Source organism: Zhongshania antarctica, assembly GCF_014202945.1.
Lineage (GTDB): Bacteria > Pseudomonadota > Gammaproteobacteria > Pseudomonadales > Spongiibacteraceae > Spongiibacter > Spongiibacter antarcticus.
Map to the genome: position 1 here is coordinate 115,343 of NZ_JACHHW010000001.1, position 57,671 is coordinate 173,013.

The following is a 57,671-nucleotide window of genomic DNA, read 5'->3' on the forward strand; positions in this document are numbered from 1 at the left end:
AATGGCAAGGGACATGACCGCCACGCCTATAAACACCATCATGATCATCATGATGTTTATTACGTACGCGACGATCACCATGACCATCATGACCGATACCATGACCGTTACTATGTTCGCCATGTTCATAGTCGCCACTGTGGCCATCACTACGAGCCCGCGTTTAATACCCGCGTCAAGGTATTTCTTGGGATTTAACCCCAAGGCCGCTGCGCCCAAATCAGCGGCCTTGGCGCCCTATTCGCCAAAGCGCGATTTCATACCGGCAAACCAATTTTGCAGCACTGGGCAGTTGTCTGGAATTTGGCGTTTGACCCAGCCAGAAAAGCCCAAGGTAACATAGAGATCAATATCTGCCTGACTTAAGTCATTGCCGACTAGGAAATCTTGACGACTCAGCTCTGCATTCATCGCCTCGTAAAAAGCGCCAATACGAAGATTACCGCGGTCAATTAGCGCGGGAATTTGTGGCATTTTTAAAGGCCCTGGCAATGGGCGGTCTTTAAAGGCCTCACCTTTATTGCGCAGCACTTCAGCCACTGCGGAGAAGCCTTCAAAAAATATCTGGTGGCAACGACCAATAACCTGAGCCCGCTCTAGATCGCTGCGACCAAACAAGGGCTTCTCTGGGTGTAAGCTATCGAGATACAGGCAGATCGCAATGGTATCGGTCAACACAGTGCCGTCGTCGAGCACCAAAATTGGCAGCGTTGACCGCGGATTAATGGCGCAAAAACTGTCAGAAAACTGCTCCTTAGTCATCATATCTATAGCTTGGGTATTGATACTAATACCCTTATGCTTGATAAACAGCCCGAGACGTCGAGGATTTGGTGCCGGTTCATAGGTATATAATTTCACTTATCTCTCCCGTGTTTTATTTACTTACAAAATCAATGCAATATTCAGCTCAAGTTAAGGCTGGGCAGACTAGGCTATCTGCTAACTGACCACGGGAGTATATGCCATGTTGAAGTACTCTGTAATTCCCCTGCTCGCGCTCTGTTCTGCAGTAGCTCAAGCCGACCATCGCCATTACAGCCACAGCACTACCCGCCTCGCTTGGGTAACTCAGGTAAGCCCAATTTATGAGCGCATTAACTACTCAGTGCCTCGTGAACAATGCTGGCAAGAAAATGTCTCTTACGAACACCGCAGCAATACCGCGCCAATTCTTGGCGCGATCATAGGCGGCGCTTTAGGTAATGAGCTAGGTCATCACAAAAGTAATAAACGAGTAGGTACTGTGGTCGGCGCGGTGCTCGGTGCCAGTGTCGGCAGCGATATATCGCGACGACATCAGGGCCATCACTACGAAACGATTGACCGCTGCGAAATTCAAAACCACCACGAATGGCGAGAAGAAATAGTTGGCTACAATGTCAGCTACCGCTATCAAGGTGAGATTTATCACACCCGTTTACCCTATAATCCGGGCAAGCAGATTGAGATTGAAGTCAATGTTACTCCCCGTGGATAAGGGCTAATGCCCGGGAATGTTATGAGCAGATTGAAGTGGTGCAATATTTTAGTATTTGTCAGTGCTGCCGCGCTGACCGCCACCGCCAACAGTGACCCGCTGCGGGGCGCCAGCGGCGGTCGTTTCGGATTACCTGAGCGACCTCAACTTGAACAGCGGCTAGACGGCTCCCGAGTTCGCGACGCAATGACCGCCAACGAGGCAATCAACATTGCAGAGCAGCGCTACGGCGGGCGAGCAGTTGGCGCAAAAAAAGTCGGTTCAGCTTATCGAGTCCGAATTCTACAAGACAATGGCAAAATCAAGAACGTCACGATTGATTGAGCCCTGACGAGAACTAACTATGCGCATACTACTTGTAGAAGATGAACAGCTACTATTGGATCAGCTCCGCCGCCAGTTTGAACTGGCTGGCTATGCCTGCGATTGTGCCAGCGATGGCAGCGAAGGCTTGTTTTTAGGGCAAGAAAACCCCTACGATCTCGCGGTAGTAGACCTTGGCCTGCCAAAGCTTGACGGAATTAGCATCATAAAACAGTGGCGCAGCGAAGGCCGAAAATTCCCAGTTCTCATATTAACCGCCCGTGATCGCTGGCAAGACAAAGTCGAAGGCCTTGAATCGGGGGCCGATGACTATGTTGCCAAGCCCTTTCAAATAGAAGAGGTCATGGCAAGAGCCAACGCCCTTATTCGACGCTCCGCCGGCTTCGCAAGCCCGAAAATGGAATTTGGCTGTATTACGATCGACACGGGAGCCAAGCGCGCTTTGTTGAATAAGCAAGCACTGGAATTAACAGCTTATGAATACAATGCCTTGGAATATATGGCCATGCGCAGCGGACAGGTGGTCTCCAAAACCGACTTAACCGAACACCTTTACGATCAGGACTTTGACCGCGACAGCAATGTAATTGAAGTATTTATTGCTCGCCTGCGTAAAAAAATCGACCCAGACAATACCTTAAAGCCAATCTCGACGCTCCGTGGCCGAGGCTACCGCTTTGAGCTTGGCGAAACCCAACACTAAACATGCTGCGCATCCGCCCCAGCTCAATTACACGCCGTTTGATCATTGCCAGCCTCACCCTGATGCCGATACTGCTAGGGGTAACCGGTGTCGCGATAGACCGCGCCCACACCAACAGCTTAATGAGCGCGGAGCAGGAGCAACTACGCCTACAATTTTTTGGTTTACTTGGCGCTCTAGAATGGCAAGACGACGAATTTGAAATGGGCGACCGACTTAAGGAACCCCGTTTTTGGCAATTTCGCTCAGGCCTTTACGCAGAAATTCGACGACGCGATAACTCAATAGTTTGGCGCTCAGTATCAAGTGACACGCTGAATCTGCCAGCACCGCAAAATATGCCACGTTCGGGTCAGGAACTTTTTGGCGAAGCGAAAATAAACCAAGAATCTTATTTTACATTTCACTACCACGCTATTTGGGAAACCGACAATGAAAATGAGGTACCACTGCTATTTTCCCTTTACTCTCAGCAAAGCACACTGCTCAACGAACTAAATAATTTTCGTAGCCAGATTAGCCTATGGCTAGGACTCGTATTAATCATCTCGTCGGTCGTTAGCGCTGTTATTCTGTATTGGGGGCTACGCCCACTTCGACAACTTGCCAAAGACCTCCTCCGCCTGGAGCAAGGTGATACTGTTCAGCTCAGCGACAACTATCCAAGGGAGCTGCAAGGCATTACTCACAACCTTAATCAGCTACTCAATAAAGAGAAAAAACAGAGAGAGCGTTATCGCAACACCCTCGCGGATCTAGCACACAGCCTAAAAACGCCATTAGCCGTGCTTAAATCCGGCAGTAGTGACAATAATGCTGTGAATGAACAAATTACCCGCATGGATAATATAATTAACTACCAGCTTAAGCGCGCAGTAAGCAGTGGCAAACAAAAATTGAGCAGTAAAACCCGTATCCAGGCATTAATAAATCGTCTTAATCAATCCCTTGAAAAAGTCTATCGCGACAAATCATTACAATTTCAGAATTTACTAAAACTCGATTTAACACTGGCCATTGATGAGCAAGATGCCATGGAATTATTTGGCAACCTTTTGGACAATGCCTGCAAGGCCTGCCAACACAAGATCGTAATTAGCGCCGCTGAAACACCTCTGCTATGCCATATATACATAGACGATGACGGCCTTGGCATGAGCGAACTGCAGCGCGAAACATTAATACAAAGAGGACTGCGCGGGGATCAATACGGACAAGGACACGGCCTAGGCCTTGCTATTGTTAGAGACATCATCGATAGCTATGAAGGCGAACTGAGCTTTGAGCAATCTACACTCGGCGGTTTGCAAACTAAGATCACCTTAGCAAAATCATAGGCGTTTACCACAAACCAAAAGGGCCGCTTATTACAAGCGGCCCTTTAATCTTACGCAATCACCTTAATTAACGGGTGACTATGACTGAGCCCCTTAGATAGGCAGCAGTGCAAGTGGGTCTACTGGCAGGCCAGGCAAACCTGGCAAGCTAGGAACGCCAGGCAATCCACCACCAAGCAATGCCAGTGGGTCTACTGGTAAACCAGGAAGACCGGGTAGGCTTGGCAAGCCACCGCCCAATAATGACAGTGGATCTACTGGTAGGCCTGAAAGACCGGGCAGGCTTGGCAAACCGCCACCCAATAGCGACAGAGGATCTACTGGCAAACCAGGAAGACCAGGCAGGCTTGGCAAACCGCCACCCAATAGTGACAGAGGATCTACTGGTAGACCAGGAACACTAGGTAGGCTTGGCAAACCGCCACCGACCAGTGACAGCGGATCTACTGGCAGACCGGGAAGCGCTGGCAAGCCGCCTAATTGCGCGTCAACTGAGCTCAAAATATCAATCACTGGCGCGAGTGGGCCAGCAAGGCCAAGGCTGCTACCAGACACCAATGTCACAGCAATCGCTAATTTTTTGAATTTTGTGATTTCCATAATTTCCCCTAAAAATAAACAGTTAAGCAAAAATACTTATTATTCAAGCGGCGCTATTTCACTTATTACTAAAAGTTAATAGGCCGCGACCGCACATTGATATTACGTATTAACACCTATACCCAGGCGTGACTTAGATCACAAAAAATGCGGGAGAAAATCAAATAACAGCGCCCTACGACACGGAGCTTTTGGACTGCGCACTATTGGTATGCGTATATTAAAATTGAAGCTCCACTGCTGAAGTTTATCGACGTGAAGTACTTAAAGGGAGATATGTCAGAAGAAAGACATCTCAGCGGTTTGAGATGCCCTTGTCGCAATTAAAAATTCAGTTTTAACCGCCAGAAAAAGTCCACTTCCAATGCCGACAGGGATTTTTTGTCTAGATTGTCGTCGTACATTGGTGTCGCAGCGATCAACTCGGTTTCAAAGGTCTTGCCAAGTTCAAGCTTCACACTAAACCCGGCATCCGCAATCGCGCGAACATCGCCTGCGCTACCGGCAGCATCCTCGTACCAGGCTTGCCCGTACTCCACAAAAACGACAGGCGTAAAATTCAGCCCTGCAAAGGGAAGCCCATTACTCTCTAGCGCAAGCTTTGTGTACAAGCCCGAATCACCGACCAACACACCCGGCAAATAGGCACTGAGGCCACTACCACCACCCAAAAAGAACTGCTGTTGCAGGGGTAACTGCTTTTTATCAGAATATTGACTAATAAAATCCCACTTTACGCTGACCCAGTCGGCAACGGCCATCTTCAAGCCACCACGGGGCTTAAAAATAAGGAACTCGCCGGTTCGGCGACCCGTGGCGACAACCCCCTCCCTACTGTCCGTTCCCAGTGTTCCTGCGTCGGCCTCTAATCCCGCTTCAAGCAAACCCTGCGCAGTTAATTGGGTACCAAAGCCGAACAAGCGCATCACCTTGGTGTACTTCACGCCCAACTCTAAGCTTGTGTGGGGTTCATCTAGAGCCAAACCGTAATCCTTCACCTCGATATAGCTATCAATTTTCTCTATGCGCTGTGATGTCGTCAGACGCTGAAAACTGTCGCTGGAGATTACCTGCTCGCCACTGAACGCAATCGATTTGGTTTCAGAATATAAATTAAGGGTTGTATTTGTTCCGTCCGGTGACGGAAAAAGCGGCGTACCACTACCAAGCCCGTTTAAATCCAAGCCCAGCAGCGCCTCACTGACATCGCAAATTAGCGCTAAGGTACATAGCCCCGTCGAGTTTCCGCCAGCATCTCCACCCACATCACCCGTCAAAGAAACATCCGCATCTCTCGCGTACTCGATATACCGCGCCTCTAAACCATAGAGGCCGAAACTGCTCGGGTAGTTCAAGCGAAAGGTATAGCCGTCGTAATAGTCGCCGCCATTCACTTCGCCCAATTCAGTTAGCGCACGATCATACGCAAATGAGGCCTCAACACCCGATTTAAAGTCATGTTTGAGACTGACATTGCCAAAGTAGCGGCCAAGAAACCGATTACCAAAATTATTCACGCTAAAATCAAGATCAGTGCTGTCATAATCGGCTTTGGGCTTTTCGGTGAACACGAGGGTGTAGGCTTCCGGATCCCCCCCCACCTGGTAACTAACGGCGTAATCCAAACCAGCGCGATCACTCTTCAAATTTGCCAGCACCTGTTTACTGCCAAACTCCGATTTTTGCAGATCTTTGTCGCCTATCAACGTCGAAAAATACGGGTATATATTATCTGGCGCCTTCACCGCCGCTAAATTCCCGTTAATAACATGAGCAAAAATCGTGTTTTCGCGTTGCGCAAAGTAGATCGTCACCAATAAATGGCCCAATTGGTAATAAGCTTGATTTAGTGCACTCACCGCCTGCGCGGGCGACTGCGCGGCAGCCATAATCATGTTTAGCTGTTCACGACTTAGGTAGCGATTACCGGAAATTTTTAAAGTGTAATCGCCAATATTCACATCGACGATATTGTCAGAATGCAGGGCCGCGTATTGTTCTATACGTTCCGCTGTAGAAGCCTGCGGTGGTATTACTGGCGGTAAATCAATAGCCATAATGTCTCCATTCTTTGTTTTTTAACTCAGTACTGAGCTTTATTCTTTATCACAACGAGCTCTACTCGCCGGTTCCGCGCTCGGGCAGCGGCCAACGCCTGCCCCTCGAGTCCATCAACACTTATTAGCGGACGACTTTCGCCATATCCTGTAACAACAAGCATCTCTGCGGGCACACCCTCCGCAAGAAAATAGCTTTTAACGGCATACGCCCGACGCTCAGACAAGCGTTGGTTATAGCGCTCACTTCCCAGATCATCAGTATGACCAGAAATTTCAAATTTACGCTTAGGATTTTCTTTTAGAATTCTTGCTGCCTGACGGAGTGTCGCTACAGAAGAGGTTGTTAGCAAGGCGGTGTCCACGGCAAATGTTACGCCGCGCAGCTCCAGCGGTGCAGCTGGATCAAGGTGACAACCCGATGGCAATACCATTACATTAGCGGGCGAATTTAGGCACCGGTCCTGGCTATCGCAAACACTGTCATTATCTTTATCAATGCAGCGATACGCACCACCTTTAGAGACACCACCTAAAGAATCACCTTTTGAAGTTGGCACTTTGTCTTTACTATTATCAAAACTGCTCCCCGAGCCATCGCTGGCACCCGGTAGCTCAATGGTTAAAACCGTGGGATCAACATTTCCGCCACTGGCGGTATCCTGTAAAAACTCAAGGACAGCGCCCTGAGAGTCACCTATACCTAATAAGGGAGCTAAGGCTCCACCTACTGGTTCGTCGGCAACCGGAGCGCCCAGTAGCAATATATCTTGACCGCTAATACTCACACCAAGAAGCGTGCTGTCGCCGAGCACCTCGACACCCAATAAATTATCAAAGCCGTCGACCCCACCGCTCAGCAAATCCACATCCGACAAGGCGCCAGTCACAGGCGCGGTAAGCGAGCTTCCTAATAATTCAACGTTAACGAGTTGCGCACGCAAAAACGGCGACATTGCGACAACGCTAATCATCAATAAAAGTAACCGCGCTAATCGAGCCAAAAGAGGGATTCACTCCGCATTAAAAGCAAATAAGGCACTATAAAACCACGCTGAGCACTGCATCCGCATCACTCATGACAAGTTATTCACAGTATATCTGTAGTGTGGCATAACATCACTGCTTTACCAAACAGCAAAAAGCCAGCCCCTAACAGAAAAGACTGGCTTAAAACACACTATTTTCAGTCAACCAAAGTTCCAACAACACCCTATAAATTTAGGGTTTCACGCTATTAAAGTGGGCTATCGCCACCGGACAAGGCCATTAAATTGGTTTGCAAATTGGCCACGGTGGTTTCAATGGTTGGCAGAATTGCTTCTATACTCGCTTGGGCTGCTGCTGGATCGGTCGCCAATACATCAACAACATCCGTTACTGTATCAAACAAGCCATCGCTGCCACTGATATCGTCAGCCAGTTGATCAATGGTAAACGTCACTTGCGTTACATAGCCCGCGAGAGGATTGGCGCCCCCACCACCAGCCAGTGAGGCGAGATCAACAGGGAGTGCATCTAAGCCCGGAAGACCGCCATTAGCCAAAGACGCAGGATCAATCGGCAAGGCATCTAAACCTGGCAAGCCACCATCGGCCAAGACAGACGGATCAATTGGCAATGCATCCAAACTCGGAGCACCACCGCCATCGCCGCCAGCCAAAGACGCGAGGTCAATCGGCAGTGCGTCTAAACCGGGTAAACCACCATCGGCTAAACTAGTAGGGTCAATTGGCAATGCATCCAAACCCGGCGCACCGCCGCCACCACCGCCAGCCAAAGACGCGGGGTCAATCGGTAGCGCATCTAAACCGGGCAAATTACCATCTGCTAAAGCAGCGGGGTCAAAAGGCAGTGAAGAGTCACCACCGGCACCGCTCAACGCCATTAAATTTGCCTGTAAATCAGTAAGCGCCGTCACCAATGTCGCTGGCACCACTTGAATGCTCTCTGGCAGCATTGCCGGATCAAGGACCAAGGTATCAACAACATCCGTCACCGCATCGACTGTGCTGTCATCACTTCCGAGATCGACCGCCAGTTCATCTGCAGCGAAAGTTAGCTGGGTTACATAGCCCGCCAGAGGATTAGCGCCGCCACCCCCACCGCCGCCCAGGGAAGCTGGATCGATAGGCAGTGCATCTAAACTCGGCAAGCCGCCACCTGGCAAAGATGCTGGGTCAACGGGCAGCGCATCCAAACCAGGTAAGCCGCCGCCAGCAAGCGCCGCGGGATCAACGGGTAGCGCGTCTAAACCGGGTAAACCACCAGCGGACAAAGTTTCTAACTGTGCATCCAAACTGCTAAGTTGATCCGTCAGCATAGACAAGGGCGTTCCCGCTAAGGCGCCAGCTATCGGGTCAACTACCGGCGCTATCGGCCCCGCAAGCGAAACAGATGTCATTGATGCTATTGCTGCTGCTAATGCTAATTTTTTCATTGATGGTGTTTTCATGATACCTACCCCGGATAATGTCCATATTTTATTTTGCCAATGCCACGTCATAACATATGACCGCAGCCCAAAATGGCCATGCTGTAAACCATAGTACGTGAAAGTACAGATTGACTTTAGTGATTCACGTCACAGAGTTAACAGACTAACAGACAAACAGACAAACTTATAGGCACTAAAATTGAATAAAATCAGAAGAAATGCCGTCACATATGACGATAAGACAGCATCTGCAAACTCAAGTTCACATATAATTATTATGAGTATTAGAGCTTATATAGCAGTCCCAAAGACCTTGTACGGAACTGCTGCATTTAACGAAGTGTAATAAATTTTTTAACTTGACATTAATTTTTCCTGAACTGCGTCAAAATCCCAATACGCTTTGAGGGAGGAAATTTTTCCACTATTATCCGCTTTATAAACAACGACCATATCCATTTCCATTTTTAGATCATTTGGCAAATTATTCACCAAGTGGACCAAGTTGGCACATTCGTCGCCAGCAGGAAATGATGACAAAATCGTAAATTCAATTTTGCCCGGCGCAATAATTAAATCCCAAAACCCCGCAATTGCTTCCTTGCCACTGTGGCCTTCACCACTTGGATCGAGTGGCGATTTTCCAACCGGATCTTGAACCACGGCCACGTCTGAAAACAGTGCCAACCACGCTTCCTTATCTCCCTGCTCTACGTACTTGCCTGACAAACGGCTCGCCGCCAGCGCTGCCTGTGCATTTCCCATTGTATTTCTCCTAAATAACTAAACGATAAATATGCTGACTAATAGCACGCACTTAAAAATCAGCGTTGAAAGAAACCACGCTAGCCTGCCATGAGGTACCCGGCAATAATTGGTCATTAGCAATGCGCGTGGCATACTGTCAGCTGAAGCCACAACAGGCACTTAGCGCCGAGACCTCATTAAAAGCCTCTGATAGTCGCAATAAAGTGCCCTGTTGGAACATCGCCCATTCGACGTAGCACCGACGATATACAACCGCATATTCATCAGGATTTATCATGAATGATTTTGCCCCTAATGGGCTTTTGAGAAACCCCCACGCCCAATCCATTTTAGCGTCGACTAAATTGCGAAAATTACGCAGCTACCCCCGCTCGCGAGCGATGCTCAATGCCAGCAAGACCGTTGTTTTAGATTGCGGTGCAGGCCAACAGTTATTGGGCGAGCACGCCGCTCATGCGGTTCGCAGCAAGGGCTTAATAACTCTCATTCACGGCTGGGAAGGCAGCTCCCAATCAACTTATATGCTTTCCGCTGGCGGCAGCCTGTTTGCAGCAGGTTACGACGTATTTAGGCTTAACCTGCGCGACCACGGGCCTAGCCATCACCTTAACCGCGAACTGTTTAACTCTGCACGACTCGATGAGGTGGTGGGCGCAATTCAAGCAATCCACAAAACCTACCCCCAGCAGTGGCAATTTTTAGCAGGCTTTTCACTGGGCGGCAATTTCGCGCTGCGGGTCGCAGCAGAGGCGGCAAAAGCTGATCTACAAATCAAACAAACCGTGGCTATTTGCCCGGTAGTTGATCCGGCGAAAACCATGATTGCCCTCGAGCAAGGTTGGTGGGTTTACGAGAAATATTTTGTTCGGAAATGGCAAAAATCCCTGCGCAAAAAAATCAATTTATACCCAGAGCTAGGTTACCAGAACAGCTTATTTAAGCTAAAAACATTGCGCGATATGAACAACTACTTTATTCCAAACCACACTGAGTTTGGCGATGCCGCCGATTACTTTCAGGCTTACTCCATCGCCGAAGATGCCTTGGTAAATTTAAACGCTCCGGCCCACATCATTGCCGCGCAAGACGACCCTATTATTTTGGCGGAGGATTTCGCGCGCCTGGCCGAGAGTAAATACCTTAGCATCGAAACCAAGCGCTACGGCGGCCACTGCGGCTTCGTTAAAAACTATCAACTCGACAGCTGGTTAGACGAACGTTTACTCGAGCTGATTAACCTACGGCGCTACCCAACGGGTGATCCCGCCAAAAGTAATCAACAATCGTAGCTAGACTCACGTCACGGCGATTTGTTCGGCAATCGCCAGTAAACGCACTGCCTCCTCAACGTGCAAGGCTTCAACCAGACGGCCGTCAACCAACACGACGGCTTTACCTTCTGCCGTAGCTTCTTGCCAAGCTACCTGGATCTTTTCCGCTCGCGCCAAGGCTTCCACTGACGGCGAAAATAAGCGATTGGTGATGGCAATTTGCTTAGGGTGAATCAGGGTCTTGCCATCAAAACCGAGCTCGACGCCCTGCTCGCACGCCAAGGTCAAGCCATTCTCATCATCCAGATCCAGATGTACACCGTCAAAAACGTCAATGCCATTCGCACGGGCCGCCAAAACACACAAGCCAAGAGAGGTCAGCATCCCAAGCCGCTGAGGAGTGTGGGGTACACGCAAATCTTTGGCGAGGTCTGAGGTGCCTAGCACAATGGCATCCATGCGCTCGTGAGCGCCGGCTATTTCATTAACCGCCAATATCCCTCGTGGCGTTTCTGCCATCGCCCACAATTTTAAGTCGGCGCGGGCGCCAGCCTGTTTCAAGACCTGAACCACGGCGTGAATTTCTGCCGCTGACTCGACTTTTGGCAGGCACAGAGCGGCAATCGACGCGGTCGCAAACGCCTCAATATCCTTTCGGCCCCACTCGGTATCGAAGCCATTCACCCGCACCACGAGTTCGCGCCGGCCGTAGCCACCAGCCATAACCGCCGCTAGCACCTGCTCTCTCGCCAACGCCTTTTGCGCTGGTGACACCGCATCTTCCAGATCCAAGATCAAAACATCGGCGTCTAGACTACGCGCCTTCTCTAAAGCTCGGGCATTGGAACCAGGCATATACAGTACTGAGCGACGCGGATTAACGGCCATAAGACACTCTCTATAATGTAAAAGGCCGTCAGTTTACCACAGCTAAGCCGCTGACTTATCCGGCGCTAGTGGACTGCAGGCAAGCATTAATTGCGAATCATTATCAATTAGCGATAGAATATCCACCCCGCTTCTCCAGAGAAGCCAGTTTTCATTGCGGAGTCTGTTAATGTCAGCGCTGTTTCGCCACCCCCTAGCCCTTATTGCCTGTTTAATTCTCTCTGGCTTCGCTCAGGCTGAAGCCAAACCTGCGGCAAAAGTCGATGCGCTAGCGGTGGTTAAACATTATGCCGACCTCGGCCACGCAATTTATAGCGATGCCGAAAGTAGCGCTCGCCAATTGCAAATTCAGGTTGAAACCTTTTTGCAAGCGCCAGATCAAGAAGGCTTAATTGCAGCGCAAAAAGCATGGCAAACCGCACGTATTCCCTACCAGCAAAGCGAAGCGTTTCGCTTTGGAAACCCAGTGGTAGATGACTGGGAGCACCAACTTAATAGCTGGCCACTCGACGAGGGGCTAATCGACTACGTCGCCGACGATTATTTTGCCGCCCTGGGTAATATTGGCGGTGACCTTAATATTATCGCCAATGCCCGCATTAATCTGGGTGGCGAGATTATTGACGCCAGTACGATTAACGCCGAGTTGTTACGCGGCCTCCATGAGCTCGGCGGCTCCGCAGCCAATGTTGCCACGGGCTACCACGCTATTGAATTTTTACTATGGGGGCAGGACCTCCACGGTCACGAACTCGGCGCGGGTGAACGTCCCTACACCGATTACAGCCAAGGCGCGCAATGCAGTCACGGCAATTGTGACCGGCGCGCCGCTTATTTGCGCACGGCGGTCAGTATCCTGGTAGAAGACCTCAGTTATATGACCAAACAGTGGGCGCCAAACCACGCCGGCAATTACCGCAGCCAGTTGCTCGCCCTCAACAAGCAAATTGTCTTAGCGAGAATTTTCAACGGCATGGGATCACTGTCATTAGGCGAGCTAGGTGGTGAACGGATAAAAGTATCACTAGAAGCCAACTCAACAGAAGATGAACACGACTGTTTTAGCGACAACACCCATTGGTCTCACTACTACAACGGCCTGGGTATTGAAAATGTGTACCTCGGTCGCTACCAGCGACTCAATGGTGACATTTTACGTGGCCCGTCACTAAGTGATTTAGTCCAGCAGGCAAGCCCCGACGTCGACAAGAAAACTCGGCAGACTCTGAGCGCAACCATGGCAAGTTTAAAGGCATTAAGCGATACCGCCGAAGCCAAGGAAAAGCCAATGAAATTTGACATGCTTATCGCGGAGGGTAATCAGCGAGGCGAAGATATTCTCAGCGCCATTCTGAAAGACCTGGTAGCGCAAACTCGCGCCTTTGAAGCCGCGGCAGCGGCTATTAAAATCGACCCAACAGCCACAGGCCTATAAACCTTGCCGAGGCCGCGCACGATATCACCGTCGATGCTGCTACTGTGCGCCGTCATTGCATTATCGGCCTGCAAAAGCCACGCGCCACTCCCCTTAGACAGTGGCGCCAGCTTTAGCCTTGCCTCAGACTCACCACGTATTCTTGAACAGGCCCAGCCTCAACTCAGTATGGAGCAGAAACTCGATTGGGCGGTGGGAAAAAGCTTTGCCAATCAAGCCTGGGTGAGCGCACCCGCCAGCACCCGCGCGCGCGACGGCCTTGGGCCATTGTTTAACGCCAACAGCTGTGTCGCCTGCCACCAGCACAATGGCCAAGGCCAATTACCGGAACACGGCCCTGGCCTGATACTGCGCATCGCCGCCATTGGCGCAAACCATAATGCCTATGGCGAGCAGCTCCAAGATCACGCGCTACTCGGCAACCGAGCCGAAGGGCAGATTGCGTGGCGCGACATTGCATCGGCGGGTCAGGCAGCCAGCGAACAAACTAGCTTAAGTCACCGCCAGTATTTTATGGTGCAAGCGAACTATGGCGATACTAACGGTATGGCGTTTTCAGCGCGGCTTGCCCCCGCCTTAATCGGCATGGGTTTATTAAACAGTATCTCTGACGAACTGCTCGTTAAACGCAGTGATCCTGAGGATCGCGACGGCAACGGTATTTCTGGCCGTGTCGAACTGCGCTGGGACGAACAACAACAAAAACTGCGCCCCGGCCGCTTTGGCTGGAAGGCCAGCCAAGCCAGTCTTAAGCAACAAGTCGCCTTGGCCTTTAGCCAAGACTTGGGTATTCGCTCGACCATTTATTCAGCGCCAAATTGCCCGCCCATTATGCCAAACTGCGACCCAGAGTTTGCGCTAAGCGAAAACCCAGAGCCGGAAATAAGTGCAAAATTGCTAAATGCCGTTACTTACTATATTGCCAATCTCGCGGTGCCGAGCATACAAAAAAAGCCTGACTTACAAACGGGCTACCAGCACTTTATTAAGCTCGGTTGCGCCGACTGCCACATTCCAGCAACCGAAATCAACACCGCTGCTTTTGGCTTGCAACCATCACTTACTAGCGTGACTACGCAAAAAGAAACCATTTACCCCTTTAGCGATCTATTGCTGCACGACATGGGTCCAGAACTTGCTGACAGCGCCGATACCGACAACACCCCAGCCACAGAATGGCGCACCGCGCCGCTTTGGGGGCTAGGAATACGCAGTCGAGACGACACTCAAACACGCCTGCTTCACGACGGTCGCGCCAAATCCGTCGAAGAGGCTATACGCTGGCATGGCGGCGAGGCTGAGCGTAGCCGTCAAAATTACCAACAACTTGATTCTCACTCACAAACGGCTCTGCTACATTTTCTTAAGGCACTGTAATGAAATTACCAACCCTGAGCGCCCCTCAATTAAAAGTGATGACCCACAGCCTGCTGCTTATTGCCGCCATAGGTTTAACCGCCGCCTGTAGTCCGCCCCCCTCAGAAAAAGTGCTGATAAACACCAGCAAATTGGCTATTTTACCCGCGCACGAACGCTTTTCACTTAGCAGCCAGGCGCTGGCCCTCGCTGCGGATAGTTTTTGTGCCGCGCCAAGCAGCGAGGGCCTCGACCTCGTCCGCACTCACTGGCGAACCACCGTGGACAGCTGGTCTGGGGTGCAAAACCTGCAATTTGGCCCTCTGCTCATCGACAATCAAGCCTGGAAAATTCAATTTTGGCCCGACAAAAAGAACTTGATTGCCCGCAAAGTTGAAGTACTTATACGCAGTGACGAAGTATTAAACGAAAAACGTATCGACGACGCCAGCGTTGTCGTACAAGGCCTGTCGTCGCTAGAATACTTGCTGTTTGACGGGAAGCTCGGCTCTCTAAAGAGCTATGCGAATACCGACACCAGCACTCGCCGCTGCGCGCTATTGGTCGCGGTGACCGGTCATTTACACGGAGTTGCTAACGGCCTATACGATGCATGGCGTCCAGAGTCAGGCAACTACCTGCAGGCGTTTACTAAAACTGGCCCCGATAATCCAGAATACCCCGACGACAATGTGGCACTCGCTAATTTACTCGACACCCTCGTGGCCGGCGTTGAACTCATTAAACGGGACAAATTTGAGCGCCCCTTAGGCCTTGCAAGCAGCGACGGCCAAGCACAAATTTACCTGCTCGAATGGTGGCGGAGCCAATATTCCAGAGAGGCGATCACCGCCAATCTCATGGCATTAAAAACGGTGTTTACTGCGGCAAGCGGCTATGGCTTAGACGACTATTTAACCAGCGTTAAGCAACACAGCGATTTAAGCGCACAAATCCAACAGCACTTTGACAGCAGTCTCAGCGCCGCCAACGCCATACCCAATAGTTTGTTTAGTAGCCCAGCGCCCCGCGACCAAGCCGAGCTTATTGCGTTTCAAAACGAAATTACCACGCTGCTTTCTTTACTGAAATCTGATTTGCCCACGGCCTTAGGTATCAGCCTTGGGTTTAACGCCAAAGACGGCGACTAAATTAACAAGCTCTGCGCCACCAGCAATCAGAAAATTTGAGGAACACCATGCAACGTCGTCGCTTTATCCTCGCCTCTGGCGCCCTCCTGAGCACACCATTTGTGGGCGTGTCGCCAGCACTGGCCAAAACTGCCAAATTCACACCGGTTCTCAGCGCCGCCAGCGATGACGACGGCAAGCATATAGGCGTGTGGCGCGACGATCACTGGCAGCTGTCTCAAAAAATCGCCCACCGTGGTCACGACAGCCTATTCCATCGCCAGCGTCAGGAGCTGGTTTTTTTCTCTCGTCGACCTGGCCGTGAAATGTATATTGTCGACGCGAAACACGGCGGCTTGCTGCACACCGTAAGCAGTGAAGATGGCTACCACTACTACGGTCACGGCTGCCTAAGTGCCGATGGCCGCTACTTATACACCACTGAAAATTATTTTGCCGATGATGGCGCGGGCAGTATCGGTGTTTACGACTGCCAGCAAGATTATCAGTGTGTTGGCCATATGGACTGCGACGGCATTGGCCCTCACGAACTGGCACTGATGCCCGACGGCAAGACCTTGGCCATTGCCATTGGCGGCATTAAAACCTTGCCCGCCAGTGGCAGAAAAACACTGAACCCAAATACCATGACGCCCGCGCTGCACTACTTAGATATTGCCTCCGGAAGGGTCGTAGAGCGCCACGCTGCACCACATTTCCAATTGAGCCTCCGCCATCTGGACGTTAGCGCAAGCGGTCAAGTTATTATTGGCGCCCAATTCCAAGGTAGTCTGCCATCGCGACTGCCGCTGGTATACAGCCATCAGCGGGGCGCCGCCCTCACTGCAATGAGCTATGGCGAACTGCCTTTGCAATTTAAACAAGACTATATTGCCAGCATTAGTATTGACGCGCAGGGCATACACGCCGTGACTAGCTGCCCCCGCGACAATCTCGTCTGCCTCTGGGATCTCCGTAGTTTGCAGTTACAACAGGTATACTCCTTGCGAGACAGTGCCGGGGCCATTTATGACGCCGCTTATCAGCAGTTTATTTTAAGCAATGGCAATGGCCAGCTAATGGCGTTAAAGCCCGAGCAAACGAAATTGATTCCCCTTGCCTACGCCCCTGGAACCCATTGGGATAACCACCTAACACTATTGCGCTGAACACGATTAAGGAAGCAATATGAAACGCAGAACCCTTATCAAAAGCAGTGCCACCGCGCTGCTCGCCAGCTCACTGCCAAAATTGAGCTTGGCCATGGCCTCAGCAGATAAGAGTGGCAAGCCCCGCTACGACTACATTCTTACTGCGGAACCCGCCACCGCGCGCCTGGCAAAAGACGGTGACAGCCACATTCTCGGTTTTAACGGCCAGTTTCCAGCGCCAATAATTCGCGCCAAACAGGGTCAGCCGCTGCGCGTGAAATTCATTAACAAATTGGATGAACCCAGTACCATTCACTGGCATGGTATACGGCTCGATATCGCCATGGACGGGGTTCCCTATTTAACCCAAGCTCCGGTGCCCGCCGGCGGCAGCTTTATTTATGAATTCACTTGCCCCGACGCGGGCACCTTTTGGTACCACCCCCACATGAATAGTGTTGAACAATTGGGCAAAGGCTTAGTGGGCGCGCTAATTGTTGAAGAGCGCGATCTCCCCGATTATCACGACGTGATTATTGGCATGAAAGACTGGCGCCTAAAAGCCGATGGCAGCTATTTGCCACTGTCCATCCCTAGAGAAGCCGCACGCGCAGGAACACTGGGCACCTTAGCCACAATCAACGGCTCAGAAAAGCCAGTCATCGACGTGCCCGCAGGAGAACGGCTGCGCTTACGGTTTTTAAACCTAGACAATACCCGAGTTTACAATCTCAGTTTACGGAATGACGAGGCCAAAGTGATTGCCATTGACGGCAGCCCGGTGGCTAAGCCCTATACTTTAGAGGTTCACCCTACCGGCGCGGGTATGCGTCTAGACGTCGGCTTAATTAGCCCCAATAAACTGGGTGTCGAGATTCCGATTTACGATATGAAGGGGCGCTTTGGCGTCGAGATTTGTCGTTTAAAAACGGTTGCTGGCGGTAAGACTAAGGCCGTAAAAACAGGGATACCCGCGCTACCTGCCAACCCAATACCAGCGCCACAGCTGGCGGCCGCTGAAACTCTTAGCTTTGTGTTTGAATGGGCCGGCGCCCTGTCACCAAGCAACAAAGATGGCCAAGTTGACCACAGTTTTTGGCTAATCAATCGCCGCGCTTGGAACGACCACAGCCACCAAAACTTACCCGCGCCCCTCGCCACACTAAAACTGGGGCAAAGCTATATAGTCGAATTGCACAATGCCACGCCACATCACCACCCTATTCATCTCCATGGCTTAATCTTTACCGTGTTGGAATCTGACAAACGGGAACTCACGCCCTATCACACCGACACCATTTTATTGGAGAAAAACGAGCGTGCTAAAATCGCCTTTGTGGCCGACAACCCAGGCCGTTGGATGTTCCACTGCCATGTAATCGAACACATGCAGACGGGACTCATGGGCTATATCACTATTGCCTAAAGGTCTATACAACACGCAATAAACGAAATTTATTACTGGTGATTGGAGATAACTAGCCGGTTAAAGCGCAAACCCTGCGTAGGCTTACACCTTAACCGTAACGACTTAACTCTGGGGCTGGCTAATTGGGACTACCTTGCCATTAGCGGAAGACGATGCCGATTGTTTCGTTTTAACCGCTCCCGATTTAGCCGCGCTGCTACTCGCAGAGGAGCGTGCCTTTTTCGCCACCGGCTTTTGCACACTGGCATTGGCAGTTGCGCTACTACTGGCTTTGCTTTTACGCGCGGGTTTTGCGCTCGCTTTTTTAGGCGCCGTAGCCGCTGCGTCTTCTTTCGGGGTCGCCTTTGCCGCTGCGAATAATTCGGCGAAAGACTTTTCAATACACTCACGATAAAACGCCGGATCGGGCATGGAATCCCGATCACCGATTATCGACAGGGTCACAATGCCATTTGAACTAAAGATTAAATGGAATAAACCTACTCCAGGCGTAAGCAAGCCTAGACCGTAATACCTGACCATCTGTGCGCCGGCAGAGTACAGCGGGAAGGTTGGGCCTGCCACATTAGACACTACCGACGTAATTCCCAAAGGCAAATGGCGAGTCAGCTCATTATTAACATAGGCATTGACCAGTGGCCGCGTGAGCGCGGGCGACATTACACCGGCAAGGCGCAAGACATCGACTAAAGGTGAGTTTTCACCGTAAATTTTCGCTTCTTGCGAGCTTTTATAAATCCCAGCCAAGCGTTTTACTGGATCAGCAACATTCGTATGTAACTCGACAAACACCGAACCTACCTGGTTATTTTCGTCCGTCATTCCCCGCCGCGTTCGCATATCCAGTGGTATTGACACCGCCAAGCTTTCGTCTGGCAACTCCTTATGGTGCATTAAATAATGGCGTAAACCACCGGCAATGATGGCCAAAATAACATCGTTGATCTTCACTTCACAGATGTCTTTCAGTGCTTTGATATCGGCTAGCGGAAACTCCGCAGCCTCAAATACGCGGTGAGGGCCAACGGGGGTATTAAATCGCGTGCGCGGCGACGAAATAGAAGGAACAGGAATTTTCTTCTGCGCCATTCCTATCGCCATTTTCCCTAAATCGCGCAGCACACCCGCGCCACCCGTTACCATTTTAACGGTGTTTCTAACATTATTAACCGCTGCCGAACTAGCGAGATACAAGGAGTTCGGCATCACATCGGCAGTTACTACCGCCTCAGCTTGGGGTACGGCAGCAGGATCTGGCTCCAAGTCATGGATGACTGACATGATTGACGAGCCACCAGCCCCATCAACGAGTGAGTGATGCATTTTGGTATAGATGGCGAAGCCGCCCTCGGGAACACCCGGAATATTGTCCAAACCTTCAATGATATAGGCCTCCCAGAGCGGGCGGTTCATATCAAGTGGCCGCGCATGCAGCCTCGCAACCAAGATACATAACTGACGCCAGTCGCCAGGCTGAGGTAAGGCAATATGGCGAATATGAAATTCAACATCAAAATTAGCGTCTTGAACCCAGTAAGGCCGGTCCACATTGCCGGGCACCTTAACGAGACGCGAACGGAAAATGGTGTGTTTGTGCAGCCGCCGCTCAAAATTGGCAATAACGCCTTTAAACCGCACCGCGCCACCAGGCGCTGTTGATGGGTCGTATATCCCTAAGCCACCAACATGCTGGGGTGTATTGGCATGTTCGAGATTAATAAATGCCGTATCAAGTACACCTAACTGCTTCATGCAATTTAACCTCTTATTTTAATATTCCCCCTTCCAAGGGGACGACAATCTAAACAGCGGCCATCACTTAAGCGCGCGATAACAACATAGCCATATTACATTAATTTTTCCGGATGCTAAGTACATTAAGTCGCGAAATTGAGTTGTAAGCGCATATCTAGTCTGGAAAGACGATATCCACCTATTTGCCCCGCGAACCCAGCTACGGGTATAAACAGGCCAGCACGCTACTTTAAGCCGTTATCAAGTACATAGATTTAGCGGCTTTTGCGCTGGCGCGCAGGCGGTGGCGCGCCAACATGGCTCTCATTACGCTGGCGGGCGAGCTCCACTTGCTTTTGTCGATCCCGAAAGCGCTTCTTTTGATCATCGCTTATGTGATGAAAACACGCTGGGCAGGTCACCCCTTCCTCAAACATGTCACTGAGCTTATCGTTTGCGGTAATAGGTCGTCGACAACCGTGGCAAAGCTCATGAGTTCCAGTGAGTAAGCCGTGAGTCACTGCTACTCGATTATCGAATACAAAACATTCACCCTGCCACTGGCTCTGGGCTTCGTCCACCTCTTCCAAATACTTTAGAATGCCACCTTCAAGATGGTAAACCTCATCAAACCCTTCATGCTTCATAAAGGCTGAGGCTTTCTCACAGCGAATACCGCCGGTGCAAAACATCGCCACCTTCTTGTGTTTAGCGGGGTCGTAATTGGCTCGTACATATTCAGGGAATTCCCTAAAACTGGTCGTTTTGGGGTCAATAGCGCCCTTAAAGCTACCAATTTCCACCTCGTAGTCGTTACGGGTATCAATAAGCAATACTTCGGGGTCAGCAATCAAAGCATTCCAGTCCTGAGGCTTAACATAGGTTCCCACAATATCCTTGGGGTCGATACCAGCAACACCCATGGTTACAATTTCTTTCTTAAGCTTAACCTTCATCCGATAGAAGGGCTGCTCAGTATCATAGGACTCTTTATGCCCCACGTCGGCGAATCGGGGGTCTGAATGTAAATAGGCTAGCACCTGATCGATGCCCCCACGAGAGCCGGCAATGGTGCCGTTAATACCCTCTTCGGCGAGGAGTAAGGTGCCCTTCACTTCCGCCGCCAAACACTGCGCTAATAATGGCTCGCGCAAGGATTGAAAATCGGGAAGACTCACAAATTTATACAGTGCAGCTACAACAAACTGATTCATACTATTTCGCGCCCTGCTCCTTTTTACTACCACCCAAGCAATCTGGCGACGCGGGCACAGACCCAGCGCGAAGCTGCCACTCTGCGGGGCTATAAGTATGCATAGCCAAAGCGTGAACAGGGCCTGCCAACTCCTCTGCTAAAAGCTGGTAAACCCGCTGCTGGCGAGCGACTTTGCGTAAGCTCGAAAAAGCCTCGGCGACGAGGACTAGCTTAAAATGGGTTTCTGAATTGGCCGGCACACTGTGCATATGACTTTCATTGATCACTTCAAGATGACTGGGCGTCAGCGCCGCCGTTAATTTAGCGTGTATTATTTCTTGTATCGACATCAGCTATCTCTCGCAATCACCACAACGGCGCATATTATACACTGACTGTGGCAACATCGCGCCCAAACACTTCAGTCACGTTTAAGACGACCCGTAGCCGCCGCAGCCCGCATGGCCGCAGCGTAGGCTCGATTTGCCCACTCAATCAACATGTCTCTATCGTCTATGACCTTGTCTAACGCCTGGAAGTAAGAAAGCGCAATATCTCGACCATTACGCTGATAGCTAAAAGGCGGTAATCCTAGGGCATCAAAGTCGCCGCGAGTGGCAGTATCGGCTTTCAAATACAGCGTATTCTCAACAATCAGTGCGAACATCAAACCCTCTAGGAACAGTCCGGTACCGCCAAACATCCGCCGCGACGTCACTGGACCGAGCCACTGCATTTGATCAACTAAGAACACCGTAAAGGCACTGGCCTTTGCCATGGTATTGAGCTCCCGTCGTTTAGCCAGCGACCCAATCAGCTGCTATGCAGCCAAATCGCTTAGACAAAGTGACTTCAAACGCTGTGCCAGCAGCGTCTGATCGGACGCCAGCCCCCAGCGCATATAAGCCACACAGCCACCGTTGTACACCCGCACTGACAAACCTTGCGCGTAACACCGCTGCTGGAGTACAGCTGCTTGCGCCGTGGGTATGGTCATTGTAATAAATAAGGGGGTCACTATGATCTGCTGAAAATAAGCACGGAACACGCTTTTTAACAGCTCGCCTTGACGCCTTGCGGTCACCATCAGCTGGTGCTGCATATCGTCTTGCCACCGACGATCAAGCAGCGCTTTACGGCCTATCCACTGCGCGCTGCCACACACCGCCCAAGGCCCCAAATGCGTATCTAGCTCAGCCAATAGCCACGGCTCCGCTATTACAAACCCTAGGCGCAGCCCTGGCAAACCAAAAAACTTGCCCACCGAGCGCAACAACACAATTCCTGGCTCCGCCGCCAAAGCACTTAAGTCACTGCTTGGCATGGCATCGGCAAAGGCCTGATCGATAACCACCAAACCGTCAGCAGGCAGCAATGAACGCCAGTAGCGGACGTCGTCACCGCTAACGACATCGCCTGTTGGGTTATTGGGACTAATAATCAGTAAATAGTGAATTTGTTCAGCCACAATCCGTTGCGCAATCTCTTCTCGCCCATAGCGACTAAAATACTGAACTTCGTGGCCCGCAAGCAACCAGCGATAGCGATGCTCTTCGTAGGCGACCTCTGCCAACAAGACGCGTCCTGGCGGGACGATACAGGGTAGCACTTGAATGGCAGGCTGACTGCCAGCAGTCGCTAAAATGCTCTGTTCCGCCACGCCGTAATAACGGGCAGCGGCGCGCTGTAATTCAGGACAAAAATAAGGCAATACCTTATAGCAACTCGCTGGCGGCGGCGGCACTGGCCAGCTCCAGGGATTCACCCCGGTCGCCAAGTCCATCATCGGCAAGCCATCGGGTGCTGGCGGCAAATCGCGAGGATCACCGCCGTGTCGCGGCGGCTGAGTACGTGTACCAGTCATTGACATAACCCCAGTACGAGACCAAGACCAAGCCATACCGCGAGCTGGCTATTCACCAATTTAATGCTTTTCTCCAAATCGCCAACGACTGGCGCCCGGCCCCAACCAAGCGACGATCGATTCGAAACCGTGCCATGGTAGCTTGCCGCGCCACCCAAGCTTACGCCTAAGGCCGCTGCGCCACTGGCCATTACTGATCCGGCATTGATGCTTTTCCAAAACCAGCCCTGTTTAAACCAGCATTGCCAGGGCCGAGCAGAACAAGACAGCAGACTAAAACCCAGTGCGGTAAGTTGTGCCGGAACAAAGTTACAGACGTCGTCGCTGCGCGCCGCCCACCAACCAAAATAGCGGTAGCGCTCATTTCGATAACCCCACATCGCATCCAGGGTATTGGCTAAGCGCTGCAATACCACCCCGCCAGGGCCGGCCACGGCATACCAAAATAGCGACGCAAATACCGCGTCACTGCTGTTTTCTAAGTTTGTCTCCAATCCCGCCGTTAAAATTTGTTCGGCATTGAGGTCACCAGTATCGCGACTGACTAAATAACTGATCCGCAGTCTCGCCTCGCCCAGATCACCCGCCACCAATGCTGACGCGACGGGACGAATATGTTCGCACAAACTCTGCCACCCAACCGCCCAGTACAGCACCGCAATATGCCAGGCCACACTGGCAAGCGGCGAAAGTTCATAGATCACAAAATCGATAAAAACGACCGCAACAATGGCCGGAACAATCAATAACAGCCAACACCCCAGTCCGCTTACGCGTTGCAGAAACGGGCTATTATTTAGGTTTAAGGTATTTTCTAGGCCTGCAGCGAGTCGCCCAAAACCGACTAAGGGGTGCCAGCGTCTGGGTTCACCGAGCAGGCGATCTAGCGCCAGCGCCGCCAAGCAAACCACACTTACAAGTAAAATTTGATTCAAGAGGGTTCTCTGCTTATTGACGTCGCGCCAAGGCCTTGACTATCGATAATAACGTAGCTGATGCCATCACGGCCAAGCCAATGTCCTGCGAAGAAAAACGTAAAAAGCCGTTAACCTAGCGGTGAGGCACTTTAATAAATGCAGTGGCAAGGGTCAAATAGAATGGCAGGGGCCTAGACCCCAAGGCGGTAAAAAGCGGCGGCATTATCCCACAATACTTTTTTTGTTGCGGAGTCCCCTAGGGCATTGCCAATAATTTCAATATCCACCGGATTAAAGGCACGAGGTGAGCGAGTAGACGGCAAATCGGTGCCAAACATCAAGGCATCGGGGTTAATATCAAATAAGCGGCGAATGGCCTGACTGACCGCAAAATCAACCCGCCCAAACCCCGTTGCCTTCACTCGAGCACCACTTTCAGCCAACTGATATAGAATTGGCAAACCTTCCTTAGAAAGGCCCAAGTGATCAATGCTGACTGCGGGCAAGCGACAGAGTTCGCCACAGAGGTCCGCCAAGGTTTTACAATCGGCGTAGATTTCAATATGCCAGCCCAACAGATCGTAAATACGGTGGGCAAAATCAATAAGGTGCTCTGAGGATTCGGAACCGCCGCGCCGCAAATTAAAGCGAACTGCGCGAATCCCCTGATTAGCGAGTAATAATAAATCATCGTCGCTGATCGTGCAGGGCACTTGGGTGACCCCTACAAAGGTTGGCCCCAATGCCGCCAGCGCCGTGATTAAATAACTTTGGTCAAAGGACTGAAATGATGCAGATACTACCGCGCCACCGCCGACACCAAGACTTGCAGTCTGTCCAACGTAGTCGTCTACGGTAAATGCATCGGGTAAAAAGCCGTCGTTACTGACCAAGGGAAATGCCGGATCAATAATGTGCAGATGGGCATCAAAAATCATGTGCTGCATACCGCTCTCACCTCCGCCAGCCATAATGATTTGCCCGCGTAATGTTTGTATTCTTATTGTTTAAGCTGGCCGACCAGTGTCGATCTTCTCAACACTCGCAGATTTACCGCGCAAATGCAACGCTGAAAACAGCACTATGACACACAAGAGATTTGCCACAGCCCAGAGCATGGTGGCTGACGCGAGTAATTTTACGTCCGGTCGCCAGAACCCACTAGGCAAACAGGCTGTTACGTGTCTTTATTTTTAGCCGCAATCCATTGAGACATGTATTGATGGCTTTTAATCGTGTGGTGGCGAAGCATTAGACCATTAAAGTGTTTCTGGCGATGGCCAGTAACATCTTGGCGTAAATCAGCCACGCAGCGGGTAAATTGCGGAAGGTAATCCCTGGCCTGAAAACGCGTTAACAAGAGCGTGCTGCCCTGTTGCTGCGCCGTCGCCCAACGGTCGGGGTCTTGGTATAAAGCAGCAGCTTCGGCAGCAAAATTGGTGGTCAATTGCTCAGAATCCGCAATAACACTGCCACTCCAGGCCAAATCGCCGTGCATGCCCTCCGCCCCCACCGTCGTCGTTACCGATGGGGTACCGCACTCCATCGCCGCCACGAGTTTCCCCTTTTGACCGGCGCCAAAACGCAGCGGTGCCAAGCAAAGCCGCGCTTTTTTCACTACGGCATCGGCATCGTCCGCCCAGCCCTTAACGAGAAACCCCAATTTTTCACTGTGCAGCTGCAAGGCTTTGGGCGGCGGGTAGGCGCCATAAATATGACATTCAACCCTAGGCAATTGACGACGAATCAAGGGCCATATTTCACTGCGTAAATATTGCACCGCGTCCCAGTTTGGCGCGTGACGAAAATTCCCCACCACCACACAGTGCTGACGCGCCTCATAGGGCAGCCACTGCGCTGCTTGCTCGGCATTGAAATCACTTAGCAGCGGCAGATAATGGAGCAAATCGGCGGGCACACCATAGGTATTTTGTAATAGCGCCATTTCAAATTCAGAAATCACTAGGGTGAGATCGCAGCGCCAAATCGCCGCGATTTCGCGCAGCGCCAACTCACTGATTAAATCTTGTCGACTCAGCGAGCGGTTTTGCTTCAGTGCCTGATGGCGGGCCTGCCGAAGGCAGTGCAAATCTTCGCTGTCTAAAATGCGAACGGCCTCAGGGCAAGCCCGATCTACTCGCCAGCCAAACTGTTCTTCCATCAGAAATCGATCAAAAATAACGAGGTCTGGCCGCAATTCCGCAATGTAGGCGTCAAAACTATCGCAATTAAGGGCAGCAGCCCGCGCACAAACACCGAGTGCAGGCAAATCGACGCTATGATCACCCTTCACGGCGGCGCTGACAAAATAAACATCACCGCCATTGCTCTGCAATGCAGATATCAATGACAACATTCGCCGCCCCGCGGCCGATGAATTTGGCTCAGGCCAGACGTAACCAATAATTAAAACGCGCAAAGCCATCCACTCACAGAAAAATTATACTACCGGAATACTTGAGCACCGCCCGATAGGCTTAGCGCGAAAACAAGCTTAAATTTTTCTCGTTTATTTGCTGATTCAGCGTCCAGTAATCATAGATAATACCTAGCAAAAAAATACCACCGGTGAGCAAATACACAACGCCAGTCAGCCACTTGCCCAAATAAAAGCGGTGCAAGCCAAAGACACCCAAAAAAGTCAGTAATATCCACGCCAAGGTGTAGCTAGTCGTGCCGCTTCGATACTGCTGATCGGCGTCCCGATCCATGCTTGGAATTAAAAACAGGTCGATAATCCAGCCAACTAAAAACAGACCAAGGGTAAAAAAGTAAATCGTCGCACTGATCGGGCGCCCATAGTAAAAACGGTGCGCACCCATAAAGCCGAAAATCCACAAAACATAGCCGACCGCTTTGCTGTGGGTATTATCCATTACGTAACAACCCTCTATTAATTTAGCCTTCGAGTGTAGTGGATTACATCCGCTGGCTAAACCCCAAAACATAAAACCGCAGACTTAGCTCTTACTGCGACCCCGACTTTTCGACTCGGGGCTCAAGACAAAAATTATCGACGCTGGCAAGCCAGTCTGTGGATTTAAGGGTTCAATGAGTTGCCTCAGCGTAAAGCCGCTCGCGCTAATCAGCTCTAGCCAACTGTTTAATGTTCGGAAATACCAAGGCGCAGGGTCACAGAAATCATCGCTAAAACCTTGCCAGTTGCCCTCCCGCCAGCCGTCGCAATAGGGCGCGCCGTTAAAAGCCGGATGCAAGGTTTGAATGACGCAACAACCATGACTATTTAACGCAGGGGGAATCGCCGATAAGACATCGGCAACGACGTAATACCCTAGCAAAGAGAAATTGCAGACCACGCAATCTACGCGCGTTTGCCAAGCACCATGCGCAAAGTCTTGATAGGACAACTCCGAAAACGTCCCACCCAGCTCCGCGGCTCGGTTAATGAGCCCGGCAACCCCATCTATGCCCTCCGCCGCCAAGCCCAATCCTGCTAAAGCACGTACCAGCCAGCCTTCGCCGCAGCCTACATCGAGCACCGTTTTAGGGTCTTGTGCCACCACCGCATTAACAATTGCCGCGTCGGTTATCGCCACCCGGCTGCCAATTTCTGCTTTGCGAACTGCGTCGGTCCAAGCATCAACATTTTTATGCCAAGACGATAAAATTGCCGCTTCTTTATTTTGGTCGTCCATGTCCAAAGCACCCCAAACTGACGAGCTAAAGTAGTCCCGCAAGCCCTCCCTAAGCGTTGTTAGCGAGATTCTCGTAACGCAATTTAAATTGCCCTAAATAGTTTGTGGTGGCAAGCTTGACAGCCTATAAACGCCCCTTAATGTATTTTTGAGTCCAGCGATGCACTGCCCATTTTTTGAATCAAATCAATGTCGCTCTTGTAGCTGGCTAGATCAGCCCTACCACCAGCAACTGCAAAACAAAGAGCGTCAGCTTGAGGCGCTGCTGGCGCCTTTTGCACCGCCCCCCCTATTGGCTTCGGTAAGCGCTGAACTATCAGGCTTTCGCGACAAGGCTAAAATGGTGGTACTCGGTCACGCCGCAGCGCCAAAACTTGGCATTATCAACCATCGTAATCAGGCTATTAGCCTCTGTGAATGCCCACTATACCCAGACGATATGCAAACACTACTGGGCGATTTAGAGCGCTGGCTTGGCCACCTCGCAATTGCACCCTACAGCATTAAAAGCCGTCAGGGAGAGCTCAAGTATTTACTGCTCAACCGCAATGACGAGGGCCAATACATGTTGCGCTTGGTTTTGCGCAGCACCGCCCCAATCGCGGACATTAAGCTGGCACTCCCAGACTTTCTGGCACAGCATTCTGAAATCAGCTCAGTGTCAGCAAATATCCAGCCAGTGGCCATGGCCATCATCGAAGGGCCCGAAGAGCATATTCTGAGTGGCGACAACTGGCTACGCCACCAGCTTAACGGCCTAAATCTTTACCAGCGGCCCAAGGGCTTTTTCCAAACCAATCTCGACATGGCGGCGAAGCTATACGCCACCGCTGCGCAGTGGACGGCCAATCTAGAAATAAGTACCTACTGGGACCTGTTTTGCGGCTCCGGCGGCTTTGGCCTGCACTGTTTAACGCCAGAGCGCCAATTGGTCGGTATCGAGATAGAAGCCGAGGCCATCGCCTGCGCCCAGCGCAGTGCTAACGAACTGGGGCGCGGTGCCCAAGTCCGCTTTCAAGCCTTAGATTCCACGGCATTCGCCAGTAGCAGCGACGGAGGGGCGCCCCAGCTCATCATTGCCAACCCTCCTCGCCGGGGCTTAGGCACTGAGCTCTGTACGCAGATCAAGCAACTTGCACCAGATTATCTGCTCTATTCCAGCTGTAATGCCGCCACTCTGGCCGCCGACCTAAGCGCGCTTGAAGGCTATCGTATTGACCGTGTGCAACTATTTGATATGTTCCCCCATACCGCCCACTATGAGGTATTGCTGCTCTTGCACCGCATTTGAACAGCCCTTTATTAAATCGCAATTTGGATTCATTTATTGAATATGAGCACCCTCACCTTTAACGGGCAAGAATATCGCGTTCAGGACGACGAAAATGTCTTGGACACTCTGCTTAGGAACAAGATAAGCATCCCCCACGGCTGCCGTGCTGGCGCCTGTCAGGCCTGCATTTTAATTGCGAAACCAGACCAAATTCCCGACGACTGCCAGCACGGCCTCAGTAATCAGCGTATCCAGCAAGGGTATTTTTTAAGTTGTCGCTGCGAGCCCGAACAGGACATGGCGCTTCAACTCCCTGATTTAAGCGGCGAAAAGCACTTAGCAACCATTGCCGAAAAAATGCAGCTAAATCCAAAAATACTGCGCCTTCGTCTGCACTGCCGTCTGCGCTGGCGGGCAGGGCAATATATCACCCTGTGGCTAAACGACAACACCGCTCGCTGCTACTCTATTGCCAGTGTTGCCAGCCTCGACGATTTCATTGAACTCCATATCCGAATATATCCAAGTGGGGCAGTGAGCCCGCAGTTATTGAATACCGAGATAGGTGACGAACTTTTGATTCAAGGCCCCTACGGCGAATGTGTATACGACAACAAGCAAAGCCAGCACAGCTTATTATTGATTGCCGCAGGCACCGGACTCGCACCCTTATTGGGCGTCGCTAGAGATGCATTAAATCACAACCACCAAAGCACAATTCACTTACTGTTTACCGTAAGGCAAGCCAGCGATTACTACATGCTCGATGCCTTACAAAAGCTGCAGGCAGACCATTCTCAGTTCAGTTATTCACTCGCCAGTGCCGATGGCCCGCTAAATGAGACTTGGCAGCAACAATTACAGGAAAATTTTACTGCGCTGCGCGGCAGCCGAGTTTATATTTGCGGCGGCAATGACTTTGTAGGCCAAGCAAAAAAACAATGCTTTATGCAGGGTGCGACGGGGCGGGATATCATTTGCGAGGAATTTATCAATTTTAACGCGGCAAGCTAAGGGCCTTCATCCTTGACTCGGCAATTGTTGGAAGCCGAGATAGGCATTCTCAAAATTTGATTTCCCTACATTTAGGAAATGCTCAAAACTCCACGGCCAATCTGCTATTAAATGTCGGTAGTCTGCTCGAAAGACATAGGTTTGTGCGCTAACTTGGCATCCATCCAGCAGCGCTACAACAAGCTCGCAACGCTGATAGTAATCCCCTTCGAATACATCTAAACGACGCAGCCCCTCATCGGAGATATTGCGATAAAGCAGGCCATGAGTTTCCGCCCCAGCCTCAGCAATCAGCGCTGGATAGTCTTCATCCAGCACCGCGTAGCGGCGGTAATTCCGCAGTAGCGCCGACTCTGACAATGCGCTCACACCACTTACTGTCGCCATAATATCGGCGCACATCAAACTTCCGTAGGTGAAAACATTTGCCATGGTCGCCTCGAATTTAATTTAGCAGTATGCCAAACAAATCTTAAGCAAAAGCCCCATCAAAACCAATAACAATTCGGATTAATGGGGCATCTTAGTGTGCTTATAGGAAAAGCTTGTTGTCGTTAGCACGGTCTATTAGCAGTTTGGGAACAGCAAAATCACTGCCGTATTTCGCCTCCAACTCTTGCGCCCGTGCTACAAACTCGCGCAGTCCATAAGCATTAATCGCCTGGAACGCACCACCGGTTTGCGCGGGAAAACCAATCCCCATTATTGAGCCGATATTGCCGTCACCGACATTCTCAATAACGCCCTCTTCCATTGCCCGCACCGCTTCTAGCGACTGGCAAAAAGTAAGACGGTCCTTGATATCCTGGTAGGGGATTTCTTTATAGCCATTTGGCGCAAACGCGTCTTTCAAGCCGGGCCACAAGTGTTTTTGACCGCCCTCAGGGTAAGCGTAATAACCACCGCCATGCACCTTGCCGCGCCGACCAAACTCATTAACCATTCGATCCAACACCCGTGACACCGCGTTGTCTTCCCAAACTTTACCCTGGGCCTCAACATCGGCTTTTGCTTGTTTACCGTTCTTGTATGCGGTTTCCTGACTAATTTCGTCTATTGCGCCCAGTGGCCCAATTGGTGAGCCATTGTCACGGGCCGCCGACTCAATTAATACTGGATTAATCCCCTCCTCCAGCATGATACCGCCCTGAGAGATGGTCGTACCGATAACACGGGTAGTGAAGAAGCCTGCCGCGTCGTTTACCACAATCGGAGTTTTACCCAGCTGCTGCGCCAAATCAAAGGCCTTGGCCAGTGCTTCATCCGAGGTGAGCTTACCGCGAATAATTTCTACCAGCGGCATTTTCTCTGCCGGAGAAAAGAAATGCATGCCAATAAAGTTCGCAGGCCGCGTACTGGCCGCCGCGAGTTCACTAATCGGTAAAGCCGAGGTGTTAGTCGCAAACACACTGCTGGATTTAATCACCGCTTCGGTATCTTTCGTCACTGCCGCTTTTACTTTGCGATCTTCAAATACCGCTTCAATAATCAAATCGCAGTCGCTGAGGTCGGCGTAATCGGCACTGGCCTTAATGAGCGCCATACACTCGGCCTTTTTGTTTTCAGTGACCTTACCTTTCGCAATGCCTTTAGTGAAAAAGGCGTCGGCGTAACTTTTGCCGCGATCTGCATTTTCTTGGCTAATGTCTTTCAGTACAACACTAATTCCTTTTTGCGCAGCGATAGTCGCTATACCCGCGCCCATTTGGCCGGCACCAATAATACCGAGCTTTTTACATGTAAAGCGCTCAGCAACGGGCGGCCGACTGGCGCCCTTGTTCAATGCTTCCATCTGCACAAAAAACGCCGTCATCATATTACGGGCGGTTTGATCCAAAAGTAGACTTAAAAAGTAGCGGCCTTCAATCTTTTGCGCCGTGTCAAAATCGACTCTGGCGGAATCCACCACACAGGCAAAAATCGCGTTCTGCGCGGGCATTAAATTCTTAGTCTGCACCATGACATTGGCAGGGCCGAAGAAAGTGAGGCCCTGGTTCGCGGGCTCATCTGGGCCGCCGCCAGGAATCTGATAAGCGTCTTGATCCCAGACCTGCTTTGCATCTGGGTTAGCCTTGATCCACGCTTTAGCTTTAGCGTGCATATCGGCTTCGTCACTCGCCAATTCGTGGAGCAAGCCTTTTTCAAGTGCTTGAGCCGCTTTTAGACGTTTACCCTGGCTGATAAGACCAATCGCTTCTTGCATACCCAGTAAGTAGGTCATACGCACTACGCCACCCGCACCCGGCATTAAGCCGATCATGGCTTCGGGCAAACCAACTTGCACGCCATTCATTGCCACGCGATGGTGACAGGCTAGCGCAATCTCAAAACCACCACCCAAAGCTGGCCCATTCAGACCAACGGCAACAGGAACCCCAAGGGTTTCCAGCGTCCGCAGTGGCGCTTTCGTAGCCATTACGCCGTCGTACATTTCAGTTTTTTTAGCTTCGCTGGGCTTTAAGTCCATCTCCAGCATTTCTTTAATATCGCCACCAGCAAAAAATTGGCCGGGCTTGCCACTGCGTACATAAACACCCTTTACACCGCCCGCTTCAACCATGGCCTGCAATTCTGTCACCGCCGCGCGCATCGCTTCATCGTAGTCCCGGCCCATGGTGTTAACCGACTTGCCCGGCTGATCGAAAATCAGCTCAACAATGCCGTCACTGTCTTTTTCTAAACGAATATATCCCATTAACTTAATCTCTTTTCCCGTGAAGGACTGCCAGCGCTATCGTGCTAGCAGCCTTGCAAATACTATGGTCAGCGCGCTTTACACGCGCTCAATGATAGTTGCGATACCAATCCCGCCACCGGCACAAAGGGTAACCACGCCGCGCTTAAGGTTGCGGCGTTCAAGCTCATCAAGTAGCGTGCCAAGAATCATCGCGCCCGTTGCGCCAATTGGGTGACCCATCGCGATAGCACCGCCATTCACATTGATTTTCTCGTCGGGAATACCCAGTACACGCTGATAGCGGAGCACCACCGAGGCAAAAGCCTCGTTTAACTCAAACAGATCAATATCATCAACGGTGAGTCCGGCTTTTTGCAGCGCCTTCTGGGTTGCCGGCGCAGGGCCGTTTAACATTAACGTGGGCTCAGTGCCCACCAGCGCACAACTGAGAATACGGGCGCGGGGCTGGAGATTTTGTTCCTTGCCTGCGCGTTCACTGCCCACGAGAACCAAGCCCGCACCGTCGACAATCCCCGACGAATTTCCAGGCGTATGCACGCACTCGATGTTTTCCAACTGCGGGTATTTAAGCCTTGCGACACCGCCGTGACCATAGTCATTAAACATCTGGAACGCGGGCTTGAGTTTGGCCAGTGCCGCCATTGAGGTATCGGCCCGAATAAACTCATCGTGGTCGAGAATCGTTACGCCGTTAAAATCTTTTACTGGGACAATCGATTTAAAATAACCCTGCTCGCGAGCATGGGCAGCGCGCTGCTGAGACATCACTGCATAGCGGTCAACGTCTTCACGGCTAAAGCCGTCCATGGTGGCGATCATATCGGCGCCTAGGCCCTGGGAAATAAAATAACTTTTCATGGCCACCCACGGGTCGCCAGTAGCGCCACCGCTAGCGCCAATACCCAGACGAGACATAGACTCGACCCCGCCCGCCGCAACTAAATCTTCGTAGCCAGCAGCGACTTTGGCAGCCGCGATGTTCACTGCATCTAAACCACCCGCACAGTAACGGTGTAATTGCGCGCCGGTGGTGCTGTCGTCCCAGCTTGAGTAAACCAACGCCGCTTTGGCAATATTCTGGCCCTGTTCTTTTACGGGTTCACCACAAGCCAAGATCAAGTCTTCGACCTTGCTGGTGTCGAGGTCATGGCGAGACTTGAGGGCTTCGAGCAGGTTGGTCACCAGATCAATGGGTTTTACTTCATAAAGTGCGCCGCCGCGCTTGCCTTTGCCGCGAGGGGTACGAATCGCATCATAAATAAATGCTTCTGCCATGGTTTGTCCTACCGAACTGAGAGTGAATTCACGGTGACACTGCTGTGCACACGGTGGCCACAATGTACTGGGCACTCAGCTAGAGACAATGACATTTTCGGTCAAAGTACTGACAGATATTATAAAACCACTTAAATATCAATTCGTTATAAGTTATAGACTATAAACTAACTATGGCTCTCACGCTCATTTACGCGGTATTCACCAGGGGTCATCGCTGTCCACTTTTTAAAACAGCGATGAAATGCGGAGGGATCAGTAAAGCCCATTAGGGCCGCTACAGCGTTAATGGAGAGTTCAGAGTTACCGAGATAAGCCATCGCAGCATCGCGGCGACACTCATCCTTTAGTTGCTGGAAGGTGGTGCCCTCCTTCTTCAAGCGTCGGCGCAGCGTCGGCGCTGACATATTAAGTGCCGCCGTAATACGCTCAAAACTTGGAAAGCCCTGGGAAAAATCATGGCCAATCATGGCCCGTACGCGCGCCACTAAACTGCCATCGTCACGACTCCCACTCATTACCATCAGTGGATACGGCGCCGCCCGCAAAAAGTCTTTCAGCGTGCGTTCATTGTGTACTAAGGGGTAACTCAAATAACGCGTATCAAAGACAAATTCATCTCGTAACTGCCCGTAGTAAACCGGACAGCCAAATAGTTGCTGATATTTCGATACTCTGGCTTTACCGACCGGCGCCTGACCGGCAAAGCGCACCTCTTTTAACTCGATATTACTGCCCACTAACCAGCAGAAAAAGCGGTGCCAGATCGATAAGCCGTAAATATCAGCGACATCCACCGGCAAACCGGCAAAACCTTTTTTAACACTGCCGTAGCCCACAATGGCACTGTCTTTACGGGTATCAAGGTAAATTTGCGCATCTGCATCATAAAAAGTGCGAAAAAATTCGCAGGCGCGCTTAATAGCGTTACCCAAATTTTCGCAGCTTATCAGGCAGTAACACATCATTCGGAAGGCGCCAGCGGTCAGGTTTTTACCCAGCACTAAGCCAAAGGCTTCGTCTTGCACCAAACTCATTACTTGCTGATAGAGCTTGCTGTATTGCATAGCGGAAATCGTCGCCTGATACCCTGGCGAACGCTTGTTTAGCGGGTTGAAGGCAATACCGGCAATATTAAGGATACTATGGTGTTCGTAGCCGCGCTCAGCCGCTAAATTCAGTAGCGAACAAGCAAAGCGCGTTGGCACTGCCTCAAGATCCATTATTTAACGCCTTTACCCTGATTGCCAAAAAAAGCCGCATTCACTGTAACACCCCAGTATAATCTCTGCTAAGTTGAATAAAACCGCACCACAATCGGAAATTGCCTAGGTAATCCGCCCCATGACTGCACAGCGTTTTGATCTCATTCTCACCGGTGAACTCGCACCGGGCCACCCACGTGATATCGCATTAAAGCAGTTGGCAAGCTTGTTTAAACGTCCTATCGACCAGGTCGAAAAACTACTCGCGGGCAAGCCCAATCGCATTCGAAAAGACCTCGACGCCAACGAAATTAAACGCTACCAGCAAGTCTTTGCCAAAATAGGGCTCATCGCTGTTGCTAAGCCCTGCAATGCAGAAGGCCTAGCAACAAGCCCAATACCGGCGGCTAAACCCGACTCTAACTTGAGTTTAAGCCCCGAGGGCACCCCAGTCTTACGCGATAACGAACGTCCTACGAGTACTGACTCAGCCCCCGACACCAGCCACTTAAGTCTGGCGCAAAGCGGCGAAAACCTGAGAGATCAACACGAGACACCCCCACTGCCGCTGCCAGACACAGAGCACCTCAGCCTAGGCGCGACCGGTGACGATCTTCTGCCCCCCAAACCACCTGAACTTGAAATTGACCTCGATGCCCTAACTGCCGACCTCAGTCTCAGTGAAGCCGGTACGCAATTACTGCCCGACAAGCCCAACGTAGCGCATAAAGTACCCGATACCAGTCACCTAAAGCTAAAGTAACTCGCTTAGCAACGTTTAACTAAGCTGCTCTGGCCGAGGGAAACGCAGGACAATCCGCAGCCCCGGTTTATTATCTTTCAGGTCTATATAACCGTCGTGCAGCTTCACCACCGCTTGCACTAAGCTGAGGCCCAGGCCATTGCCCGGGTGCCGACTGCGACTGTGTTCAACACGGAAAAAGCGCTGAAATACTTTTTCACGGTCTTCCTCGGGAATACCTATACCGCTGTCGGCAACTTCGATACGCAGGACATTTTTCTCGACAGCTAAATTGACCTGTACCTTGCCGCCTTCAGGGGTATATTTAATGGCGTTATCCACCAAGTTTGCCACCGCTTGGAACAATAAATTGCGATCACCGTGAAAACTGCCAACCTTCGCTAAACCAGTATGAAATACCTGATTTTTCTCTGCCGACAATGGCTCATATAATTCGATAACATCCGACACCAGCGTACACAAATCAACACTAGCAAAGCCCGAGCGCCGATTACCCGATTCCACTTGCGCAATGCGCAACAAGGCACTAAAGGTTCCCAGCAAGCCGTCAGCTTCCTCAATCAGCGCTTCAACTTCCTCGCGATTACCGGGGTCTGCGCAGTTCTCTTGCAAGCTACTTAATTTATTTCGCAAGCGTGTAAGCGGCGTGCGTAAATCGTGGGCGATATTGTCTGACACCTGTCGGACCCCGGTCATTAATGCCTCGATTCGATCCAGCATCTGATTGACGTTTTCCGACAAACGCAGAAAATCACCAGTACTACTATTAATATCGATCCGCTCGGTGAGGTCACCGGTCATAATACGACGCAGGGTAATATTGATGCGGTCAATCCGTTGTAAACTCAGTGCGGCGACAATGGTGCCACCAATGGTACCGAGCAAAATCGTAGCGACCATACTGCGGGTCAATGCGCCGGCAACCAGCTTGGTACTGTTCAGCACATCGGCATAGTGCCTCGCCACCAGCACATGCTCACCGCCGGGCAGTTGCTTTGATCTGGCAATAAACTCGGTGCCCACTGAGTCGGCATTATCGAGCATGGATTCAAAGTTGAAGCCCAGCCAACCGTCTCGGTATTCCTCACTGTCGGGCCACTGATCGAGGTTACCCGCAATTTTATTGAGATGTTCATCGCCAACAAAATAAAAAAACCGAATCAAACGGTCGGGGCCGCTGTGTATTTTGACAAAGTTTTCAACCGCCGGCTCACCACCTTCTTGATAAGCCTGACTTAGAGAGCCGAGTTCCTCGGTAACCGAGTGATGGACTTCGGCAAAAAAGTCGTAGGCAATAAAGGCGTAGATAAGCGCCAAAACCATAAAAACGGCCAGACTCAGCCACGCTACATAGCTGACCAAAAACCGAAAGGTGAAGCTGGTAAATATTTTACTGAGAATCATCCAACATATACCCAGCACCGCGCACGGTATTCAACAGAGGCTTATCAAAACCCTTATCAATTTTCTGACGCAGGCGGCTGATATGAACATCAATGACATTGGTTTGGGGATCAAAATGGTAGTCCCATACGTTTTCTAGGAGCATAGTGCGCGTCACAACCTGACCGGCATGGCGCATTAAATACTCAAGCAATTTGTATTCCCGAGGCTGCAAATTAAAGGCCTGCCCAGCGCGGGAGACCTTATGCGCCAACAAGTCCATTTCTAAGTCGGCAACTTTAAGCCGCGTTACCGCCGACCCAGCTTCTTGCCGCCGCAGCATAACTTCAATGCGGGCCAATAATTCAGCGAAAGCAAAGGGCTTGACCAAATAGTCGTCCCCGCCTGCTTTGAGGCCTTTAACTCGGTCGTCTACCTCACCGAGGGCACTTAATATTAACGCTGGGGTACTGTCATTGGCAGCGCGCAATGTCTGAATAATGGTTAGGCCATCAACATAGGGCAGCATTCGGTCGACAATCAGCGCGTCGTACTGCTCGGTGGTCGCCTGAACTAAGCCGGTTTTACCATCGGCGGCGTGCTCAACCTGATAGCCGCTCTCGCGCAGGCCCTTCACTATGTACTCTGCCACACTGGCGTCATCTTCTATCAATAAAACCCGCATCTAGCTTATTTCCCTTCCGATTTTATTATTTATCTGTACCAGTTAAGCCCCAACCCTAGGCTAGCACCTGCGCCTCTTGCGACAAGACCGCAGGCAGCAAGGTAGATCTACTTATTCACCCACAGTATGCGGGCGAGTAAGCTTATTTCCAACAGTTACAGAACTGGCAATGGAGACTAACAGCAATGAATAATATAAAAAATGGCTGCCAGACGATTAAATATCACTTAGCTCGGTGCAAACAGCTTGCCCTGATTACACTTGCCGTAAGTTCTGGTAATTGCCTATCTCAGCACTGGGGCGTGCCGACGCCAAATGATATAACACTTCCCCACAATCAGAAACTCGGATACCAACCTACCCTCAGCTTTTGTGTCGAACGCAACAACGATACGGGCAATTTCCAGGCATTTAATGCTAATCAAGCGCGATTTAATCAGGTGTGGATGGATCAAGACAACGCCAAACAGGGCAGCGATGCCATTCATGCCCTTGTAAAGATGGGCTTTAAGCGCTTATACAAATCCTTTCATGAGCGCAGCAGAGGCGCCCAACGATTCCTACCCAACGAGGAAGGCAGTATTGCCGCACCGAGCTTCAGGCAGTACAAAACCGATTACATTGTGCATCTGCGCAGTGACTCATTAACAGTCGGTCTTGCCATGGCCTTTTAGCAGGCAAGCCAAGCCTGCTCTGCTACAATACCGCGGTTTCTCACTTGGACTGCCCAGAATGACTGCCGAACTCCCCGCTCCAGGCGTATTTCGCCGCCTCGCTGCCATTGTCTATGACTGCTTCCTGCTGTTTGCGGTGCTATTTGTCGCGACTTTGATCCCCGCCTTGTTATTCAGCCCTGACATAATGGCGAATGACGCCGCCAATGATAGCGTGGTGCACGAACTTAACTCCCCGCTTGGCGGAGGCTTATATCGCGCCTATCTCTTGAGTTTCATTATTGTGTTTTATGGCTGGTTTTGGCGAAAGAATGGCCAAACACTCGGCATGCAAGCCTGGAAAATTAAATTAGAAAGCGTTGATGGCGGCCAACCCAGCTGGGGGCAATGCCTAATTCGACTTTGTGTTGCCGTACCTGCATTAGGCCTAGCGGGACTTGGATACTGGTGGATTTGGCTAGATCGCGACAGCTTAGCCTGGCACGACCGCGCATCTAAAACCCGGCTGCGCTCACTCCCCAAAGCCGAAAAAAATAAACCCGTGGCTAAGCCCGCCGAGTAAGCATATACGTACCCGCCAAAAAGCACACGCCAATCGGCAGCAAACTGGCGTAAATGGGGTCGAAGCCATACACCATACTGGACGGCCCCAAAATATCTTGCGCGGTGCGAAATACAATGCCGACCATTACCCCAACAAAGACCCGAAAACCCATAGTAACATTGCGCAGGGGACCAAAAATAAAGGATATGGCCACCAATACCATGCCCATGATTGTCAGCGGCTGAAGTAGTTTATTCCAAAACGCCAATTCATAATCACCGGCGTTCAAACCCTGCTTTTTCAAGTAACTCGCATAGCGCCACAAGCCACTAATCGATAAATCTTGAGGGTCTAAAACCAAGATATTCAGCAATTCAGGCGACAAGTCTGAGTCCCATTCCAATTGACTATAATGCTGCTGCTGCGCCCCTTTATCACTGAATTTAACGACCTTCGCGTCTTCTAGAGTCCAGTGACCATCAATAAAATAGGCTCGCTCAGCAAAGGTGTTTTGCTCAAGACGGCGGTCGTCGTCAAAACTAAAAATGCTCACGCCAAATAACACGCCATTGGGCTGCACCGCATTAAAGTGCATAAATTGCTGCCCTTCGCGATGCCACATGCCGTGCCGAGAATGCATGCTCGCTGTTTTTTGCAGCGCCACTGCGCGCTGACTTTCAGCGATTTGCTGAGACGCTGGCGCCACGAACTCCGCCACACACAGACCCAATAGTGTCAGCAAAATAGTGGGTTTAAGCACCGCAGACACCAGCTGCCACGTAGACACCCCAGCCGAGCGCATGACGATCAACTCACTGCTGCTGGCCAAGGCGCCCAAACCCGACAAGCAACCAACGAGCGCGGCAAACGGCAGGTAATCATAAAAGCTCCCGGGCGAGATCATGGCGACGTATTTCAATACCGAGATAAACGTGTAATCTCCGCGAATCTCCTTTAACCCGTCTACCAACTCAGACAAAAGATCAAGACCGACGATCACCAGCAACACCAATATAATAGCCCCAGCTACTGTGCGCCCAATATAACGGTTGAGTTTATGCACGCCGACGCCTCCAGCTCAGCACCCAGTGACGGTGCATACTATCGCGGTAAAGTAATAACAAACCCAAGACCAAAAATACGCTGTGCACTGCCCACATGCCGGGGAAAACCGGCCACTGGCCCTTGGCAATGGCGTCACGCACCGCGTTGAGACAAACCAAATACACCATATAAATCATAAAAGCAGGAAACATTTTGCCAAAACGACCCCGGCGGTGGTCGGTTTTACTTAAGGACACCGCGATCAACGCGGCAATAGGCACCAGCAAGCCCAGTGAAACCCGCCATTGTATTGCCGCAATATCTTCCAGTGCCGGTGAACCCCAGAGCGCCGACGTGTCTTTGCCGTCTAACTCTTGGCGATAGGTCTTTTCTTCAGGGTCACGTATCAACTGATCGAGACGACTAAAGCTGGTCACCTGGTAGTCCATATCGCCAGACTGACCAACATAGCGAACACCGCTATCCAGCACCAAATAGCGCTGGGCCGTGGTGTCGTCGACTTGGAAGCGACCCTGTGCCGCCGTTACCAGCGACACCAGCGGCCTGCCGCCTGCCTGCACCGGTTCTGGCTGCGCAATAAACACACCGGACATGGTCTGATTATCGCGATTGGCCTTTTCGATGTATGTCACCCTACCTGTTGCCTTGTCGAGTCGAAAGCGCCCTTCGACCGCCGCCTTAACGCCAATCTCAGACTGACTATCTGCCAGTAAATCGACATAGGCCTGAATACCAGAGGGTGTCAAAATCAAACTAATATATGCAACGATACCGGCGGTGAATGCAGCGGGTATCATGGTATAAATCAAAAGACGGCGACGGCTCATGCCGCAGGCGCTCATTACGGTCATTTCGCTGTCAACGTATAAACGACCGTAAGAGAGCAAAATACCGATAAACAGCCCCAAGGGGAGTACCACTTCTAAAAAATTCGGTAACCGGTAGAGCATGACTAACAAAAGCACGTCGGGAGCAAAGTCACCTGAGGCTACTTGACCAAGGTACTTCACAAAACGCCCACTCATGATAATAACCAGCAAGGTCAGCGTCACGGCAAACACCGTCTTCAGCATTTCGCTGGCAAGGTATCTAAATAATATCAAACAGCCATCTCTCCACCACCGCTCACCGCCAGTTTACCGCCAATCGCACAAAGCGTGCCCTGTCTTTGTCGCTAAGTATTTCACGCGCAGATGATACCCTTTACACTAAGCCCAGAACACTGCCTTTACACTGTACGGTTGCCAATCCCCATAACCGGCCCATAATAATGGCATGCATTTTCAACAATCTGCCCACAGTCTGCGAGAGTATCCATGCAAATTAGCCTTAAGCCTTGTAAAGATCTTACCACCGTCAATACCGATTGCCTGATTCTTATCACCGATGCAGCACTTAGCTCAGAGCTGGCAAAAGCGGTGGACTCAGCCAGCGGCGGCGTGATCAGTCACATGCTAAAACGTGGCGACTTTACAGGAAAGCTTGCAGAAACCCTGTATTTGCCAAATATCACCGGCCTTAAAGCACGGCGCTTATTAGTCGTCGGCAAAGGCGAGAGCGAGCTCAGTGACAGTGATTTCGACAAGATCATTCAAGCGACGTTTAGCGCCCCGGCGGCAGCGGATTGCAAAGATAGCTCTTACTTACTCGACAATATCAGCGTTACCGACCGCAAACCTGGCTGGCAGTATCAGCGCATAGCCCAATTATTAGTCAGCTCAAGCTACCGCTACACTGCAACCGTCAGCAAGCCAAAACCTGCGCTATCAATTCGCCGCGTAACGCTACAGGGCGCAAACACCGCGCCCAACCGCCAAGCCATTCAAGTTGGCAGCAGTATTGGTAAAGGCATTAATACTGCCTGCGAACTCGGCGACCTGCCCGGCAATATCTGTACTCCAGAATACATTGCCAGTGAAGCCCGCAGTCTCGGCAGTAAATTTGAGTCCGTTACCGTAAGCGTACTCGACGAAAAGAAAATGAAGCAACTCGGCATGGGCGCGCTCCTGTCGGTCAGCGCGGGCAGCGACCAAGCCGCCCGTTTGATTGTCATTGAGTACAAGGGCGGCAAAAAAAGTGCGCAACCCCACGTATTAGTAGGCAAAGGCGTGACCTTTGATACCGGCGGTATCAGTTTGAAGCCCGGCGCCAAAATGGACGAAATGAAATACGATATGTGCGGCGCCGCAAGTGTCGTCGGCACAATGGCAGCCATTGCTAGCATGGACTTAAAGCTCAACGTGATCGGCGTTGTTGCCGCGGCCGAAAATATGCCCAGCGGCGGCGCGACCAAACCCGGTGACGTCGTCACCAGTATGTCGGGGCAAACCATCGAAATACTCAATACAGACGCCGAAGGCCGCTTAGTCCTTTGCGACGCATTGACGTATGTAGAGCGTTTCAAGCCCGCCTCGGTTATTGATATCGCCACTTTGACCGGCGCCTGTGTCGTTGCCTTGGGCAAACACGCCGCCGGCTTGTACAGCAACCAAGACAGCTTCGCCCAAGAACTACTAGAACAAGGGCGACTCGCCCAAGATCGCGCTTGGCACATGCCACTCTGGGATGATTATCAAAACCAGCTCGACAGTAACTTTGCCGACATGGCCAATATTGGCGGCCCCGAAGCGGGCAGTGTCACCGCCGCTTGCTTCCTGTCGCGCTTCACCAAGGCTTACCGCTGGGCTCACCTCGATATCGCCGGCGCTGCGTGGCTTGGCGGCGCAAATAAAGGCGCAACAGGTCGCCCAGTAAGTTTGCTGTGCCACTATTTAATGAGCAAAGTCGGCAGCTAAACCATGACCAAGGTCGACTTTTACATCCTTAACCAAGGAACCGCTTCAGCGGCAATGCTCTATGCCTGCCGCTTAGCGGAAAAAGCCTATCGAAGTGGTCACGAGGTGTATATACACTGCGAAGACAGCGCCGCCGCCGACACCCTCAACCAGCAATTATGGGGGTTTCGCGACGAGAGCTTTATTCCCCACAGCTGCCACCCCGGCGACAATAATCCAGTGTTAGTGGGCTGCGGTGATTATGCGGGGGATCATTGCGACGTCTTGATTAATACCGCGCAGGAAACGCCGACATTTTTCAGTCGCTTCCAGCGCCTCGCGGAGATTGTTAGCAAAGACGAGGCAAGCTTGCAGGCATCGCGACAGCGCTATAGCTTTTACAAAAATCGTGGCTACCCGCTACATTCTCACACTATTAACGGCTAACGTAGATCACTATGGCAAAGGATAAAGCGCCCCTTCTTGGGGAATTAGAGGCATTGCAAGCAGTGCTACTCGATACGGCCGGCATTGATCCGGCCACTATTCCTCTGTTAGACGACATCATCGAAAGTGCGCCACCTCAGCCGCGCGACATACGATCAGAGGAAGTCCGCTTTAGCGATGCCGGAGTGGAATACACGACATCACCATCAAGCAAGTTCATGGACGTGACTCACCAGCAAAATGACGACGACTTTGCGCGCGAACTGTTTATCCAAGACGTGATCGACTCAATGATGCCGGGGATCGAGTCCGAGCTGCGCAAGCGCCTACTCAATCTCGATCAGGAGATTCTTGAGCGCTGGTACCACCAAGCCCACCCTAATCGGTAAACCCAGTCGACAATCCCAGCCACAGCTTTGGCCAGCAGGCTTAAAACTCAGTATACTTGCTCCCTTTTTAATCACCGCACTCAGTTATTCAGCCATGTCGGTTTTACCGTGGCAGACGCGGCATCATTTATCGCTACAGCAGACAATAGAGACACAATGGACAAGACATTTCAGCCCGCCGACATCGAAACCAAGTGGTACCAAAACTGGGAAGAAAGCGGCTATTTTTCGCCGCAAGGTAAAGGCGACGCCTACAGCATCATGATTCCGCCGCCGAATGTCACCGGCAGTCTGCACATGGGCCATGCCTTCCAAGACTCTATCATGGACGCCCTCACCCGCTACCACCGCATGCAGGGTAAAAACACCCTCTGGCAAGTGGGTACCGACCACGCCGGTATCGCCACCCAAATGCTGGTTGAGCGCAAACTCGCCGCCGAAACCGGCCAAACTCGCCACGATCTGGGTCGCGACGCCTTTTTAGACAAGGTTTGGGAATGGAAGGAAGAGTCTGGCGGTACCATCACTCGCCAGCTACGGCGCCTCGGTGCATCGGTAGATTGGAATCACGAACGCTTCACCATGGACGACGGCTTTTACAAAGCCGTGCAGGAAGTCTTTGTTCGCCTCTACGACGACAAGTTGATTTATCGCGGCAAACGTCTCGTTAACTGGGACCCCAAACTGCACACCGCCATCTCTGACCTTGAAGTCGAAAACACCGACGAAAAAGGCTTTATGTGGCACTTCCGCTACCCACTTGCGGACGGCGCCACCACTAGCGACGGCAAAAATTATTTAGTAGTTGCCACCACTCGCCCCGAAACCATGCTGGGTGACACCGCTGTGGCGGTGAATCCAAAAGATGAGCGCTACGCCTCACTGATCGGTAAATTTATCACTCTGCCACTGGTCGGCCGTCAAATCCCCATTGTCGCCGACGACTACGTCGACCGCGAATTCGGCACTGGCTGCGTTAAAATCACCCCAGCCCATGACTTTAATGACTACGCGGTTGGTCAGCGCCACAAGCTGCCAATGATTAACATTCTCGACCAAGACGCCGCCGTTCGCGCTGAAGCCGAGATATTCAATAGCGATAGCTCAGAGAATACAGACCTCGATAAAGCCCTGCCCGCTAGCTACGCCGGTTTAGACCGCTACGCGGCGCGCAAAATTATTGTTGCCGATCTAGACAGCGCGGGTCTGCTCGAAAAGGTCGACGACCACGCCCTCAAAGTGCCCCGTGGCGACCGTTCTGGCCTCGTTATTGAACCCATGCTCACCGACCAATGGTTTGTTGCCACCGCAGCGCTGGCCAAACCTGCTATTGAAGCAGTGGAAGACGGCCGCATCGAGTTTGTGCCCAAGCAATATGAGAATATGTACTTCAGCTGGATGCGCGACATCCAGGACTGGTGTATCTCACGGCAACTGTGGTGGGGTCACCGCATCCCCGCTTGGTACGACAGCGAAGGCAATATTTATGTTGCCCGCAACGAAGCTGAGGCCAGAGCAAAATACCAGCTGGCCGACAGCCTTGAACTCAAGCAAGACGACGATGTGCTGGACACCTGGTTCAGCTCTGCGCTTTGGACCTTTGGCACCCTCGGCTGGCCTGAGCAAACCGAGCGCCTGAAAACCTTCCACCCCACCGATGTTCTGGTCACCGGCTTCGACATTATTTTCTTCTGGGTGGCGCGCATGATCATGATGACCATGCACTTTAATAAAGATGAAAACGGCGAGGCCCAAGTGCCCTTCAAGACCGTTTATGTTACCGGCCTAATCCGCGACGAGCAGGGTCAAAAAATGTCTAAGTCTAAGGGCAACGTCTTAGACCCGCTAGACATGATCGACGGCATTGAACTCGACACCTTACTCGATAAGCGCTGTGGCAACATGATGCAGCCCCAGCTGGCCGAGAAGATCGCCAAGGCCACCCGCAATACCTTCCCAGAGGGGATTGGCGCCCACGGCACCGACGCCCTGCGTTTTACCCTGTTCTCTTTGGCCTCAACCGGCCGAGACATAAACTGGGATATGAAACGCCTCGAAGGTTACCGCAACTTCTGTAATAAAATCTGGAATGCCGCCCGCTACGTGCTAATGAACACCGAAGAGCAGGACTGCGGCATCAATGGCGAAGCCGTTGAACTCAGCTTGGCAGATCGCTGGATCATTTCCCGTCTACAGCAAACGGAATTGGCCGTTGCCGACGCCATGACCGCCTACCGCCTCGACCACGCCTCACAAGCCATTTACGAATTCATTTGGAACGAGTACTGCGATTGGTATCTCGAACTGTCCAAGCCAGTGTTGTGGGACGACAGCGCCAGCGTAGAAGCCAAGCGCGGCACCCGCCGCACCTTGATTCGGGTTTTAGAAGCCACGCTGCGTATGGCTCACCCCTTTATGCCCTTTATCACCGAAGAAATTTGGCAGCGAGTTGCACCCATTGCAGGCATTGCGCTGAAGACTGGCGGCGACACAATTATGCTGCAGGCCTACCCCATTGCCGCCAACGATGAAATTGACAGCGATGCGATTGCCGATGCCGAGTGGCTAAAAAGTGTGATTCTGGCCATCCGTAATATTCGTGGCGAAATGAACGTACCGCCGGGCAAAACCCTTAGTTTGTTGCTTAAAAATGGCAGCGACGAAGATTTACGCCGCCTCAATGGCAACCGCCAAGCGCTCAGCAAACTCGCCAAACTGGACGACATTCAGTGGCTAACCGCCAGTGACAATGCACCGATGTCGGCAACGCAATTGGTTGGCAGCATGGAAGTGTTGGTGCCAATGTCCGGCCTGATTGATAAAGTGGCTGAAATTGCCCGCCTTGAAAAAGAGATTCAAAAGCTCGACAAAGATATTCAACGCATCCAAGGCAAACTCGGTAACGCTGGCTTCTTAGACAAAGCGCCTGCCGATGTTGTTGCCAAGGAACAGGAAAAACTCGCCGCCCAACAAGCCGCGCAGCAAACCCTGTCGGAGCAAATCAAAAGCATTCAAGCGCTCTAAGAGGCTCGCTAACCCTGCTATAAACGCCGCAGCCGTAGACAATTACGCTGAAGCGGCTATAGTGGGGTTTAACACTGGCCCGATACCCCGCCGTATAGTGATGCTTGCACGTATTTGCCAAGCGCTGCACTTTCCAGCGCACCCTCTCCCTCGCAGTACCTGCAACGCCCCCGTTTTCCCTAAGCATTCAGCACAATTTCAGCTCGCCACTGGCAGCACACACCGAATTTCTTATTATTTTATTCCCTGCAATGAACATATCTGCGAGGTACAACGATGAGTGAACGCGTTTCAGGCACGGTTAAGTGGTTTAATAACGCAAAGGGCTTTGGCTTTATTAGCCACAGCGAAGGAAGCGATGTTTTTGTGCACTTTAGATCGATTCGCGGCGAAGGTTATCGCACTTTAGATGAGGGCCAAGCCGTGGAGTTTAATTTAATCAGCGGCCCCAAAGGCTTGCAGGCCGAAGATGTTATTAAAATCTGAGCTACGGCCTTACGCCCCGCTAACAACCGGGCTCAAGCCTCGCTGTTCACGCTCAAGCGCTCGCAGCAAGGCGGAGGGCAATAACGGGTCGGTGTAAACACGATCTACACTTAAAGCTGCCTTGTCTCTCGGTCGTTCGCTTAGCGCGAGCATTTTCAGATTATGCTTAACACAGTAATCCTGTACGCTTTGATTATTCGCCAGCGCTAACACTACTCCCGGCAGGGCAAGCCCCTCTACTTTTGCGCTTAACTCAGCAAGTGACTCAAACCAATGCACCTCATACCTATTTACCGCTAGAATCACATCCACGGCATTGCGTAGCAGCACATCAGGAATACTAGCAAGTACCGCAACTCGTCGAGGCTCCTCAACAACTACTTGCGTTTCCGGCACCCCAACGACAATCTGCACCGAGAAACAGGTATCGCTCCCAGGGTCACTGTCCAGTGTGATTTGACCGCCCATTAGTTTCACGATTTTTGCGGAAATAGCTAATCCTAAGCCAGTGCCACCAAAGCGACGCGCGCGACTTGTTTCAACCTGCACAAATGGCTCAAAAAGCTGGCTGCGCTGTTCACTGGAAATACCGATGCCATTATCAATAACCTTAATTTCCAAGCGTTGCTGCCCCCGCGCCACACCTGACTGATCAGCTGCCAAACCTAAGTGCAGCCGAATAAGCCCATGAGGCGCTGCGTACACCGAAAACTTAATGGCGTTATCGATGAGATTACCCAGCACTTTGCGTAAATAGGCTGCATCTGCAATCACAATTACCGGCAAGTCAGGCTCAACATGCAGTATAAATCGCTGCTTATTTTTTGCGACTTGCAAACCCACGCTGTCGACAACGCCTTCAACAAACTCAACAAATTGCAGTTCGGCTGGATTAATTTCTGCACTTTCCGACTCAAGCGCCACATAATCTAGAATATGATCGAGGGTCGATAGCAAGCTTTGTGAGGAGCGGCGAACAGTATCCACCATCATTTTTTGTTCGCGATCCAGCGTGGTCTTCGCCAACAAATCCGTCATGCCAATCACACCGTTCATGGGCGTTCTTATCTCGTGGCCCATAACAGCTAAAAACGCCGCTTTGGCGCTGTTCGCAGCCTCTGCGCTAACCAAGGCATTCTCTAATTGCTGGGTACGCAGGCGGACACGATCTTCCAAATTGCGGTTTAAACGCAACACTTCCCGTTCGACCTCTTTGAAGGAGGTCACATCAGAGTGCACACCCACCATTCGCAACACTTTTCCATTGCCGTCGCGCTGCGCACAAGCTCGGCTCACCACATCGCGAACACTGCCGTCGCGGCAACGCAAACGATGCTCGGCGCGGAACAAGACATCCCTTCCTCGTAAAAAGGCGTCTAGCTCGCGCTTTACCCGAGGCCGGTCTTCCGGAAATACGCAGTCTTCGAATACCACTAAGCCATTTAGCGGGTGGCCACCTAAAATACCCATCATCTCTAGCCAAGACGCACTAAATAGAACCTCATTGGTAGTAAGATCCCAGTCCCACAGGCCATCTCTAGACGCCGTCATAGCCATATCAAAGCGACGCTGCACCCGCTGGTAACGCTGATACAAGGCGCGCTGCTCTCTCACATCGCGAAAACTGACGACTAATACATCTCCTTCAGCGGTTTCAAAATCGCCAAAGTACAATTCCACTGGCAGTTCTTTGCCATCGGCATTAAGGAGCAAGAGCTCTCGGCCTTTGACCATGCCGCTTTTTGTTTCAAGATGATTCTGACTGTATAGCTGGTATTGCTGCCAAAACCGCTTAGGTAAAATTTGCGCTATCGTTGCTTGTTGATACCACTCCGGCGAATGCCCCAAAAAAGCCGACACGGCCTTACTCGCCCCAATAATTTCTCCTGTGCGGGTAGTTAATAACACTAAGCCAGGCAAACTACTGATCAAGCGATTGAAATATTCCCGGGTATTCAGCAGTTGCTGATGCTCTTTAGCAAAATGTCTCGACGTTACAATACCGCCAAACAATGGAACAAACCCCAGTACAATCAAAAAGATAACAAGATAAGACTGCGTATAATTTAAGTGCCGTGAACCCAAAGCTTGGGTCGCTAAATCGTTCACCCACTTTTTTTGTTGTGCACGCAAACTTTGTAAATCACGGATTAACGTTTGGGTGTCGACCTGCGGATTAAGGGGAATCAAATTAGGCTGTCCCCCTACGCCAGCATTAGGGCTATAGCTATTCAATTCAAAGCTGGTATACACGCCAAGCAATCGCCAGAGATCCACTCTTATGTCTTTTGGGAAGCCCAGCATACCCTCACTAAGTAACAACTGACGGGCGGAGGTTAAGCGTGCACGGATGCTATCTGACACAAACAGATCACCCGCATTTAAAGCATCCATGAACTCTTTTATGACAAGCCCACGGTTCGTTAGCGCGTCCAAGGCAAATAAGGAATCTTCTTGAATCTGAATTTGCGCGACGACCTTTGTTGCATTGTCGACTTTCGCCGTCGCATCGATAAACCGAGTGGCCTCAGTTACCGTTATGAGGACCATTAGTGTAAATAACGCAACAATAGACGAATTAAGAATGGCGCGATTCCGATTTTCGCCATTCAATCTTTCCTTAGATTTCACCCAATCACGCACGAAACTACCTCAGCCTTAATTAACTCATCAAGAATGCCCGTAAGCCGTGCCAGCCACCATGCGTAATTTCCACTAAATTCCAGCATATTCACCCGTTAACAGCTGTATTTAGCTTAGCCTAACAGTACAGAACCCGCTCTCGCGATACGCCGATATTCGATTAAATTTGAGTCTTAATGACTTCAGCTCTAGCACCGCGACGTTAGGCGCCAGAAATGCTATGATTCGCGCCGGGTTTATACATGTCGAACCCATTAACAGCACTATGCACCATTTCATTTCAGCTATATTTGGATTTATATGTTACTGATAATTAGAATTATTTTACTTGCCATCTTAAGTTTCGCCAGCCTTTGGGCGCTTCAACTCATCGGATTAGACGCTCTGCAAATTGTACCGGCAGCCATTATTAGTATTGCCGTTGCACTCGCCATGATGCTATCGCCCTGCTTGCCCAGCTTAGCGGACAAGTTCAAAAGTCAGCGTGAACGCGGCACGGTTAAGTGGTTTAACGTTAGCAAAGGCTACGGATTTATTACCCGTGATGCCGGCGGTGATGTTTTCGTACACTTCCGCTCAATTCGCGGCCAGGGACGCGGCCGCCGCAGCTTAAACGAAGGGCAATTAGTCGAGTTTGTGTTAAGTGAAGGCGAAAAAGGCCCCCAGGCAGAAGAAGTTTCAGTCTTAAAATAAGCAGTGCCTGTAACCTTGGGGCTCACGCGCCAAGGTTACCCTCCTCTACGACACTAAAATAACACCGAGCCCTCAATAATGGGGCGGCCTATCCATGTCAATTGACTGGCTAGCGCCATCAGATACCGTGCTTTGCTGACGAATTTGCTCACTAAGCTGTGTAATGGCATTACGCATGTTTTGCAATTCACGATCTTGCGCCACCACCCGATCATTTAAGGCAGCAAGTAAATCCTCTTGAAAGGCAAATTGACTTTGCAGCTCAATTAATTGGGCAGAAACATCGCCGACCATTATCCACACTCCACTGATAGTTTTTACGAGAAACACGCTAAAAGCCGCGTGCTGCCATTATAATCAGCACAGCCTAAAAAAGGAGAAAATCGTGCCTAGACTTGTTTATTCCACCGACCAAGGTCGCCTTTGCCCAGAATGCCAGCAAGCCACTGGCAATTGCCAATGTAAAACCATCGGCGCAACCCTACCCGAAGGCGACGGTATAGCCCGCATCCGCCGTGAAACCAAAGGCCGTAAAGGTAAAGGGGTCAGCATTGTTAATGGCTTACTGCTAGATGACACTGCGCTAAAAAACCTGGCCAAGGAATTGCGACAAAAACTCAGCACTGGCGGTGCCATTAAAGACGGCGAAATGGAGTTTCAGGGCGACCATCGCCAAACATTAAAAGCCTTGTTAGAAGCTAAGGGTTTCCAGGTAAAGCTCGCCGGAGGCTAAAGCCGACCCCTGAAATTGAAGCGCTAAACGTGAATAGCCAATTTACGAATTTTTTCAATCAGGGTCGTCCGCCGCAAGCCTAAGTGTTGGGCGGCCTTACTCACCACTCCGCCATGCATAAGCAAAGCCTGCTCAATCCAGGCGCGCTCTAATGCCTGCATCTGCGCCTTCATATCAAGCCCCTCAGCGGGTAAAGACGCGCTAAGCACATTTTGTTCAATGACCTCGCCAGCCAAGGGACTTCGTATAGAAGTAGATTCACGCCAATGCTCTTCACCATAGCGATAATTGTCTGGCAAATCACCGAGGCCCACGACCTTATCTGGGTACATGATAGTTAACCTCTCCAATAAATTCGCCAGTTCCCGAATATTACCCGACCAGCGATGCTCACACAGTGACGCCATCGCCGAGCCAGCCAAACGCAACTCACCTAGGCCATCGGCACGCAATTGCTGGCACAGTACGCGAACCAAATGCGGCACATCCTCCGCCCGCTCAGCCAGCGGCGGTACCCGCAAAGGAAATACATTAAGGCGGTAATAAAGATCCTCGCGAAACTCGCCAGCGGCAATCATTGCCTCTAAGTCTCGATGAGTAGCGGCGACTATCCGCACATCGGCAAACCGGGTCTTATCTGAACCGACCCGCTGAAACTGACGCTCCTGAATTACCCGTAAAATTTTAACCTGCATATCTAGCGGCATATCGCCGATTTCATCAAGGAACAGTGTACCCCCCTCCGCAAGTTCAAAACGCCCTGCGCGGCTGGAAATAGCCCCAGTAAACGCTCCCCGCTCATGGCCAAACAATTCGCTCTCTAATAATTCTCGGGGAATAGCACCGCAATTAATAGGGACAAACGGTGCATCCCGCCGCCGAGACTGCTTATGCAGGCTTCTGGCGACAAGCTCCTTCCCTGCACCTGATGGCCCGGTGATAAGCACGGTTACGCCCTTATCGGCAACCTGCCGCGTCAGCCGACGCAACTCGCATATGGCTGGACTAACGCCCACAACCTCCTCACTCAAGGCCATATCGCTGAGCAATTCCTTCGGTGCCGAAAGGCGCGCCCGCAACCGATACAGCACCTCCAGTACGTCTAGGTAATAGCAATGATCCTTCAAAACTAACGTCGAATTGGATTCAAGATCAGCTTTCACCAAATGCGCAGGAAGAACCGAAATCACCTGTAAATGACTCGCCGCTGCCCGCGACAGCCATGCATCTTGCTCTGCACTTAACTGGCCGCAAATCACCCCATGCCAATCGCTAGGCTTAGCCGAACGCCAATCACTACTGACTTGCGGCTCCCCAAGGGCAGCTAGAAGCGTGAGCAACCGATGTTCCAATTCCGGTGGCGCGAGAACCAATAGTTTTAATTCTGAATGCATTAACACCGCTCGATGAAAGTCATTTTTTTGACTATACTAATAAACACACTAACGGTCATCCTAATTTGTCAAAAAATCGACACCCCGCCACTGTTTCACGCCACCGAGCTCTTGCGGTAACCCCCGCCATCCGGCACAATCTGCCACCTTTGCCGACAGCACAAAGGTCTCAGTCATGCCGGACTCCAATATCCCCGTCTACTACCTAAGTTGGGATGAACTTCACCGCGACACCCTAAACCTTGCCCGCAAGCTCACCGACCGGCCGTGGAAAGGCATTATCAGTATTGCTCGTGGCGGCTTAGTTCCAGGCGCCATTTTGGCAAGGGAATTAAATTTGCGCGTGGTCGACACCCTGTGCATAGCCAGCTACGACCATGACCAACAGGGCAAAATCAATATTCTAAAGACCGTTGAGGGTGACGGTGACGGCTACTTATTAGTCGACGACTTAGTCGACACTGGCGGCACCGCCAAGATTGCCAAAGAACTTCTACCGAAAGCCTGCTTTGTCACCATTTACGCCAAACCCCAAGCCAAAGCGCTAACCGAGCATTACGTAAGGGAGTTTGCCCAAGAGACCTGGATTCATTTCCCCTGGGACAGCCAACCTAGCTATAGCGAACCGCTGGTAAAATAAGGCTTTTTTTGATTCACAGCGGCAATCACTATAGAATCTGCGGCGCGGTGGTAAACCACACCATTCGCACTTGATGTCCCCGTGGCACAGCTGGATAGCGCGGCCCCCTCCTAAGGGGCAGGTCACAGGTTCAAATCCTGTCGGGGACACCATTTCACATCGCTTGTCACCAAAATGCCAAAGCAACTGCAGTCGGCCTGATCCGCCGGTGAATAGCGCGCGACAAACCCAAAAATCCAAAAATCCAAATTTATTCTAGCAATTTTTTTGGAAAGCTAATTTCAACTGCACTGCCCTTCCCGAGTTCGCTACTGACCTTGACGCTACCTTTCAACTGCTGGGTCACCAAATTGTAGACAATATGCATCCCGAGACCACTGCCACCTGAGCCTCGGCGGGTGGTAAAAAAGGGTTCAAATATTTTCTTAACAACCTCTGGCGGCATACCTTTACCGTCATCGCTGTAATGAATGCGAATTTGCTCCGGCTGTTCCTCAACGGCAATACGTAAATGCCCCCTCTCACCCTCGTCAAAGCCATGCTGCACTGAATTCATGACTAGGTTGGTAATAATTTGCGACATCGCACCCGGCACGGAATTAATGGCTAAATTGGGATCGCACTCAATCTCTACCACAAGGTCGGTACTGCGCAGCTGTGGTTTGAGACTCAGCATGGTCTCATCAATATAGCGCTTTAGCTCAAACATCCGATATTCGCTGCTAGTCTGGTCTACCGCGACTTGCTTGAAGCTGTGAATGAGGTCTGCGGCGCGCTGCAAATTGCCCAATATGATCTCAGTGGCCTGCATGCATGTTGAAAAATACCGTTTGAGCGCTGAATTTGTTAATTCACCGGTTTGATAAAGATCAGTCGTTGCCTTAGTGTCTTCTCTGAGCGTGCTGGCAGCGGTCACGCCGACCCCAACTGGGGTATTTATCTCATGCGCGACCCCGGCAACCAAACCACCAAGCGATGCCATTTTCTCATTGTTCACCAACTGCTCTTGAGTTTCTTTTAATCGCCTAAGCGCTTGTTCAAGCTCAGCATTGGCCTTATCTGCTTGCTCGATACGGATTTCAAGCTCACCTCTGGTCGCTTCCAAAGTGAGATCGCGGCTCTCGATTTGAGCCAGCATATTATTAAAACCTAAAATCAACTCGCCAATTTCGTCATTTCCAGTTGGTAATGCACGCAGTGAATAGTCACCCGCCACCGAGACCTCTTTCGTTGTCTGTAGCAGGGCTAATATCGGATTTGAAATTAGACGCTGTAAAAATAGGGATAAAATAGACGCAATTGCAATGCTCGCCAGCACCATTAAGCCCACAACCATACTGTCTAGTCGTGTCGATTCCCATAGATCGCCCAAACCCCGCTCAATATACAAGCTTCCAATACGTTCACTGCCCAACATTACAGCACTAACCACCACTAAGTGATTGTGAGTGTAAAAATTATGCTCCGGCGGTATCTCCAAACACTGCAATGCGCTTCCGGCATCGCGGTTATAGCTGGCAAATAAGTGTTCACCAGTCGCTTCGGACTTGTATACACAAGCTTGCAAAACATCATGCTTAGCACGCAAAGACGACAAAATTTCGGTCGCGGCAGGAGCATCATTAAAACTGAGCGCAGCGGTGGTATTCAGGGTAAAAACTTCGGCAACAGCAGACAGGTTATTATTTAAGGTCTCGCGAACATTGAACCAATTATAGATAAGAAAAACGAAGGCAGTAATAAATAGGCAAACTGATGTTGTCCCAACAATTGCGGCTAATAGTTTTAATCTTATAGGGACATCAGCACTCCGAGTCATAAGATCTAACTGCGCGGTTATTAATTAACATTTCGAGCCAGCCCCAGTAATTTAGAACTCATTTTTATACTTGAACGATTGGCCGCAGTCTGATTGATATCAAAGCGAATCTTGCCATCAATAATAACAAACTGAATCATGCCGCCCATTTCAATAAAGCCGCTGTCATCACTTACGGTCAGAACTGCCGCATCTGAAAGCGCACCTACCCAATCGGTCAAGCGCGCTGCATCCATAAAACCAAGGAAAACGAGTTGGCAATTCTGCGCCTCACCGGGATGCCGAATGCTACTAAACTTGATCGGCATACCATTATTTTCCTTATCACCTATGGTCTCCACCAGCTTGGCGTGTAACTGCGGACTACCCGCAACGCACATTACAAAATCTGCACGTTTCCTAGCTGCAGGCCACTCAATAAATTTTGTAAAATTATATAAAAATGCGGATTTTACTCGGTACTCTAATTCTGATGTATCGGCATAAGCATGAATTGCACCGCAGAAGAAAACTAAGGCCACGGCAAGACATAATCGCACTTGCAACCTAGCTCTAAGCAACAACTTCATGAAGTCCCCACTTAGAAATGCCATGTAAATTGCCCGTGTATACTGCGACCAATTTCATTACCACCGCTAAATTCTGCGTGTTGCGGGTCTAATAGGTTAGTGCCTACCAGCGACAATTCAACACGCGGGCTTAGCCGCCAAATACTGGTAATATCCAACGCGGAGTAGGCCTTAACCTCTACATCATCAAGCGCATCGACCCATCTAGCCCGAGCTTGCACAGACCAGCTGTCCGCTATATCCCAGTCCAGCCTCAGGTTGACCTGATTGTTTGGATCATTTTCGTTGTTTTGAGCAATATTAACGTCACGACTACCGAACTTCACCGCCACGTCCATATCTTGATAGACGTAACTCGCCAAGACTTTTACCGCTGGCTGCGGCTCCCACCGAACAGTGAGTTCAAACCCCTGGGTTCGCCCGGCACCATCATTGACAAAGCGGACCGGAACAGATTGCGGGTTAAAAAAATCATCGGTAAACGAGCGCAGTTTATCGTACTCGTTATAAAAAACCGCGACATCAGCAGAAAGCACCGAATTAAGCAGGGTGCGGTAACCGAACTCGTATGCAAGCACTTCTTCAGAAGTAAAGTTTTCATCACCGACCAGAATGCCACCAAAGATATCGATGGTATGATCTAAACGGTTTGGGATACGAACTGCGCGGGACACCGCCCCCCAGACCGTATTACGCTCATCTACAATATAACTAAAGCGCGCACTGGGCTGAAACTCATCACCGGTATAGTCGTTGTTCTCGTATTTCGCCCCCAAGGTCAGGTGTAATTTATTTTCGATAAGTTCAATTTGATCTTGCGCAAACACATCGACGGTCTCATCTTTTCGCGCAGCAGGTACAAACTTAAGGACGGCGGGATTAAGGCTTCCAATATTGTCATCTGTTGTATGATAGCCCCCGCCAATCACAAAATTCTGACGCTTCCCGACAGTGAAACGATGTTTTATGTCGACATCATAAATATTGCGATCTTCTGTAAAGGTCTGGGTATCGTCACGGCTACTCTGATCGTAAACAAACTGTACTTCGGTATCAGTCGAGTGGTCGTAACGCCGCTTCCAGCGTGCGATCACATTGTAACCACTAGTAGATTCAGCTTTATTGCTAAGCGGGTTATCAATACGCCCCTTATACAAGTCACCCTGCAAGGTCAGTTTATCGCTTTCGCTTAGCTGAAGATCAGTACGAAAGCCAAGTTGATCATGATTTCGGGCATCATTTGCATCGCCCGCGCCCGCGCTTTCTTGAGGAGCGTAGTGAGTGGTTTTTGCATACACGCGATAATGACCAAGCGCACCGGCTTTACCACCATAGCGCCACGCCGCAAAGCCATCAAACTCACCACCTCCACCCGCTTGCTGAAAACCGCCTTGGGTATTCGCCGCCGACTTGGTAACGATATTCACCACGCCATTTACCGCATTAGCCCCCCACAGTGCGGCACCCGGCCCACGAATCACCTCAATACGCTCAATATCATCCATCAAGGTGTCCTGCGCATCCCAAAAAACACCCGAATACAGCGGCGTATACAGGCTGCGGCCATCCATGAGCACTTCTAATTTATCAGCAACGGTCGAGTTAAAGCCCCGAGCGGTTATTGCATAAGAGTGGGAATCTAAACGTGCTACCTGTACGCCGGGAATTAAGCGCAACGCTTCTGGAATACTTTTAACACCAGAGCGAATAATAGTACTGCCGTCTAATACAAATACCGCTGCGGGGGAT

Annotated in this window: 55 protein-coding genes and 1 tRNA gene (2 of these 56 running past the window's edge); 25 read left to right on the forward strand and 31 right to left on the reverse strand. The window is 50.9% G+C overall.

The features are described 5' to 3' along the window. On the forward strand, positions 1 to 198 hold the 3' portion of the coding sequence (locus HNQ57_RS00520) for a hypothetical protein (RefSeq protein ID WP_184460686.1). The gene continues 111 nt to the left of window position 1, outside the view; 198 of the gene's 309 nt are visible here — the last part of the coding sequence; the start codon falls outside the window, past its left edge; the stop codon is at positions 196 to 198. A 39-nt stretch (positions 199 to 237) separates the two neighbouring features. Here the strand turns inward: HNQ57_RS00520 and HNQ57_RS18120 are convergent, their stop codons facing one another. Then, positions 238 to 861, reverse strand: a complete 624-nt coding sequence (locus tag HNQ57_RS18120) for a glutathione S-transferase family protein (RefSeq protein ID WP_184460687.1) — start codon at positions 859 to 861, stop codon at positions 238 to 240. Positions 862 to 967: 106 nt separating this feature from the next. On the opposite strand from HNQ57_RS18120, the gene HNQ57_RS00530 reads away from it, so the two are divergent. Genes HNQ57_RS00530 through HNQ57_RS00545 form a run of 4 tightly spaced genes read left to right on the forward strand, consistent with a single transcriptional unit; the run spans position 968 to position 3,844 of the window. Continuing rightward, positions 968 to 1,480, forward strand: a complete 513-nt coding sequence (locus tag HNQ57_RS00530) for a glycine zipper 2TM domain-containing protein (protein ID WP_184460688.1) — start codon at positions 968 to 970, stop codon at positions 1,478 to 1,480. A gap of 21 nt (positions 1,481 to 1,501) precedes the next feature. Then, on the forward strand, positions 1,502 to 1,804 hold the full coding sequence (locus tag HNQ57_RS00535; protein WP_184460689.1) for a PepSY domain-containing protein: 303 nt from the start codon (positions 1,502 to 1,504) through the stop codon (positions 1,802 to 1,804). A 19-nt stretch (positions 1,805 to 1,823) separates the two neighbouring features. Then, positions 1,824 to 2,507, forward strand: a complete 684-nt coding sequence (locus tag HNQ57_RS00540) for a response regulator transcription factor (RefSeq protein ID WP_184460690.1) — start codon at positions 1,824 to 1,826, stop codon at positions 2,505 to 2,507. A gap of 2 nt (positions 2,508 to 2,509) precedes the next feature. Further along, positions 2,510 to 3,844 (forward strand): ATP-binding protein, encoded by a 1,335-nt coding sequence (locus HNQ57_RS00545; protein ID WP_184460691.1) that lies wholly within the window; start codon positions 2,510 to 2,512, stop codon positions 3,842 to 3,844. A 93-nt stretch (positions 3,845 to 3,937) separates the two neighbouring features. Here HNQ57_RS00545 and HNQ57_RS00550 read toward each other — a convergent pair whose 3' ends face one another. From HNQ57_RS00550 to HNQ57_RS00570, 5 genes are all read right to left on the reverse strand, one after another. Then, positions 3,938 to 4,444 (reverse strand): hypothetical protein, encoded by a 507-nt coding sequence (locus tag HNQ57_RS00550; protein ID WP_184460692.1) that lies wholly within the window; start codon positions 4,442 to 4,444, stop codon positions 3,938 to 3,940. A 323-nt stretch (positions 4,445 to 4,767) separates the two neighbouring features. Next, a complete protein-coding gene (locus HNQ57_RS00555; RefSeq protein ID WP_184460693.1) occupies positions 4,768 to 6,501 on the reverse strand; it encodes a ShlB/FhaC/HecB family hemolysin secretion/activation protein in 1,734 nt (577 codons plus the stop codon). 26 nt (positions 6,502 to 6,527) lie between these two features. Beyond that, positions 6,528 to 7,475: an OmpA family protein gene (locus HNQ57_RS00560; protein ID WP_184460694.1), complete on the reverse strand. Its 948-nt coding sequence runs from the start codon at positions 7,473 to 7,475 to the stop codon at positions 6,528 to 6,530. A 263-nt stretch (positions 7,476 to 7,738) separates the two neighbouring features. Further along, on the reverse strand, positions 7,739 to 8,956 hold the full coding sequence (locus HNQ57_RS00565; RefSeq protein WP_184460695.1) for a hypothetical protein: 1,218 nt from the start codon (positions 8,954 to 8,956) through the stop codon (positions 7,739 to 7,741). A 336-nt stretch (positions 8,957 to 9,292) separates the two neighbouring features. Next, positions 9,293 to 9,703 carry a nuclear transport factor 2 family protein gene (locus tag HNQ57_RS00570; RefSeq protein ID WP_184460696.1) on the reverse strand — a complete coding sequence of 137 codons (411 nt, stop codon included), beginning with the start codon at positions 9,701 to 9,703 and terminating at the stop codon, positions 9,293 to 9,295. 278 nt (positions 9,704 to 9,981) lie between these two features. Here HNQ57_RS00570 and HNQ57_RS00575 point away from each other — a divergent pair, with 278 nt between their 5' ends. After that, entirely contained in the window at positions 9,982 to 10,995 is a 1,014-nt protein-coding gene (locus HNQ57_RS00575) for a YheT family hydrolase (protein WP_184460697.1), read from the forward strand. 6 nt (positions 10,996 to 11,001) lie between these two features. On the opposite strand, the gene HNQ57_RS00580 is transcribed toward HNQ57_RS00575, so the two are convergent. Further along, a complete protein-coding gene (locus HNQ57_RS00580; RefSeq protein WP_184460698.1) occupies positions 11,002 to 11,865 on the reverse strand; it encodes an HpcH/HpaI aldolase/citrate lyase family protein in 864 nt (287 codons plus the stop codon). A 169-nt stretch (positions 11,866 to 12,034) separates the two neighbouring features. Between HNQ57_RS00580 and HNQ57_RS00585 the strand changes: the two genes are divergently transcribed. Genes HNQ57_RS00585 through HNQ57_RS00605 form a run of 5 tightly spaced genes read left to right on the forward strand, consistent with a single transcriptional unit; the run spans position 12,035 to position 18,363 of the window. Then, positions 12,035 to 13,300, forward strand: coding sequence for an imelysin family protein (locus HNQ57_RS00585; RefSeq protein ID WP_184460699.1), 1,266 nt, complete (start codon positions 12,035 to 12,037; stop codon positions 13,298 to 13,300). Between the two features lie 33 nt (positions 13,301 to 13,333). Continuing rightward, positions 13,334 to 14,677 (forward strand): di-heme oxidoredictase family protein, encoded by a 1,344-nt coding sequence (locus tag HNQ57_RS00590; RefSeq protein WP_184460700.1) that lies wholly within the window; start codon positions 13,334 to 13,336, stop codon positions 14,675 to 14,677. Beyond that, positions 14,677 to 15,807: an imelysin family protein gene (locus HNQ57_RS00595; RefSeq protein ID WP_184460701.1), complete on the forward strand. Its 1,131-nt coding sequence runs from the start codon at positions 14,677 to 14,679 to the stop codon at positions 15,805 to 15,807. Before HNQ57_RS00590 ends, HNQ57_RS00595 begins: the two co-directional genes overlap by 1 nt. A 47-nt stretch (positions 15,808 to 15,854) precedes the next feature. Next, positions 15,855 to 16,955, forward strand: coding sequence for a DUF1513 domain-containing protein (locus HNQ57_RS00600; RefSeq protein WP_184460702.1), 1,101 nt, complete (start codon positions 15,855 to 15,857; stop codon positions 16,953 to 16,955). 19 nt (positions 16,956 to 16,974) lie between these two features. Beyond that, positions 16,975 to 18,363, forward strand: a complete 1,389-nt coding sequence (locus HNQ57_RS00605) for a multicopper oxidase family protein (RefSeq protein ID WP_184460703.1) — start codon at positions 16,975 to 16,977, stop codon at positions 18,361 to 18,363. Positions 18,364 to 18,468: 105 nt separating this feature from the next. On the opposite strand, the gene HNQ57_RS00610 is transcribed toward HNQ57_RS00605, so the two are convergent. From HNQ57_RS00610 to HNQ57_RS00655, 10 genes are all read right to left on the reverse strand, one after another. Beyond that, positions 18,469 to 20,118: a WS/DGAT/MGAT family O-acyltransferase gene (locus tag HNQ57_RS00610; protein WP_184460704.1), complete on the reverse strand. Its 1,650-nt coding sequence runs from the start codon at positions 20,116 to 20,118 to the stop codon at positions 18,469 to 18,471. 257 nt (positions 20,119 to 20,375) lie between these two features. Then, positions 20,376 to 21,314, reverse strand: coding sequence for an oxygen-dependent tRNA uridine(34) hydroxylase TrhO (gene trhO / locus HNQ57_RS00615; protein WP_184460705.1), 939 nt, complete (start codon positions 21,312 to 21,314; stop codon positions 20,376 to 20,378). Position 21,315: 1 nt separating this feature from the next. Beyond that, a complete protein-coding gene (locus HNQ57_RS00620) occupies positions 21,316 to 21,645 on the reverse strand; it encodes a BolA family protein (protein WP_184460706.1) in 330 nt (109 codons plus the stop codon). A gap of 71 nt (positions 21,646 to 21,716) precedes the next feature. Beyond that, complete coding sequence (locus tag HNQ57_RS00625) at positions 21,717 to 22,073, reverse strand: TfoX/Sxy family protein (protein ID WP_184460707.1); 357 nt, start codon at positions 22,071 to 22,073, stop codon at positions 21,717 to 21,719. Between the two features lie 42 nt (positions 22,074 to 22,115). Further along, entirely contained in the window at positions 22,116 to 23,159 is a 1,044-nt protein-coding gene (locus HNQ57_RS00630; protein WP_184460708.1) for an aminotransferase class I/II-fold pyridoxal phosphate-dependent enzyme, read from the reverse strand. Beyond that, on the reverse strand, positions 23,156 to 24,094 hold the full coding sequence (cbiB, locus tag HNQ57_RS00635; protein WP_221301527.1) for an adenosylcobinamide-phosphate synthase CbiB: 939 nt from the start codon (positions 24,092 to 24,094) through the stop codon (positions 23,156 to 23,158). The genes HNQ57_RS00630 and cbiB overlap by 4 nt, the downstream gene beginning before the upstream one ends. A 173-nt stretch (positions 24,095 to 24,267) precedes the next feature. Beyond that, positions 24,268 to 25,047: an amidohydrolase family protein gene (locus HNQ57_RS00640; protein WP_184460709.1), complete on the reverse strand. Its 780-nt coding sequence runs from the start codon at positions 25,045 to 25,047 to the stop codon at positions 24,268 to 24,270. A 206-nt stretch (positions 25,048 to 25,253) separates the two neighbouring features. Next, positions 25,254 to 26,432 (reverse strand): glycosyltransferase, encoded by a 1,179-nt coding sequence (locus HNQ57_RS00645; RefSeq protein ID WP_226968264.1) that lies wholly within the window; start codon positions 26,430 to 26,432, stop codon positions 25,254 to 25,256. A 121-nt stretch (positions 26,433 to 26,553) separates the two neighbouring features. Further along, positions 26,554 to 26,952 (reverse strand): NINE protein, encoded by a 399-nt coding sequence (locus HNQ57_RS00650; RefSeq protein ID WP_184460711.1) that lies wholly within the window; start codon positions 26,950 to 26,952, stop codon positions 26,554 to 26,556. An 84-nt stretch (positions 26,953 to 27,036) separates the two neighbouring features. Then, entirely contained in the window at positions 27,037 to 27,732 is a 696-nt protein-coding gene (locus HNQ57_RS00655) for a class I SAM-dependent methyltransferase (RefSeq protein ID WP_184460712.1), read from the reverse strand. A gap of 160 nt (positions 27,733 to 27,892) precedes the next feature. Here HNQ57_RS00655 and rlmC point away from each other — a divergent pair, with 160 nt between their 5' ends. Together rlmC and HNQ57_RS00665 are read left to right on the forward strand one after the other, a co-directional pair. Then, positions 27,893 to 29,023 carry a 23S rRNA (uracil(747)-C(5))-methyltransferase RlmC gene (gene rlmC, locus HNQ57_RS00660; protein ID WP_184460713.1) on the forward strand — a complete coding sequence of 377 codons (1,131 nt, stop codon included), beginning with the start codon at positions 27,893 to 27,895 and terminating at the stop codon, positions 29,021 to 29,023. A 42-nt stretch (positions 29,024 to 29,065) separates the two neighbouring features. Beyond that, entirely contained in the window at positions 29,066 to 30,019 is a 954-nt protein-coding gene (locus HNQ57_RS00665; RefSeq protein WP_184460714.1) for a 2Fe-2S iron-sulfur cluster-binding protein, read from the forward strand. A 6-nt stretch (positions 30,020 to 30,025) separates the two neighbouring features. Here HNQ57_RS00665 and HNQ57_RS00670 read toward each other — a convergent pair whose 3' ends face one another. The 4 genes from HNQ57_RS00670 to HNQ57_RS00685 all read right to left on the reverse strand — a co-directional run bounded on the left by HNQ57_RS00670 (position 30,026) and on the right by HNQ57_RS00685 (position 35,215). Further along, positions 30,026 to 30,451: a gamma-glutamylcyclotransferase family protein gene (locus HNQ57_RS00670; protein WP_184460715.1), complete on the reverse strand. Its 426-nt coding sequence runs from the start codon at positions 30,449 to 30,451 to the stop codon at positions 30,026 to 30,028. Positions 30,452 to 30,551: 100 nt separating this feature from the next. Next, a complete protein-coding gene (locus HNQ57_RS00675; RefSeq protein ID WP_184460716.1) occupies positions 30,552 to 32,714 on the reverse strand; it encodes a 3-hydroxyacyl-CoA dehydrogenase NAD-binding domain-containing protein in 2,163 nt (720 codons plus the stop codon). Positions 32,715 to 32,792: 78 nt separating this feature from the next. Beyond that, positions 32,793 to 33,992, reverse strand: coding sequence for an acetyl-CoA C-acetyltransferase (locus HNQ57_RS00680; protein WP_184460717.1), 1,200 nt, complete (start codon positions 33,990 to 33,992; stop codon positions 32,793 to 32,795). Positions 33,993 to 34,159: 167 nt separating this feature from the next. Beyond that, a complete protein-coding gene (locus HNQ57_RS00685) occupies positions 34,160 to 35,215 on the reverse strand; it encodes an AraC family transcriptional regulator (protein ID WP_184460718.1) in 1,056 nt (351 codons plus the stop codon). A gap of 121 nt (positions 35,216 to 35,336) precedes the next feature. Between HNQ57_RS00685 and HNQ57_RS00690 the strand changes: the two genes are divergently transcribed. Beyond that, positions 35,337 to 35,960, forward strand: a complete 624-nt coding sequence (locus HNQ57_RS00690; protein ID WP_184460719.1) for a hypothetical protein — start codon at positions 35,337 to 35,339, stop codon at positions 35,958 to 35,960. 15 nt (positions 35,961 to 35,975) lie between these two features. Here HNQ57_RS00690 and HNQ57_RS00695 read toward each other — a convergent pair whose 3' ends face one another. Further along, positions 35,976 to 37,364, reverse strand: a complete 1,389-nt coding sequence (locus tag HNQ57_RS00695) for a sensor histidine kinase (protein ID WP_184460720.1) — start codon at positions 37,362 to 37,364, stop codon at positions 35,976 to 35,978. Beyond that, positions 37,351 to 38,028, reverse strand: a complete 678-nt coding sequence (locus HNQ57_RS00700) for a response regulator transcription factor (protein WP_008249367.1) — start codon at positions 38,026 to 38,028, stop codon at positions 37,351 to 37,353. The genes HNQ57_RS00695 and HNQ57_RS00700 overlap by 14 nt, the downstream gene beginning before the upstream one ends. A gap of 185 nt (positions 38,029 to 38,213) precedes the next feature. Between HNQ57_RS00700 and HNQ57_RS00705 the strand changes: the two genes are divergently transcribed. Both HNQ57_RS00705 and HNQ57_RS00710 read left to right on the forward strand, forming a co-directional pair. Continuing rightward, positions 38,214 to 38,702 carry a hypothetical protein gene (locus HNQ57_RS00705; protein ID WP_184460721.1) on the forward strand — a complete coding sequence of 163 codons (489 nt, stop codon included), beginning with the start codon at positions 38,214 to 38,216 and terminating at the stop codon, positions 38,700 to 38,702. Positions 38,703 to 38,760: 58 nt separating this feature from the next. Further along, a complete protein-coding gene (locus tag HNQ57_RS00710; RefSeq protein ID WP_184460722.1) occupies positions 38,761 to 39,264 on the forward strand; it encodes an RDD family protein in 504 nt (167 codons plus the stop codon). Here HNQ57_RS00710 and lptG read toward each other — a convergent pair. Together lptG and lptF are read right to left on the reverse strand one after the other, a co-directional pair. After that, the gene (gene lptG / locus HNQ57_RS00715; RefSeq protein WP_184460723.1) at positions 39,248 to 40,309 is read right to left on the reverse strand and encodes an LPS export ABC transporter permease LptG; all 1,062 of its coding nucleotides are present in this window, start codon (positions 40,307 to 40,309) and stop codon (positions 39,248 to 39,250) included. The two genes, HNQ57_RS00710 and lptG, sit on opposite strands and share 17 nt — an antisense overlap. Next, on the reverse strand, positions 40,302 to 41,414 hold the full coding sequence (gene lptF, locus HNQ57_RS00720; protein WP_184460724.1) for an LPS export ABC transporter permease LptF: 1,113 nt from the start codon (positions 41,412 to 41,414) through the stop codon (positions 40,302 to 40,304). The genes lptG and lptF overlap by 8 nt, the downstream gene beginning before the upstream one ends. Positions 41,415 to 41,627: 213 nt before the next feature. Between lptF and HNQ57_RS00725 the strand changes: the two genes are divergently transcribed. The 5 genes from HNQ57_RS00725 to HNQ57_RS00745 all read left to right on the forward strand — a co-directional run bounded on the left by HNQ57_RS00725 (position 41,628) and on the right by HNQ57_RS00745 (position 47,431). Beyond that, a complete protein-coding gene (locus HNQ57_RS00725; protein WP_184460725.1) occupies positions 41,628 to 43,106 on the forward strand; it encodes a leucyl aminopeptidase in 1,479 nt (492 codons plus the stop codon). Positions 43,107 to 43,109: 3 nt separating this feature from the next. Next, positions 43,110 to 43,532, forward strand: a complete 423-nt coding sequence (locus HNQ57_RS00730; RefSeq protein ID WP_184460726.1) for a DNA polymerase III subunit chi — start codon at positions 43,110 to 43,112, stop codon at positions 43,530 to 43,532. A gap of 11 nt (positions 43,533 to 43,543) precedes the next feature. Continuing rightward, positions 43,544 to 43,921: a hypothetical protein gene (locus tag HNQ57_RS00735; RefSeq protein ID WP_184460727.1), complete on the forward strand. Its 378-nt coding sequence runs from the start codon at positions 43,544 to 43,546 to the stop codon at positions 43,919 to 43,921. 156 nt (positions 43,922 to 44,077) lie between these two features. Beyond that, positions 44,078 to 46,945, forward strand: a complete 2,868-nt coding sequence (locus HNQ57_RS00740; RefSeq protein WP_184460728.1) for a valine--tRNA ligase — start codon at positions 44,078 to 44,080, stop codon at positions 46,943 to 46,945. A 276-nt stretch (positions 46,946 to 47,221) separates the two neighbouring features. Further along, a complete protein-coding gene (locus HNQ57_RS00745) occupies positions 47,222 to 47,431 on the forward strand; it encodes a cold-shock protein (protein ID WP_184460729.1) in 210 nt (69 codons plus the stop codon). Positions 47,432 to 47,440: 9 nt separating this feature from the next. Here HNQ57_RS00745 and HNQ57_RS00750 read toward each other — a convergent pair whose 3' ends face one another. Next, positions 47,441 to 49,981, reverse strand: coding sequence for a PAS domain-containing sensor histidine kinase (locus HNQ57_RS00750; RefSeq protein WP_221301528.1), 2,541 nt, complete (start codon positions 49,979 to 49,981; stop codon positions 47,441 to 47,443). A 528-nt stretch (positions 49,982 to 50,509) separates the two neighbouring features. Between HNQ57_RS00750 and HNQ57_RS00755 the strand changes: the two genes are divergently transcribed. After that, the gene (locus HNQ57_RS00755; RefSeq protein ID WP_184461104.1) at positions 50,510 to 50,767 is read left to right on the forward strand and encodes a cold-shock protein; all 258 of its coding nucleotides are present in this window, start codon (positions 50,510 to 50,512) and stop codon (positions 50,765 to 50,767) included. A gap of 72 nt (positions 50,768 to 50,839) precedes the next feature. Here HNQ57_RS00755 and HNQ57_RS00760 read toward each other — a convergent pair whose 3' ends face one another. Beyond that, entirely contained in the window at positions 50,840 to 51,061 is a 222-nt protein-coding gene (locus tag HNQ57_RS00760; protein WP_184460731.1) for a SlyX family protein, read from the reverse strand. A 91-nt stretch (positions 51,062 to 51,152) separates the two neighbouring features. Between HNQ57_RS00760 and yciH the strand changes: the two genes are divergently transcribed. Further along, positions 51,153 to 51,500, forward strand: coding sequence for a stress response translation initiation inhibitor YciH (yciH, locus tag HNQ57_RS00765; protein ID WP_184460732.1), 348 nt, complete (start codon positions 51,153 to 51,155; stop codon positions 51,498 to 51,500). Positions 51,501 to 51,523: 23 nt separating this feature from the next. On the opposite strand, the gene HNQ57_RS00770 is transcribed toward yciH, so the two are convergent. Continuing rightward, positions 51,524 to 52,894, reverse strand: coding sequence for a sigma-54 interaction domain-containing protein (locus tag HNQ57_RS00770; RefSeq protein ID WP_184460733.1), 1,371 nt, complete (start codon positions 52,892 to 52,894; stop codon positions 51,524 to 51,526). 175 nt (positions 52,895 to 53,069) lie between these two features. On the opposite strand from HNQ57_RS00770, the gene gpt reads away from it, so the two are divergent. Further along, positions 53,070 to 53,534, forward strand: coding sequence for a xanthine phosphoribosyltransferase (gpt, locus tag HNQ57_RS00775; RefSeq protein WP_184460734.1), 465 nt, complete (start codon positions 53,070 to 53,072; stop codon positions 53,532 to 53,534). A gap of 75 nt (positions 53,535 to 53,609) precedes the next feature. Continuing rightward, positions 53,610 to 53,686: transfer RNA gene (locus tag HNQ57_RS00780), tRNA-Arg, on the forward strand. A gap of 98 nt (positions 53,687 to 53,784) precedes the next feature. Here the strand turns inward: HNQ57_RS00780 and HNQ57_RS00785 are convergent. The 3 genes in view from HNQ57_RS00785 to HNQ57_RS00795 are tightly spaced (at most 20 nt apart) and all read right to left on the reverse strand, a layout consistent with a single transcriptional unit that may run on beyond the window. Continuing rightward, on the reverse strand, positions 53,785 to 55,353 hold the full coding sequence (locus HNQ57_RS00785; protein ID WP_184460735.1) for an ATP-binding protein: 1,569 nt from the start codon (positions 55,351 to 55,353) through the stop codon (positions 53,785 to 53,787). A gap of 20 nt (positions 55,354 to 55,373) precedes the next feature. Next, positions 55,374 to 55,922: a TOL_0243 family YfiR-like periplasmic protein gene (locus HNQ57_RS00790; protein WP_184460736.1), complete on the reverse strand. Its 549-nt coding sequence runs from the start codon at positions 55,920 to 55,922 to the stop codon at positions 55,374 to 55,376. An 11-nt stretch (positions 55,923 to 55,933) separates the two neighbouring features. Next, positions 55,934 to 57,671 carry the 3' portion of a TOL_0244 family TonB-dependent receptor gene (locus HNQ57_RS00795; protein ID WP_184460737.1) on the reverse strand. The gene runs 227 nt beyond the window's last position, so only the last 1,738 of its 1,965 coding nucleotides appear in the window; its start codon lies beyond the right edge, outside the window; it ends in the stop codon at positions 55,934 to 55,936.

Coding starts and splice junctions, on each gene's coding strand:
- HNQ57_RS00760 (WP_184460731.1), bottom strand. CDS start 51,061: ATGGTCGGCGATGTTTCTGCCCAATTAATTGAGCTGCAAAGTCAATTT.
- HNQ57_RS00590 (WP_184460700.1), top strand. CDS start 13,334: ATGCTGCTACTGTGCGCCGTCATTGCATTATCGGCCTGCAAAAGCCAC.
- HNQ57_RS00785 (WP_184460735.1), bottom strand. CDS start 55,353: ATGACTCGGAGTGCTGATGTCCCTATAAGATTAAAACTATTAGCCGCA.
- HNQ57_RS00580 (WP_184460698.1), bottom strand. CDS start 11,865: ATGGCCGTTAATCCGCGTCGCTCAGTACTGTATATGCCTGGTTCCAAT.
- HNQ57_RS00735 (WP_184460727.1), top strand. CDS start 43,544: ATGGCAAAGGATAAAGCGCCCCTTCTTGGGGAATTAGAGGCATTGCAA.
- HNQ57_RS00700 (WP_008249367.1), bottom strand. CDS start 38,028: ATGCGGGTTTTATTGATAGAAGATGACGCCAGTGTGGCAGAGTACATA.
- HNQ57_RS00560 (WP_184460694.1), bottom strand. CDS start 7,475: ATGATTAGCGTTGTCGCAATGTCGCCGTTTTTGCGTGCGCAACTCGTT.
- HNQ57_RS00710 (WP_184460722.1), top strand. CDS start 38,761: ATGACTGCCGAACTCCCCGCTCCAGGCGTATTTCGCCGCCTCGCTGCC.
- HNQ57_RS00725 (WP_184460725.1), top strand. CDS start 41,628: ATGCAAATTAGCCTTAAGCCTTGTAAAGATCTTACCACCGTCAATACC.
- HNQ57_RS00640 (WP_184460709.1), bottom strand. CDS start 25,047: ATGGCTGGCGGAGGTGAGAGCGGTATGCAGCACATGATTTTTGATGCC.
- HNQ57_RS00625 (WP_184460707.1), bottom strand. CDS start 22,073: ATGGCAAAGGCCAGTGCCTTTACGGTGTTCTTAGTTGATCAAATGCAG.
- HNQ57_RS00550 (WP_184460692.1), bottom strand. CDS start 4,444: ATGGAAATCACAAAATTCAAAAAATTAGCGATTGCTGTGACATTGGTG.
- HNQ57_RS00770 (WP_184460733.1), bottom strand. CDS start 52,894: ATGCATTCAGAATTAAAACTATTGGTTCTCGCGCCACCGGAATTGGAA.
- HNQ57_RS00605 (WP_184460703.1), top strand. CDS start 16,975: ATGAAACGCAGAACCCTTATCAAAAGCAGTGCCACCGCGCTGCTCGCC.
- HNQ57_RS00535 (WP_184460689.1), top strand. CDS start 1,502: ATGAGCAGATTGAAGTGGTGCAATATTTTAGTATTTGTCAGTGCTGCC.
- HNQ57_RS00600 (WP_184460702.1), top strand. CDS start 15,855: ATGCAACGTCGTCGCTTTATCCTCGCCTCTGGCGCCCTCCTGAGCACA.
- HNQ57_RS00530 (WP_184460688.1), top strand. CDS start 968: ATGTTGAAGTACTCTGTAATTCCCCTGCTCGCGCTCTGTTCTGCAGTA.
- HNQ57_RS00750 (WP_221301528.1), bottom strand. CDS start 49,981: ATGGTCCTCATAACGGTAACTGAGGCCACTCGGTTTATCGATGCGACG.
- HNQ57_RS00665 (WP_184460714.1), top strand. CDS start 29,066: ATGAGCACCCTCACCTTTAACGGGCAAGAATATCGCGTTCAGGACGAC.
- HNQ57_RS00705 (WP_184460721.1), top strand. CDS start 38,214: ATGAATAATATAAAAAATGGCTGCCAGACGATTAAATATCACTTAGCT.
- HNQ57_RS00650 (WP_184460711.1), bottom strand. CDS start 26,952: ATGGATAATACCCACAGCAAAGCGGTCGGCTATGTTTTGTGGATTTTC.
- HNQ57_RS00620 (WP_184460706.1), bottom strand. CDS start 21,645: ATGTCGATACAAGAAATAATACACGCTAAATTAACGGCGGCGCTGACG.
- HNQ57_RS00670 (WP_184460715.1), bottom strand. CDS start 30,451: ATGGCAAATGTTTTCACCTACGGAAGTTTGATGTGCGCCGATATTATG.
- HNQ57_RS00695 (WP_184460720.1), bottom strand. CDS start 37,364: ATGATTCTCAGTAAAATATTTACCAGCTTCACCTTTCGGTTTTTGGTC.
- trhO (WP_184460705.1), bottom strand. CDS start 21,314: ATGAATCAGTTTGTTGTAGCTGCACTGTATAAATTTGTGAGTCTTCCC.
- HNQ57_RS00570 (WP_184460696.1), bottom strand. CDS start 9,703: ATGGGAAATGCACAGGCAGCGCTGGCGGCGAGCCGTTTGTCAGGCAAG.
- HNQ57_RS00595 (WP_184460701.1), top strand. CDS start 14,677: ATGAAATTACCAACCCTGAGCGCCCCTCAATTAAAAGTGATGACCCAC.
- HNQ57_RS00730 (WP_184460726.1), top strand. CDS start 43,110: ATGACCAAGGTCGACTTTTACATCCTTAACCAAGGAACCGCTTCAGCG.
- HNQ57_RS00680 (WP_184460717.1), bottom strand. CDS start 33,992: ATGGCAGAAGCATTTATTTATGATGCGATTCGTACCCCTCGCGGCAAA.
- gpt (WP_184460734.1), top strand. CDS start 53,070: ATGCCGGACTCCAATATCCCCGTCTACTACCTAAGTTGGGATGAACTT.
- HNQ57_RS00585 (WP_184460699.1), top strand. CDS start 12,035: ATGTCAGCGCTGTTTCGCCACCCCCTAGCCCTTATTGCCTGTTTAATT.
- HNQ57_RS00555 (WP_184460693.1), bottom strand. CDS start 6,501: ATGGCTATTGATTTACCGCCAGTAATACCACCGCAGGCTTCTACAGCG.
- HNQ57_RS00630 (WP_184460708.1), bottom strand. CDS start 23,159: ATGACTGGTACACGTACTCAGCCGCCGCGACACGGCGGTGATCCTCGC.
- HNQ57_RS00690 (WP_184460719.1), top strand. CDS start 35,337: ATGACTGCACAGCGTTTTGATCTCATTCTCACCGGTGAACTCGCACCG.
- HNQ57_RS00755 (WP_184461104.1), top strand. CDS start 50,510: ATGCTATCGCCCTGCTTGCCCAGCTTAGCGGACAAGTTCAAAAGTCAG.
- HNQ57_RS00685 (WP_184460718.1), bottom strand. CDS start 35,215: ATGGATCTTGAGGCAGTGCCAACGCGCTTTGCTTGTTCGCTACTGAAT.
- HNQ57_RS00745 (WP_184460729.1), top strand. CDS start 47,222: ATGAGTGAACGCGTTTCAGGCACGGTTAAGTGGTTTAATAACGCAAAG.
- HNQ57_RS00740 (WP_184460728.1), top strand. CDS start 44,078: ATGGACAAGACATTTCAGCCCGCCGACATCGAAACCAAGTGGTACCAA.
- HNQ57_RS00645 (WP_226968264.1), bottom strand. CDS start 26,432: ATGTTGTCATTGATATCTGCATTGCAGAGCAATGGCGGTGATGTTTAT.
- HNQ57_RS00575 (WP_184460697.1), top strand. CDS start 9,982: ATGAATGATTTTGCCCCTAATGGGCTTTTGAGAAACCCCCACGCCCAA.
- HNQ57_RS00790 (WP_184460736.1), bottom strand. CDS start 55,922: ATGAAGTTGTTGCTTAGAGCTAGGTTGCAAGTGCGATTATGTCTTGCC.
- HNQ57_RS00545 (WP_184460691.1), top strand. CDS start 2,510: ATGCTGCGCATCCGCCCCAGCTCAATTACACGCCGTTTGATCATTGCC.
- HNQ57_RS00610 (WP_184460704.1), bottom strand. CDS start 20,118: ATGAAGCAGTTAGGTGTACTTGATACGGCATTTATTAATCTCGAACAT.
- rlmC (WP_184460713.1), top strand. CDS start 27,893: ATGCACTGCCCATTTTTTGAATCAAATCAATGTCGCTCTTGTAGCTGG.
- HNQ57_RS00565 (WP_184460695.1), bottom strand. CDS start 8,956: ATGAAAACACCATCAATGAAAAAATTAGCATTAGCAGCAGCAATAGCA.
- HNQ57_RS00655 (WP_184460712.1), bottom strand. CDS start 27,732: ATGGACGACCAAAATAAAGAAGCGGCAATTTTATCGTCTTGGCATAAA.
- HNQ57_RS00675 (WP_184460716.1), bottom strand. CDS start 32,714: ATGGGATATATTCGTTTAGAAAAAGACAGTGACGGCATTGTTGAGCTG.
- HNQ57_RS00540 (WP_184460690.1), top strand. CDS start 1,824: ATGCGCATACTACTTGTAGAAGATGAACAGCTACTATTGGATCAGCTC.